Here is a 56,860-nt window from a genome sequence, read left to right as displayed (position 1 = left end):
CACCATCCTCGGCCTGCCGTTGGGACCGATGATCCAGGGGCTTCCCAGAACCTCGCGCCGTTACCTCCTGGTTCCCTTGATTCGCAGCCGGGTGATGCAAGCTCTGTACGGCTTTCTCAGTCACCCGATCATCGCACCCTTCTTGTTCATCGCCACCCTGATCGTCTGGCAAATTCCCGCATTGCATGACCTCGCGGTACGCGATCCCGGACTTCATGACGCCATGCATTTAAGCATGATTGTGACCGGCTTTTTCTTCTGGTGGCTGATCGCCGATCCGCGCCCCCAAGCGCGCTTGTCCTACGGGATGCGGTTGATCGTGCTATGGCTGGTCACAATCCCCAATACCCTGTTGGGGGCCTATATCACCCTCAACAAGTTTCCCCTCTATCAGGTTTACGACGTCTTGGAGGGAAGCTGGCACATCGACCGATTGATGGACCAACAACTGGGCGGTATCCTCATCTGGGGACCGGGAGCGATGATGGGTGTCGTCGGGACGGCGGTCATCTTCTTGCTCTGGCTGCACCAAGAAGAACGGAATCATGCCAGCTTAGAATCTATGGCGTCGGATTCCGGCAGTTTGCCTACCGGGACGCGGTGAACTCGCCCGACAGAGCAACCGCCGTCATTTGACCGCCACGCCATATACAGGTACGAAGCTGGCGCGTATCCCGTCCGATCGGCCTGGATAAGCATTTTCCAGGGATTCGAGCGCGCCCTTGCCCAGCAAATGCCGGGGCCGGTCGAGGGTGACGTTGTGGGCACCGATGCCCTTGATCTCATGCAGCAATGCCCGCACCGAAGCGTACGGCAGCGAGATCGACTCGCGCTCCAAACGCCAATGGCTGAATCCGGCCCGGGACAGGCATTGAATCAAACGCTCGGGTTCGACGAATGGATTGACATGGCTATAGTCGTCCACCTGGCGCCACGCCTGGCGCAATTCTTCCAGGGTTCCCGCGGCGAAAGTGCTGAACAGCAAGACGCCGCCGGGTGGGAGAATCCGGCCCATCTCGGCAAAGGCCTGCTCGGGCTTGAGACACCACTGGAGGGCGAGATTGGACACGATCAGTCCGCAGCAATCATCGGCCAAAGGCAGTGTTTCAGCATCACCCACGACAAAACCGGCGGCTCTCCCCCATTGCCGGCGGCGTGCCCGCTGCAACATGCCTTCGGCGATATCCACCAGCATCAAAGGTCGACCCGGGTAGCGGCGACTCAATTGATGCGCACACCAACCGGTGCCCGCGCCGATATCCAAAAGCCACCCCGGAGCGACTGTCTGCGGCAGATTTCCCAGGAGGCGCTCGCCGATTTGTCTTTGCAATCCGGCCAAACGGTCGTAGCTTTTGGCGGCGCGATCGAAGGATCGCCGCATCCAGTTCTTGTCCCAACTCATAAGCCGAATGCCCGCACCAGTTTGACCAACCTTTCCGGCTGGCTAAGGAAGGGGGCATGACCGGCGTCATCCCAAACCGACAAACGGGACTGCGGCAGCCCTTTCGCCAAACGCTCGGCGGCTGCAAAGGGAACCAAGCAATCCTCCCGCCCGGCGACCACCGCAGCCGGGCAGGCGATTGCATTCAAATCGCCGCGAAGATCCGCTTGCCGCAGAATCGCCAAGCCCTGCCGGAGGGTGGTCAAGGAAGGCGGTGGATATTTCGTCCAGCCGGACTGCAAACGGCGCAAGCATTTCTTGGGATCGACCGCTCCTCGGCAAGCCAAGGCCAAAAAACGATTCAATGCTTTGCCCGCATCACTTTCGACACCTTCCACGAAGGATTCGAACCCGGTCGGGGACATGCCGGGCCAATCCCCCCCGGCAACGAAACGGGGATTGGCGGCCAGCAAAATGAGACCTGAAACTTGATCCGGATAGCGTCGAGCCAACTCCAATACCACCTGTCCTCCGAGCGACCAGCCCAGCCACAAGGCCGGGCCCATTTCCAATTCCGCCAACGCCGCGGCGGTATCGGCCAAAGTCCACTCGTCCCAAGCCGGGCTGCGACCGTGTCCGGGAAGATCCACGCAGGTAACTTGAAAATCCGCCGCCAGAGATTCGGCCATCTCCCGCCAGACACCCGAGTGCATCGCCCAACCATGAACCAAAACCAACCGCGGACCGCAACCGAAGGTTTCCGTGTAAAGCGTATTCATAGACTGCGTGCCAGCGCGTCCAGCAAACCATCCACCTGGGTTTCGGTGTGGGCGGCGGTCAGGGTGATGCGCAAACGAGCGGTACCCGCGGGCACCGTCGGCGGGCGGATCGCCGCCACCCAAAAGCCTCGCTCCCGGAGCTTCCGGCTCACTTCCCAGGCGCGCCGGCTGCTTCCCAAAATCAGCGGTTGAATGGGGGTTTGGGACGGCGAGAGAGAAAACCCCAGCGCATCGGCTCCGGCGCGAAAACGGGCGATCAGCGCCTCCAGATGTTCGCGCCGCCATTTTTCTTTCCGCACCAGGCGCAGGCTGGCTCGAATCGCCTCCGCCGCCGCCGGCGGCAGGGCGGTGGTATAGATGTAAGTGCGCGCCTGTTGAATCAAGGTTTCGATCAACGCGTCCCCTCCGGCGACGAATGCCCCGCACACCCCCAGCGCCTTGCCCAGGGTGGCCATCAGGATCGGCACATCGCTCCGGCCGAGACGAAAGTGTTCCAAAATTCCGGCCCCCTTCTCCCCCAGCACGCCGAAGCCGTGGGCATCGTCCACATACAGCCAGCAGGCATGATCCCGGCAACGTTGCGCCAATTGAGGCAGCGGCGCCAAATCGCCGTCCATGCTGAAAACCCCGTCGGTGGCGATCAGGCGGGCGCGGTGTGGCAGGGTTTCCAAAGCCGCTGCATCGCCGTGAGGGAAACGCTTGAGCCGAGCGCCGGCGAGGCGGGCCCCGTCCAGAAGAGAGGCATGGTTGAGGCGGTCTTCCAACACCCAATCGCCACGCCCGGCGAGCGCCGTCACCACCCCCAGATTGGCTTGATAACCGCTGGAGAAAAGCAGCGCCCGCGGACGCCCGGTGAATTCGGCCAATTCTTCTTCCAGGGCGCGGTGGGGCGTCATATGCCCGCAAACCAAGTGGGAAGCGCCGCTGCCCACGCCATAGCGCTCCGCGCCCCGCTGCCAGGCCCGAACGACCTCGGGATGGGCGGCCAGGCCCAGATAGTCGTTACTGCAGAAATTGACCCGCTTGCGGCCCGCCACCACGACCTCCGCGCCCTGCGGAGATTCCAACGTGACGCGGCGACGGTATAGCCCGTCCGCTTGCCGCCGGGCCAGTGCTTCCTCGAGCCCCTTCTCCAGATCAGTGGGCATCGCACCCGGCGGTACGAATCCCCAAGCGCTCGAACAAATGCCGGTCGGCCTCGCTTTCCGGGTTGTCGGTGGTCAAAAGCTTCTCGCCGTAGAACACCGAATTGGCCCCGGCCAAAAAGCAGAGCGCCTGCATTTCGTCGTTCATGTCCGTGCGACCGGCGGAAAGACGCACTCGGGACGCGGGCATCAGGATTCGGGCCGCCGCCACGGTGCGGACGAACTCGAACGGGTCGAGGGAATCGCTGCCATGCAAGGGCGTGCCTTCCACTTGGACCAGCAAATTGATCGGCACGCTTTCGGGATGTTGCGGCATATTCGCCAATTCCCGCAGCAGCCCGGCCCGGTCGGCGCGACCCTCCCCCATGCCCACGATGCCGCCGCAGCACACGTGAATGCCGGCCCCGCGCACGTGATTCAGGGTATCGAGACGGTCTTCGTAGGTACGGGTGGTGATGATCCGGGGATAGAACTCGGGCGAAGTATCCAAGTTGTGGTTATAGTAGTCGAGTCCCGCTTCTTTGAGACGCCGGGCCTGGGTATCGGTGAGCATTCCCAAAGTCATGCAGGTTTCCATCCCCAAATCCTTGACCGCCGTCACCATTTCCGCCACTTGTTCGATGTCGCGATCCTTGGGCGACCGCCAAGCGGCCCCCATGCAAAAACGACTCGAGCCTTTGGCTTTGGCCGCTTCAGCCGCGGCGAGGACGTCCTCCAACGGCATCAATCGTTCGCGCTCGAGACCGGTGTCGTAACGGGCGCTTTGGGGACAATAGCCGCAATCCTCGGGACACCCCCCGGTCTTGATGGACAAGAGGGTGCTGACTTGAACCTCGTTGGGATCGAAATAGCGCCGATGGGCGGTCTGAGCTTGATGGATAAGATCGCTAAAGGGAAGCTCGAACAAAGCCGATACTTCCTCCTGAGTCCAATCGTGACGTAGATCGTCCGGGAAAACTTCGGCGCGGGAAACCGCCATGTCGCAACTCCTTGTCGTTTTCTAAACTAAAGTGAATACGGCGATCATAGAGAAAAACGGGGCGCTGTCAACCTCGGGGAGCAGACAAGGTTAACCACTGGCTAAATTTTCTACAACGGCTATTCTATCCTCCCCGCTGCCTGTTGTGCGGCGAGCCGGGACACGCCGGACTGGATTTGTGCCGACCCTGCCGGGCGATGCTGCCGTGGTTGGCGCATTTCTGCCGCCAATGCGGCCTGCCCTTGAGCAGCCCCGAAGCAAGCACGATTGACACTCACGGGCTAAGCGCCGGGGGGGACGGTCCGGGGCCGTTCGCAGCAGGGATGCTGCGATCCGAGCGTACACGGAGGTATTCACAGCGTGTCCCGGACCGTCCCCCCCGGCGCTTGGATGACGCAGAAAGGGACCCATACCGACCCGGCCTGATCTGCGGCGCTTGCCTCAAAAAACCGCCGGCCTTCGACCGGACCTATCCGCTCTGGCACTACCGACCGCCGGTACCGGGGTTGATTCATGCGCTCAAATTCCAAGGACGGTTGGAGTGCGCTCGGCTGCTGGGAGAGATCATGGCCGAACAGTTAGGCACGCTTCTTCCGCCCGACTGTCTGCTGCCGGTTCCCTTGCATCCGGCGCGCTACCGGGAGCGCGGGTTCAATCAGGCGTTGGAAATCGCCCGTCCGCTTACCAAACAGCTTGGGCTTCCCTTAACCCCCCGCCTATGCCGCCGGACCCGGTTCACGCCGCCCCAATATACCCGGGACGCCCAGGGACGCCGAAAAAACTTGCGCGGTGCGTTTCAGGCCTCGAAAGCAGTCGACGGTTGCCGGATCGCGGTCGTGGACGACGTGATGACTACCGGCACCACCGCCCATGAAGTGGCCGCCGCTTTGAAACGCGCCGGGGCGAGCCGTGTGGAAGTCTGGATCTTGGCGCGGGCCGACCGTCAGATCCAATAATCCAAGGCGATGCCTAAAAAAATCACCCCCCCGAACCAATTGTTGTTCAGAAACGCCTGGAAACACTCGCTCCGATTTCGGTCGCGAATCAAAAACTGCTGATAGGCGGCCATCCCCGCCGCCGCCAAAAGTCCCAGCCAATAGCCCCCGCCCAGGTTCTGCAGATAGCCCACCCAAATCAGTACGCCCAGCATCGCCCCTTGGATAAGGCCGACGATCAATCGATCGTAACGCCCGAACAGGATGGCGCTGGACTTGACGCCGATTTTCAAATCGTCGTCCCGATCCACCATGGCGTACATGGTGTCGTAGATCACCGCCCATAACACCGCGGAAAGCAGCAACCACCAAGCCACGCCCGGGAGCGTTCCGGTTTGTGCCGTGAACGCCATGGGGATCGCCCAGCCGAAAGCCAACCCCAAATACGCCTGGGGCAGGTGGGTATAACGCTTCGTGAACGGATAGGAAGCGGCCAGAAACAAGGCGACCACCGACAAGGCGACGGTCAAGCGATTGAGCTGCAATACCAACAAGAATGCCATCAGACACAGCCCTGCAAACAATGCCAGCGCTTCCTTGGAAGTCACCCGACCGGCGGCGAGGGGCCGATCGCGGGTGCGGGTCACATGGGGATCGATCCTGCGATCGGCAAAATCGTTGATCACGCAGCCGGCCGCGCGCATCAGCGCCACCCCCAACACGAACACCAATACGATTTTGCCGTCGGGACTCCCCTCCCCGGCGATCCATAGGGCCCACAGCGCCGGCCACAACAGCAACAGCATGCCGATGGGACGGTGGAATCGCATCAAATGCCAGTATTGGGTCAAACGCTCACGCCAATCCATCGTCCTCCTCCAAAGCGAAAACCGCGGGCAAAAAAAACTCGTTGACCAGCAAAGGGCGATCGCGGCCGATTCGATACAAAGCGCGCCGCCCCCAGCGGGGAAATACCTCCGCCCGATAGGGCCGGCAAACCGCATCGTTCAAGCGCGCCCACTCCATGCTCAATCGTTCCACGCCGGGGTGAGTGAAAAGGAACGCGCCCAGGGGACGGTTGCCCAAACGGGCGACACCGATACCGGGACCGGTCAAGGTCGCCGCGGAAGCCACACTGCGGGCCATCAGGAGCGGTCCGCCGGGCCCTTCCAGACAAACCTCCCGCACCCAAACCAAACGTCCCCAGGGCATCTTAAGCCCGCGGGCTTCAGTCAAAAACGGGCGCCCCCACCCTTCATACAACCGTCGGACCCGAATGGAACCCGTGGTCGCTTGCAGCCTCGCGGTCAGGGAGCCGGATTCGGCCAGCCAGGTTTGCACTCGGGAAGGGACGCGGCGGGCGCGTGGCGAGCGAATCGGAAACCAAGCCGGTTCGGCGGCCAATACAAAACTACGGGAATGTCGGCTCAAGTGCACTTTACAATAAAATTTTAAAAGCTCGTTACAAATCCAACGCTCTCGGATTGAAAGGGCTCCGGCGGTTTGCCTGGAGGGCGTTCGCTTCCCCCCTCCCTTGCCCTCCCCCCGTTGGGGGAGGGCAAGGGAGGGGGGAAGCCCCCAGGGACGGGTTCACGGCGTCCCGGAAGGCAAACCGCCGGAGCCCGCGCGACCGCTGAGATTTCAAATATTGGCGTAACGATCGCCTTCCTCGACCCAGAAAGTGAGCAAGGAATCGACCGCTTGAGGCGCGTGCCGCTCCAGCCATTCGGCCGCCCGGCGTACATCGGGCAATAGATCGCGGTCGCGCAGGGGATCGGCTATTCTAAACCGTAGCGCCCCGCTTTGGCGAGTGCCCAGTACTTCGCCGGGTCCGCGCAGCGCCAGATCCCTCTCCGCCAGGGCGAAACCGTCGTAGCACTCGCGCAAGTAGGCCAAGCGGCGACGGGCACTTTCCGCCAAAGGGGGTTTATAGAGAAGAATACAGTAACTGCGACCCGGCCCCCGTCCGACCCGGCCGCGCAATTGGTGCAATTGGGCCAGCCCCAAACGCTCGGCGTTTTCGATCACCATCAGGCCGGCATTGGGCACATCCACCCCCACTTCGATCACGGTGGTCGCCACCAGCAAATCGATTTCGCCCGCCTTGAAGGCCGCCATGGTTCGATCCTTGACCTCCGCCTTCATTCGGCCGTGGACCAGGCCGACCCGGACTTCGGGCAGTTGCAGATGCAGGTTTTCGGCGGTCTTCTCCGCCGCTTCACCGGCCAGCACCTCGGACTCCTCGATCAAGGTGCAAACCCAGTATGCTTGCCGCCCCCCGCCGATCCAAGCCCGGAGACGCTCGATCAACTCGCTTCGCTTATCTTCGCCCATCACACGGGTTTGCACCGGCTCGCGCCCGGGAGGAAGCTCGTCGATCGCCGATACTTCCAAATCGGCATAGCGGAGCAAGGCCAAGGTTCGGGGAATGGGCGTGGCGGTCATCACCAAGTAGTGGGGAGATGGCCCATCCGCCTTGGCTTTGAGGGCCAAACGCTGGTCCACGCCGAAACGGTGCTGTTCATCCACGATCACCAACCCCAGACGGGAGAAGCGAACATCCCGCTGAAACAAGGCGTGGGTTCCAAGCAAGACATCCACCTCACCCGCCGCCACGCCCTCCAGGGTCTCCTTCCGCTCCGAGCCGCCCTGGCGGGCGGTCAACAATTGGGTGGCAATACCCAGCGGGCTCAACCAACGCTCCCAGGTCCGATAGTGCTGCTCGGCCAAGAGTTCGGTCGGCGCCATCAAGGCGGTTTGCCAGCCGGCGCTGACCGCCGCCAGGGCGGCATGGGCCGCCACCACGGTTTTGCCCGACCCCACATCCCCCTGCAACAATCGCCCCATGGGTCGATTGCGGGACAAATCGGCTTGAATTTCGGCAATCACCCGCTCCTGCGCCGAGGTCAGGCGAAACGGTAACGATCGTCGTAAAATTCGGATTTTTTCCGGGTCCGCCACCAGCGGCGGCGCCTTATTTTCCCGGCGCGATCGGCCCTGCCTGCGGAACGCCAACTGATGGGCCAGCAACTCCTCCCATCCCAATCGGCGCCGAGCCCCTTCGCCGCCGTCCCATCGATCCTCCGAAAGCGGTCGGTGCATTTTCGCCAAGGCGGTCTCCAAGGATGTCTTCCCCCAGGCCGGCAAACACGCGGGGGGCAAGGTAGGCAGCCAATCGCCGGCATCGAGCGACGCCAAGGCTTGAGTTATCAGGCGGCGCAGATGGTTTTGACTGATTCCCGGGGTGGTGGGATAGATCGGCAAGATGCCGGCGGTCGCGCGATCGGCCGGTTCCAATTCCGGATGCACCATTTCGAACCCCTCGTCCCTCGCGTTCTGGCCGTACCTCGACGGCCGCACTTCTCCGTAACAGCGCCAACGGCTGCCGGGAGTGAGGCGATGGCACAAGCCGGCATGGAAATGAAAAAAGCATAGATCCAGCTCGCCGCTGTCATCCCGCAAGCGACATAGCAAGATCGGTCGGCGGCGTCCGACGATAGTCGTGGAGACCGCTTCCCCTTCGATCAAGACTTTATCGCGGCGAGCGGCGGCAATGGGCATCACCTGTCTTCTATCTTCGTAGCGCGAGGGGGCATGCAGGAGCAGATCGCGCACATCGCAAACGCCAAGCCGCTGCAGCTTGGTCGCCAACGCCGGGCCGACGCCTTGAAGGGTTACAACCGAAGGGATGGCAGCGGCACTCGCCGCCATTCAGGCTTTGGTTCGCTGAATACGCAACACCACCGGAATTTTGCGTAATCTGCGGATGATACGGGCCAAATGAACGCGGTCCTTGACCGTCAGGGTGATGACGTCGGTACTGGTATGGCTGTCCTGCTGGGTCACTTGGAAGTTTTCAATGTTGGCGCCTTTTTCGGCGATGGCCGAGGCCACTTCGGCCAAGGTTCCGCGGCGATCCCACAGAACCACCCGCAGTTCCACGGGAAAATCCCCCTTCGCCTGGCTGTCCCATTCCGCCCGAACCCAGGTGATTTGCTTCTTCTGAAACTCGAGGGCGTTCTTGCATTCGCTGCGATGCACCACCAGCCCCTTGCCGGGGTTGAAAAAGCCCACGATGGCGTCCCCCGGAATCGGCCGGCAACAGCGAGCCAGGTTCACCACCATGCCCTCGGTCCCCTGGATGAGCAACGGCGTCCCGCTCCCCGGTCCTTCGTCCAACGCCACGTCCACGCCTTCCCTATCCGAGGTCAGCTGCCTCGCCACCAAAAGGGCCATGCGATCGCCCAAGCCGATGGCCTCGAGCAAATCATCCAACCGCTCGAAACCCATGGCCTGGAGCCTGCTGTCGATTTGTTCCGCAGGCAAAACCTCCAGACTCAAATTCAGCTTGCGCAATTCCGCTTCCAACATGCGGCGGCCCAACCTGACCGCCTCCTGGGTTTTGAGATTGCGCAAATAATTGCGGATGGCGCTGCGCGCTTTGGCGGTGACCACGTAATTGAGCCAGGAGGGATCCGGCCGCGCCCAATTTTGGGTGACCGCCTCCACCGTCTGGCCGTTGGAAAGCACCGTATGCAAGGGAACCATCTGGCCGTTGATACGCGCGCCGACGCAGGTATCGCCGATCTCGGTATGCACGGCGTAAGCGAAATCCAGGGCGGTGGCGCCGCGCGGAAGTTTGATGATATCGCCTTGAGGGGTGAAAACGTAAATCTCGGAAGGGAAAAGATCGACTTTCAAGTTGTCCAGGAATTCCAGCGACCCCCCTTCGTTCTTCTGATGCTCGAGGAATTCGTTGATCCAGGCATAGGCGCGGGCCTTGGCGGCGTCGCTTTGGTCGATCTCCTTCTTGTACAGCCAATGGGCGGCGATGCCGTTTTCGGCGATTCGATGCATGTCCCGGGTGCGAATCTGAACCTCCACCGGCACCCCGTAAGGCCCCACCACCACCGTGTGAAGGGATTGATAGCCGTTATCCTTGGGCAGGGCGATATAATCCTTGAAGCGGCCGGGAATGGGCTTGTATAGGCCGTGCATCACGCCCAGGGCACGATAGCATTCATCCGGATCGCACGCCAGGACACGCACCGCATAGACATCGTAAACCCGGCGGAAGGATAATCCCTTGACGCACATTTTTTTATAAATGCTGTAGATGTGCTTCTCGCGACTGGAAATCTCGCAGCGAAGATCCGCTTCGCGTAAGCGTTCACAGATGGCCTGCTCGGTGGTGCCGATGACTTCCTTGCGATTGCCCCGGGCCCGCTTGATCGCCTTTTTCAACACCCGGTAGCGCATCGGATAAATGGCCTGCATCGCCAATTCCTCCAGCTCCAGGCGCTTCCGGTGCATTCCCAGACGATCGGCCAAGGGTGCATAGATGTCCTGGGTCTCGCGGGCGAAACGACGGCGCCGGTCCATCGCCATCGGCCCCAGGGTGCGCATGTTGTGGAGACGGTCGGCCAGCTTGACCAGAATCACCCGCAAATCCTTGGCCATGGCCAAAATCATCTTGCGCAGAGAGTCGGCCTGGACCTCCTGTTTGGACTTGCTGTCCAACTGGGTGAGCTTGGTGACGCCATCCACCAATTCGGCCACCTCCTGGCCGAACAAATCGCTCAATTCTTCCTTGGTGACCTGCGTATCTTCGATGACGTCATGCAGGATGGCGGCGATGATGCCGGCCACGTCCATGCGCATTTCCTTGGCCAGGATCAACGCCACTTCCAAGGGGTGACAGATATACGGCTCGCCGCTCAGGCGAAATTGATCGGCATGGGCGGCATCGGCGAATCGAAAAGCTTGCCGAACCGCTTCGATCTGTTTCGGTTCGGAATAGCCGGCGATCGATTCGATTAGGGATTCTGCCAGAGCATCCTGAGGACGCTCGGTTGGACTGCTCGAACCCCCCTTCGGGGGGTGCTTGGTTCGGTGCAATCGGCTGCCCTGCCGATCGATCAAGGCCGGCTCCGCCATAATAATTTCTCTAGCTCATGGGTTTTTCCGGTACCTCTTCCCTGGCCGCGGCGACGCCGCCGTCCATATCCAAATCTTGAAGTTTGTGGATATCGAGCTTTCCGGATGCGATTTCCCGCAAAGCCAACACCGTCGCTTTGTCGTTTTTTTCGGTCAACAAAGGTTCCGCGCCACCCAGCAACTGGCGGGAGCGCTTGGCTGCCAGCAGCACCAGTTCAAACCGATTCTCGGCGTGTTCCAGACAATCTTCAACCGTCACTCGTGCCATATCAATCCTTTATGATTTCGTAAATAGCTTGTTGTAACCATATAAAAAATTTGTTGCGCAAACAACTAATCAGCTGCAGCGTTGCGCCAGAATTTCCACCGCGGGCAATTTTTTACCTTCCAGAAACTCCAGAAAAGCGCCGCCACCGGTGGACTGATAAGAAATCCGGTCCCCCACGGCATACTTTTCGATCGCCGCCAGGGTATCGCCGCCGCCGGCGATGGAAAAGGCGGAACTTTCGGCGATGGCCTGGGCGATCTTGCGGGTTCCTTCGCCGAATTGATCGATTTCGAATACCCCCACCGGACCGTTCCAGACGACGGTGCCGGCACGGTTTAGCCTCTCCGCATACTGTTCGGCGGTTTGCGGACCGATGTCCAGAATCATCTCCTCGTCCGCGACCTGATCGATGGATTTGACCACCGCTTCGGCGGTTTCGGAAAATTCCGTCGCCACTACCACATCCACCGGAACGGGAATCTCCGCCCCACGCGCCTTGGCCTGCTCCATCAACCGCTTGGCCTCCGGGACCAAGTCGGGCTCGTGCAGGGATTTGCCCACGCCGTAACCGGCCGCGGCGATGAAGGTGTTGGCGATTCCCCCGCCCACAATCAATTGATCCACTTTTTGGGACAAAGTTTCCAACACCGTCAATTTGGTGGATACTTTGGAACCGCCGACGATGGCCAACAGGGGGCGATCCGGATGTTCCAGCGCTTTCCCCAGCGCTTCCAATTCCTGCGCCAGGAGCAACCCTGCCGCCGCTTGCGGGGCGAATTGGGCCACCGCATGCGTGGAGGCCTGGGCCCGGTGGGCGGTGCCGAACGCATCCATGACAAAAACATCGCACAGCGCGGCCATTTTCTTGCCCAATTCCGGATCGTTGGCCTTCTCGCCTTGATTGAAACGGACGTTCTCCATCAGAACCACCGCTCCGGAGGCGGGGGATTGAATGCCATCGACCCAGTCCTTGGCCAATGTCACTGGCTGCCCCAGAAGCTCCGCCAAACGATCCCCCACCGGTGCCAGGGAATATTGTTCTTCATAAACCCCTTCCTTGGGACGACCCAGGTGGGACATGACCATCACACAGGCCGCTCCTTGCTCCAGCGCCCGCCGAATGGTTGGAACACTGGCGCGGATCCGGGTGTCGGACGTCACCTTACCCTCCTTGACGGGCACGTTCAGATCCGCCCGGATCAACACCCGCTTGCCCTGTAAATCCAAATCGGTCATTTTTTCGATGGTCATTTTCCCTCCTGAATGATTAAGGTTTCAGCCGGCCTGGGAAGCTTCCGGTTCTTGCTCTTTCCACTTGATGGAACAACCCATGCTGGCAATTTGGTCTTGGGGTCCGTTGCCGGTAATCGCGACCTTTTTCATCGCCTCGAACAAATCGCGCCGGGCATCGGCCGCCGGTTCTTTGCCGCTTTCATCGATCCGGCCGCGGTATTGGAGCTCCAAATGCGCGTTGTAGCCGAAGAAATCCGGAGTGCAAACCGCATCGAAAGCCTTGGCCACTTCCTGGGACTCGTCATACAAGTAAGGAAACGGAAACTTTTTTTCCTGGGCCAGTTGTTGCATTTTTTCGAACGAGTCATCCGGATATTTCTCGGCATCGTTGGCGCTGATCGCCACGCAACCGATACCGAATTTCTGCAGTTCCTTGGCATCGCGGATGATCCGGTCCAGAACAGCCTTCACATAGGGACAGTGATTGCACATGAAAATCACCAGCAACCCGTTGGGCCCTCGGCATTCGTCCCGGGTCCAGTCCTTACCGTCCACGCCCGGCAGAGTGAAATCCGGGCAGGGTTTGCCAAACTCGCAAATGGGGGTTTCTGTGCGCGCCATGAAGTATCCTCCTCTTTTACACCGTCGTTTGTGTTATCGCTACATCTCCCTGGGTACCTTGTCTCCCTCTGTGGCCGAGACTCGCCGCTCGGGCCTTTTGAAATCATATCAAATCGAATCGCAAACTGTCTGTCTTCAAAGCCCTTAGGTTATGTTGACATTTTCAGCAGGAGCCGGCGGCTTGACCGAAGGGCCCTACTTCGGATCAGTTCAGGTAACTTTGCAAACAGTCCCTTACAGACGCTTATGGGGATAGTCGCAAAGATCTCGGATCACGCATTGGCTGCATTTGGGACTTCGGGCCAAGCAAACATAGCGGCCGTGAAGGATCAACAAATGGTGGGCGTCGCGTTTGAACTCGGGGGGCGCGAGCCGGTCCAGCTTTTCCTCCACTTGACGCACATTGGCGCCCGGCGCCAGACCGGTCCGATTGCAGACCCGAAAGATATGGGTATCGACCGCGATGGTGGGCTCCCCGAAAGCGGTGTTGAGGACCACGTTGGCGGTTTTGCGTCCCACGCCCGGCAAGGCTTCCAGTGCTTTGCGAGTGCGGGGCACCTCGCCGCCGTGCGCCTGTAATAATTGCCGACACAGGGCAACGAGATTCCGGGCCTTGGTGTTATACAAACCGATATGGCGGATGTAGCGCTTCAGTCCCGCCTCGCCCAATGCCAGTATCTGCGCGGGCGTATTGGCCACCCGGAACAACTCGGCGGTGGCCTTGTTGACGCTTTTGTCGGTGGCCTGAGCCGACAACACCACCGCCACCAGCAACTCGAAGGATGACCGGTAATCGAGTTCGGTGGTGGGATTGGAAATGGTTTCGCTCAAGCGCTCGAAGATCAGGCGAGCCTTGCTTGCCAGGGAACGCTTCGAACACGCGCCCGCATCCAGATCAACCGGATGGTTCATAACGCCCGCTTCCTTTTCAATGCCGCCTTTTTGGCTTCCAGCTTCGCCCGTCTTTCCGCCGCCGCCTCCATCAAACGCCGCCTGCGGGCCCGATGTCTGCGCTTGGCCAACTCGGCTCGCTGTTTTCTTGCTTCTTCGGTCCGCGGACGCAGATAATCCGGGGTGGGAATCATATCGATGCAATCCACCGGACACGGATCAAGGCACAACCGGCAACCGATGCATTCGGCGGCAATCACGGTATGCATCAGGTTCGCCGCCCCCACGATGGCATCCACCGGGCAAGCCTCCAGGCAACGGGCGCAGCCGATGCACCGCGATTCGTCAATTTTGGCAACCTGGGTAAACGTTGCTTTGCCCATTATATATAACTAATATCTGGCGAACTATCCGAGGCGCCGGGTGGAGGCTTGCCGGACCGTTGGCGCCCCGGACGGACGCCATCGAGCCCCCACGGAGGGGTTCACGGCGTGTCCGGCAAGCCTCCACCCGGCGCTGCAACGGTGTGGAACCATCAACTATTTGACTTTCATACCGGGCTCGGCACCCTCATCCGGCGACAATAGAAACAACTCTTCGCCCCCGGGGCCGGCGGCCAAAACCATTCCTTCGGAAACACCGAAACGCATCTTGCGCGGCTTGAGGTTGGCCACCATCACCGTCAGCCGGCCTTCCAGATCCTTCGGATCGTAGGCGGCTTTGATCCCGGCAAATACGTTGCGGGTCTCTCCACCCAAATCCAGCGTCAGCCTCAAGAGCTTGTCCGCGCCTTCCACCGCCTCCGCCTTCTGAATGCGGGCGATGCGCAGATCCACCCGGGCGAAATCTTCGTAATCGATCGTCGCCGAGGGATCGGTTTTTTCCTTGGAAGGTTGAGCGGCGGGTTTCAAGTCTTCTTTGGAGGCTTCCACCATGGCGGCGACTCGGTCCGGGTCGACCCGGCTCAAGAGCGGCTTGAAGGGTTCGATCCGATGGTTCAACAACGGGGGTGTGGAAATGTCCGGCCAGGATTGCTCGGAGAGGTTCAAAAAGCTTTCCGAATCGGCCGCAAGGCGGGGCAGCACCGGCTTGAGATAACCCACCAAAATCCGATACAGATTGATCCCCTGGGTGCATACCGCTCGCAATTCCTTGTCCAGCGCCGGGTCCTTGGCCATGATCCAGGGCTTGTGCTCGTCGATGTATTGATTGGCCGCATCCGCCAATGCCATGATCCGGCGCATCGCTTTGCCGAACTCGCGCGTCTCGTAAGCCTTTGCGATCTCCTCGCCGGCCGCCACGAAGCTTTGGTAAAGGTCCGCGTCGGGCAAAGTTCCGGCCAAGGTGTTGTCGAACCGCTTCTTGAGAAAACCGCTCAAGCGGCTGGCGATGTTGACCACCTTGCCCACCAGGTCGGCATTGACCCGCTGGCAGAAATCGTCGAAGTTGAGATCGATGTCTTCCACCCCCGCTCCCAGCTTGGCGGCGAAGTAGTAGCGCAGATACTGGGGATCGAGGTGATCCAAATACGTCCGGGCGTTGATGAAGGTGCCGCGGGATTTGGACATCTTCTCCCCGCCGACGGTGAGAAAGCCGTGGGCGGAAATGGCGGTGGGGGTCCGGAAACCCGCCCCATGCAGCATGGCCGGCCAAAACAAGGCGTGGAAATAGACGATGTCCTTGCCGATGAAGTGGTACAACTCGGCATCCGGATCCGGGTTCCAATAGGCGTCGAAATCCAGCCCCTTCTCCTCGCACAAATGTTTAAAGCTGGCCATGTAGCCGATGGGCGCATCCAGCCAGACATAAAAATACTTGCCCGGGGCGTCGGGAATCTCGAAGCCGAAATAGGGCGCGTCCCGGGTGATATCCCAGTCCCTGAGACCGGACTGCAGCCATTCGTTCACTTTGTGCGCCACTTCCGGCTGCAAATGCCCCGACCGGTGCACCCATTGTTTGAGAAAATCGGCGAAATCCGACAATTGGAAGAAATAGTGCAAGGTCTCCTTTTTCACCGGCTGCGCGCCGGACACCGCCGAGATCGGGTTTTTCAAGTCGGTGGGGGCATAGGTCGCTCCGCATGCCTCGCAGCTGTCTCCATACTGGTCGCGGGCGCCGCAACGCGGACATTCGCCTTTGATGAAGCGGTCGGGCAAAAACATTTCCCGGACCGGGTCGTAGAATTGCTCGATGGTTTTGGCCTGGATATGACCGGCATCCCGGAGACGCCGGTAGATCAAATCGGCCAGTTCCCGGTTCTCCGCCGAATGGGTGCTGTAGTAGCAATCGAAATCGATATCGAACCCGGCGAAATCGGCTCGATGCGCTTGTTCCATCCGCTCGATCAAGGCTTCCGGCGCAACCCCCTCCTGCCGTGCCCGGAGCATGATCGGCGTGCCGTGGGTGTCATCGGCGCACACATACCAGCAGTTGGCGCCGCGCAGCTTTTGGAATCGGACCCAAATATCGGTCTGGATGTATTCCACCAGGTGCCCCAGATGAATCGGGCCGTTGGCGTAGGGCAAAGCGCTGGTAACCAGTATTCTGCGAACGGAAGCTTGCATAGGGCGGTTCAATCCTGTCCAAATTCTTCAAAACATACCATTTTAACGCAACTCCTTCCGTCATTTTCTTCTTACATTGGTGATAAAGTATAAAAACACTCCACTCCGGTGAAAGATTATGGAACAGGCATTGACAATCACCCGCGGCCACCCCCTGCCCTTGGGGATACACGCCTTCGACGGCGGAATCAATTTCGCGGTGTTCAGCCGCCACGCCACCCGTCTGTGGCTTCTGTTGTTCGACGATCCCGAGGCGCTGGACCCGAAATGGTGGATCGAGCTGGACCCCGTCCACCATCGCACCGGGGACATCTGGCATGTATACGTCCAGGGCGCCCATCCGGGCTTGAGCTATGTATTCCAGGCGGACGGTCCGTCCTCGCCCCGCGAAGGACACCATTTCAACGCTCGCCGCGCCCTGCTCGACCCCTACGCCCAGGCATTGGTGGAGGTGGAGCACTGGGACTTCGCCATTCTTCGCGACGATTGGCTGCTGGAGCACCCCGACGAGCCGATCCCCAAACATCAATATCGCATCAAGGGGCTGATCCCTCAGGAGGACGATTTCGACTGGGGCGACGATCGCCCCTTGCGCACGCCCTGGCCGAAAACCGTGGTTTACGAAACCCATGTGCGCGGCTTGACCATCCACCCTTCCTCTGCCGCCCTGCGTCCCGGCACCTTTTTGGGGGTGATCGAGAAAATTCCTTATTTTAAGGAATTGGGCGTCACCGCATTGGAGCTGATGCCGGTGCATCAATTCAATCCCCGCGAACTGGATCGCCACAACCCACTCACCGGCGAGCAGTTGGTCAATTACTGGGGCTACAGCACCGTCGCCTTTTTCTCTCCCCATGCCCAATACAGCAGCGGCCACAAGCTGGGAGGGCAACTGACCGAATTCAAGGCGATGGTGAAAGCCCTGCACGAAGCGGGGATCGAAGTGCTTTTGGATGTGGTCTTCAATCACACCGCCGAAGGCAACAGGCACGGCCCCACCCTCAATTTCCGGGGGCTGGACAACTCCATCTATTACATCCTCGAAGAAAGCGACCGATCCCGATACGTCAACCACTCCGGTTGCGGCAATACCCTCAATTGCAATCACCCGGTGGTGCGGCATTATATTTTGGAGTGCCTCCGTTACTGGGCCACCGAGATGCACGTGGACGGCTTCCGCTTCGACCTGGCTTCGATTCTGGGGCGCGATCAGTCCGGCCAATTGATTCCCAACCCCCCGCTTCTTGAATCCATCGCCGAGGATCCCATCCTGCGCGAAGTCAAACTCATCGCCGAAGCCTGGGACGCCGGCGGCGCCTATCAGGTGGGGCTATTCCCGGGCGAGCGCTGGTCCGAATGGAACGGCCAATACCGCGACGACGTGCGCCGTTTCTGGCGCGGCGACCACGGCATGCTGGGCCCCTTCGCCACTCGCCTGTGCGGCAGCGCCGACCTGTACCAGCACAGCGGCAAAACCCCGGTCAACAGCATCAACTTCATCACCAGCCACGACGGTTTCACCCTCAACGACCTGGTTTCCTACGAACACAAACACAACGAATCCAACGGGGAAAACAACCGCGACGGCAGCAACGACAATTACAGCTGCAATCATGGCGTCGAAGGGCCCGCCGACAACCCGGCGATCGAAGCCGTCCGGTTGCGCCAGATCAAAAACTTCCTCACCACCCTGTTCGTCTCCCGCGGCATTCCCATGCTCTTGGGCGGCGATGAATTCCGCCGCACCCAACAGGGCAACAATAACGCCTACTGTCAAGACAACGAGATCTCCTGGTACGACTGGAGCCTGGTGAAAAAGAATATTCACCTGGTCCGGTTCGTCCAGCAATTGATCCGCTTCCGCCGGGCCCATTCCATATTGAGCCGGGAGGCCTTTTACAAGGAGGGAGACATCGAATGGTTCGGACCGGACAAAGCCCCGCCGGATTGGAGCGAGGGCCACGCACTGGGCACTCACATCCATCCGGACACCTCCGAAGGCCATGATTTGTGTCTATTGTTCAATGCCGGACACGAACCGGTGCAGTTCGATTTGCCGTTCCTTTCCGCCGACCACCATTGGTGTGTCGCAATCGACACCGCCGCGGCGTCACCCGACGACATTCACGAAATCGGCGCCGAACCCCCTTTACCCGATCGCAAGCATCTACAATTGACTGAGCGCAGTCTTGTCATTTTAGTTGCCCGACCCCTGGATTGACGATGACCACTGACAAACGCCGCCTCGCCGACCGCCGACGCCTGAGCTGGCGGACCCTGGTCTGTGCCTTGACCCGTGGTCGGCGCCGCGGACCCCGCCGAATCGAGGAGTGCCAAGCGCCTCATTACGTCGACATCTACGAGGATATTCGCTTACTGATCTGGTCGGCGGGAATCATCGGGTTTTGCGTACTCGACGCCTTTTTCACCCTGCAGATCTTGCAGCGCGGCGGACTGGAGCTCAATCCGGTGATGGCGTTTCTCCTGGGAATCAGCGTGCCGGCCTTCTTCTATGGAAAATATGCACTTACCGCCGGCGCGATCCTGTTCATTCTTCTCCACGTCAATTTCAAGGTATTGGGAATCCCGGTGCGCCACATCCTGCCGATCCTGTTCTTTTTCTATGCCGGCTTGATTGGCTACGAAGGGTTCTTGCTGTCCGGCTGAACCGAAAAGGGCATCACTTTTTCCACCACCGCCGATCCCACGCTGTCCCCCCAAACGTTCACGGCGGTGCGAAACCGATCCAACAGCCAGTCCACCGACAGCAGAATGCCGATGTATTCCACCGGCAGGCCCACCGCGTTGAGCACGATGACCATGGTCACCAAGCCCGCTTCGGGAATGCCGGCCGCGCCGATCGCGGCCAGGGTGGCGGTAATCGCCACCGTCGCTTGCTGCAGCAAGCTCAACTCGATGCCCAACACTTGAGCGATGAAAATCGCCGCCACCGCCTCGTAGAGCGCGGTCCCGTCCATGTTGATGGTGGCTCCCAGGGGGAGCACGAATTCCACCGATTCGCGCGCCACCCCGGCCCGATCCACCGCCGATTCCATCGTCACCGGCAAGGTGGCGGAAGAACTGGCGGTGGAAAAGGCGGTCAAGAGTGCCGGCGACATGCGTCCCAGAAAGCGGCCAGGACGGCGGCGGGAAAACACCCACAAAATGACCGGCAGAACGACGAAGGCATGGACCCCCAATCCCAGCAGAACGGTCAACACGTACCATCCGATTTGCTGCAAAGTTTCCAGAAAAGCGCCCTGAGCCTGAGCTTCTCCGAAGCGCGCCGCCACCAGACAAAAGACTCCCAGCGGGGCGATTTTCATGATCATCAGAATGAACGCCATCAAGGCCTCGTTGAGCTGGACGATGAACTCGGTCACCCGGCCGACCCGCTCCCCAAGGACGGACAGGATGCCGGCAAACAGGATGGAAAACACGATCAAAGGCAACAATTGGGTGTCGGCCATGGCGCCGATCAGATTGTCGGTGAACAGCATCAACACCAGATTCTCCAAAATGGTAGCGATGCTCGCATCGGCGGTTGCAGCGATGCTTTCATCTTTGGCCAGTCCGGCCAAGGCCTCTCCCTGAATCCGCCCGCCGGGTTCGATCCAATTGACCAGCAAAACTCCCACAATAACCGCCAGCAAGGTCGTGGTAAGATAGTACGCGATCGCGACCGCACCGGGCCGGCGAAGCTTTCGCACATCCCCTAGACCGATGATGCCGCTCATCACGCTCGACATGACCAGGGGCACCACCAACATTTTCAAAAGACGCAGAAATACTTCACCACCGATCTCCAGATGCAGCGCCATCCCGGGGGCGCCCACCCCCACCACGACGGCACCCACGATTGCCACAAGCATGGCTATTGTGAGGTGGTTACCCTTTCCCATGAAACACTCCCGATTTAAGTTGATATAATTGATCGAATGATAGTTTTGTCATTTTTCTCCATGGTTTTCAGATCGGGCGCAGCAACCATCCCCCACGTCCAACCCTAAATGGCCATTCGCATCGACCAACTCTCTCTGCCTCCGGCGTGGCGGCAATTTTGGCATTGGTGGCAAGACCAGCTGATCAAATCCATACCTGAGGCATGCAAGCGCTGGTTCTTCCATCATACCCATATCCTGCTTGCTTTACCGAGTGAGGGGGAAGTCCGATTCTGGCGCCGGAAAGAAAATGCCGTGACCGAGTTGGAGCAAAAAGCAGGTCCCGATTCATGGCGTGCTTGGCAAGCGGAAGAAGACGCCACGTTCACGCTCTTGCTGTTACCCGGCCAGTACCTTCACAAGCAGATCTATTTACCCCTGGCCGCCCAAGAGAACCTGCGCCAGGTAATCGGTTTCGAACTGGATCGCCAAACCCCGTTCAGCGCCGATCAGGTGTATTTTAGCAGCCGGGTGATCGAGCGCCTCGCCGGGAAACGGCAACTGAAAGTCGAAATCGCCCTCACCCCGCGCGAGTTTTTGGACGATCAACTCGCATACTTTCATCAAGCCGGCCTAAAACCCCGGCATGTGGATGCCGCCGTCTGGGAAAACCATTACCCTGTCCCGTTGAAATTCGACCTGCTGCCCCCCCGCTGGCGCACCACCGAGAGTCACTGGCGACACTTCGTGAACTGGACCTTGGGGGGAATTTTGGTTTTGCTGATCGGTTTGGCCCTGGCCCTCCCTATCGCTACCCAAAGCAATATCCTGGAGGCGCTGGAAGATCAGGTCGACCAAACCCGGCGGACGGCTCAAATCACCAATAAACTGAAGAAGCAGGTCACCGAATTGGAACAAAAAGCCCGCTTCGTGCTGACCCGTAAACGCGCCATCCCACCCATCGTTGAGGTCATGAATGATCTTTCCCAAAGACTTCCCCTGGACACTTGGCTGAACGGTTTCAATTACCGAGAGGGAGAACTGCGGATCAACGGCCACTCCCCCGCCGCCTCCAAACTGATCGAGATTCTGGAGGCTTCTCCCTTCCTGAGCGACATACATTTCGTCTCTCCCATCACCCAGGATCGCCGCACGGGACTGGAGCGATTTCAAATCAGCATGAATGTCGGCTACGAGCATGATGACAAACCTGACTGAATCCCAACAGCGTCTGGCGGCGTGGAGCTTGACACTGATACCCGTGCTGCTGTTTTATTTTCTGTTGGTGGCGCCTTATGTCAGCTGGGTGCGTTCCAACCAGGAACGCATCTCCGAACTCCAATTCCAACTGGAACGACTCTCCCGTAGTGCCGCCGAAGAGCCGAGTTGGCGCAAACGTCTCAAGAGCCTGCAAACCCGCCATAATCAGGATGAGCATTATCTCAGCGGAGAGACGCCCGCCCTCGCTTCGGCCGAATTGCAAAGGCGTTTGGGGGAAATCATCCGCACCGCCGGCGGCGAACTGACCAGCACTCAAGTCCACCCCCAACACCAGGAAGAAGAATTCACCCGCATCGCCGTACGGATACGCTTATTGGGCAATTTGGAGGTGTTGCGCGAGGTTTTGCATAGCATCGAATCCAATCGCCCCCTGTTGATCGTGGACAATCTCAATATCCGGCCTTTACCCGGACGCCGCGATCCCAAGACTCGCCAACCGCTCCCTTCCGATCGCTTGAACATGGACATGGAAGTGGTCGGCTATATGCCCACGCCGACAACATGAAGGAACTGATGCGCCATCCGGGAACTTGGTTGCTGATAGCAGGCTGCCTTCTGGCCGCCTTGGGCGTCGGTATCGAATACCGTCTGCTGCAACGCCAGATCGCCGATGCTTTGCAGCCTCCGCCGGCACCCTCCAAGGAAGCGCGAATTCCGGCAGCCATACCGGAGAATGCAGCGGAACTGCCACCCATCGACACGTTTACCGCTCTCATCGTGAACCCGCTATTTATCGAAGGCCGTCAACCCCTACCCGAGGAATCGCAAACCTCCGATGCCGAGACCGAGGAAGCCGAAGCGGAAAAAAAGCCGCCGCCGGATCTCCGCCTCACCGGCATCCTGGATACCCCCGAAGCCGGACAAATCATTCTGGTACAGGACCCCGAGGGCAAAACCTTGCGCTTTAAACCGGGGGATGTCATCGACGGTTGGCAGGTCACGGAACCGGAAACCGATCAAGTCGTTTTAGATCAGGACGGCGAACATCACATCCTCAAGTTAATCAAACCCCGTCCTGGCCAAGCGAAAGCCGAAAAGAATCAGAAGCGACCTCCCCCCCACGACAACCCATTTGCTCGCGCGGCGCGAAGAAAAAACAACCAATAGGGAAGCTTAGATGCAGTGGCACCTTGCAAAACGACTCACTTGGGCGATATTGATCACCACAGGATTGGCAAGCTGCGAATACCTGGACACCAACTTGCGCGAAAAAATCCCGCTCGATTCGGTAACCGCCATAGAACCGCCGCCCGAGGAACCCGAGGGCGAAATTCCCCTGTCCCAGGAGGAAGCACAGCCCGGCTTGGAAAAAACCGAAATCTACCCGGGCACCAAACAGTTTATGCGCCCCGTGCCGACGCCTCACCCCAAGAAGGAAGCCGGCCAGTACACCTTGAATTTCGACGATGCCGACCTGGGAGAGGTGGCTAAAGTCATCTTGGGGGATATCCTCCAGGTCAACTATACGATGAGTCCCAAAGCAGGGGGTAAGATCACCCTTCAGACCACCCGTCCCCTCCGCAAAGATGAAGTGATGCCTGCCCTGGAAATGGCGCTGCGGATGAACGGCTTGGCTTTGACCCTGAAAAACGGCTTTTATTGGATCGGGCCGGCCAACGAGGCGACCGTCGGCGCGCCGATCGGATTGGTGCAACAAAAATTGCCACCGGGATTCCAGATTCGCATTTTCCCCTTGCGTTATGTCAGCGTCGAATCCATGGAGAAAATCCTGAAGCCGATTCTTCCGCCCAACGCCATTCTCTACACCGATAATATCCGCAACCTGATGGTGGTGGCGGGCAGTGCTTCGGAGTTGGCTCCCCTGGAAGACACCGTCCAGGCTTTCGACGTGAATTACCTCGAAGGCATGTCGGTGGGACTGTTTCCCCTCGACAACGTGGATGTCGACACGCTGGCCCAAGACCTGAAAAACGTCTTGGGAGATAAGGTCTTCGGCGAAGAGAGCTCCCTTCTGCGCGTTTTTCCGATCAAACGCCTCAATGCCCTGATGGTCATCTCCAGCCAACCGGACTACCTGGAGATGGCGGAAACCTGGATCGAACGACTGGATCGGACCACTTCCGAGACTTCGGGGGGCGTACACGTCTACCGGGTGCAAAACGTGGATGCGGTCGAACTGGCCGACACCCTGAATCAGATCTTCACCGGCCGCAGCAGTAAACCGCCCGAAGCCTCGCTGGCCCCGGGTTTGAAAAAGGAAACGGTGAGCGGCACAACTTCCGGCAGCTCATCCTCCTCCAACAGCCGCCCCAGGGCTTCCAGTAGCGGTTCGGCTGTTTCCACCAAGGGAGAAGTTCGGATCATTGCCGACGAATCCAACAACGCCTTGATCGTCATTGCCGATCAAGAGGATTACCGAGCCATCGAACGGGTAATCAACCGATTGGACATCATGCCCCTGCAAGTCTTTATCGACGCATCCATTATCGAAGTCACCCTGGAAGACCAGCTGCAATATGGGCTGCAATGGTTCGTGCAAAACAAGCTTCCCAAAACTAATAGCTCGATAGGCCTGACCGAAAACGGAATCAATCTAACCGATGCCGCCAAGGAGGCCCTACTGAGTACCTTCTCCTCCGGCTTCTCTTATACTTTTCTAAATAGTTCGCGAGATATCGGCGTCATCCTGCAAGCGCTGGCAAGCGACAACAAGCTCAATGTCATTTCCGCCCCTTCCCTGATGGTCCTCAACAATCACGAAGCCAATATCGTGGTGGGCGATCAGATTTCCCTGCGCACCGGTTCGTTTGTGAACACCGCGAGCAGCAGCGGGGTTGCGGAAACTTTCCAGCAGCGCGACACCGGCGTCCAGCTGACCATCAAGCCCCGAGTCAATGCCGGCGGCTTGGTGATCATGGAATTGGAGCAAACCGTGGACGATGTGGGGGCTCAACAGGACAACAGTGGGAACCCCACCATCCTCAAGCGCGAAATCAAGAGCACCGTCGCCGTCAAAGACGGGGATACCCTGGTCCTCGGCGGTTTAATCAGGGACAGGAGGAGTCAAGACGAGCAGGGCATTCCCTTCTTGCACTCGTTACCGCTGATCGGCCCCCTGTTTGGCAGCACTAACGAAAGGTTCAATCGCACCGAGTTGGTGGTTCTGCTAACCCCCCGGGTCGTTCAAAGCCGCGGCGATGTCTATGGAATTACCAACGAGTTCAAACAACGACTACGGCAGATTTACGAGGTTCCCGGCAATTACTTCGAGAAGCAGATACCGGCAAAACAGTCTGGCGATCATCGGCAGCATGAATCGGCGGAGACTAAAGAAAGCAGTGACATGGGAGGCTGATCGGTTATCGCCTTTACATCTCCGATAGGCTTTCCCGAATCCGTACTTGGAGTCTAAAGCAATCCACCTTGCCGCTTCCCAGCAGCGGCAATTCGGTTGTCGTAACGACCCGGCGCGGCAACCAAAGTTCGGGGACACCTTCGTCACGGGCAAGGCCACGCAGATGTTCCAGATCCACCTGGGGACACTCGGAGACCAGAACGATCGCCTCCCCCTTTCGGGCGTCGGGGACGGTCACCGCGGCATGGCGATAGCCCGGCCAAATACGGGAGGCCAGCGACTCCACTTCGGTCAGAGACACCATTTCACTGCCCACCTTGGCGAACCGCTTTAGGCGGCCGCAGATGGTGACGAAACCTTCTTCGTCGATACGAACCACGTCGCCGGTATCGTACCATCCCTCGCCAAAGTGGGAGACCGGCGGAACCAGCTCGCCCGGGTGTTCGGGCAAATAATAGCCCAGCATGACATTGGGGCCCCGCACGAACAAACGCCCGCCTTCGGTCAAACCTTCCACCGGCTCCAAGCGCCACCGGATACCCGGCAAAAACCTGCCTACGGTGCCGGCCCGATAATACATGGGCGTATTGACCGCCACCACCGGACTGGTTTCGGTGGCGCCGTAGCCTTCCAAAATCCGGATGCCGAATTTGTCCATCCACAATCGCCGGACATCGGCTTGCAGCTTTTCCGCCCCGGCGAACACGTACCGCACGCTGTAGAAGTCGTAAGGATGAGCGTTTCGCGCATATCCCGCCAGGAAAGTATTGGTGCCGAACAGCACGGTGGCGTTGATTTCGTAGGCCAACTCCGGCACCACTTTATAGTGCAGCGGGTTGGGATACAGAAAAGTGTCTATGCCGGAAGTGAGAGGCAGAATCAGCCCGGCGCTCAGACCGAACACATGAAAAAGCGGCAGCACATTGAGCACCACGTCGGTGGGACCGAAATCCACCACCGTCCCCAGTTGAATACAATTGCTGAGAATATTGCGGTGAGACAAAAGCACTGCCTTGGGCGCGCCTTCCGAGCCGGAAGTGAACAGCATCACCGCAGGCAGTCGACTTGCCTCCGAATTCGGTCGGTACCACCAGGAAGCGGTCCAGGCACGCCAAAGCGCGCCAAGCTTAAGCCGAGGCGTCACCTCATCGACCCAATCCTCCAGAAAGAAGAGACGCACGCCCTTCTCGATCAATGCCTTCAAGGCGGGCTCCAAATCGGCCATCTCCACGAACCGGCGCGAGGTGATCACCCTTTCGATGCGGCCGGTGGCACAGGCGCCCAGTAACCCCTTCACGCCGGCGGTATAGTTCAACATCGCGGGCAAACGGTCGGTCACCTGGACCGCAAACATCAAGGCAACGGTATTGGAAGTGCTGGGCAGCAACAAGCCCACGTTGCTCCCGCATTCGGTGTGACGGTCGACCAGCCGGGCCAGAACCAAAACGCGGGTCATCAACTTTCGATAGGTCAATGGACGGCGTTCCACATCCTCCAAGATCCGCTTCCCGCCGCCGTGCAAACGGCGGGCGTCCAACAGCGTCGCGAATAAGGTTCTATCGCTCGAGGCGGTCACCTGGAGCATTTCGGTCATCAAATCCGCCAACTTGACGCCGGCCAGCTTGCGCCGTTCCGCCCCCTTGATTTCGGCTGGCGGGCAAATGTCGCGGGGGGCAAGCACGTGCAGGGTGATTTTAGGAAACCAGCGACGCCGCACCCGCCCCTTGAGCCGGGAAAACGGCGTGAATTGCGCGCCGTCGATCCGTACCGGCAGCACCCGGGCCCCGGCCCGATCCGCCACCATGCCGGTACCGTCGTAAATCTTCATCAAGGTGCCAGTAACCGTGATCCGCCCCTCGGGAAAAATGACCGTGCGGTGGCCGCCGCGCAAATGTTGAATCAAACCTTTCAATGCACCGGACTGGTGGGGATCCAAAAGAAATACGCGGGCAAACCGCAGAAACGGGCGAACCCAAACAAGACGGGCGATATGGGTATTGACGGCGAAAGTCAACGGGCCGGGCAAAAACGCCCACAACAATACCGGGTCCAGGAAGGACAAATGATTGGCGACGACCAAGAGCCTCCCGTCGGCGTTCCGATATTGTTCCAAGCCGTGCAGCTCTACTCGGTAAAATAAACGCAGCAGCGTCCGGACGATAAATTTCAACACCTTATTTCTCCCATAGCAGCGACGTCGATCCCCAGCAAAACAGCTTTTGGTTTGCAAATATTATCCCGATCGTTACGATGCAGCATCCATTGATGCTTCTCCACCCTTATGGAAACCATGCACGTTCCGGAAGACTGGAAAAACGCGGCCCAATCTATATTTGGCCGCGGGCTTCGAAAGATCCTGGTATTGGGGGCTTCCGATCGGGGCAAAAGCACTTTCTGCACTTACCTGGCGTGGTATTTGTTGCGACAAGGTATGCAGCCGGCGATCATCGACGCCGATGTGGGACAGAAAGATATCGGGCCTCCGGCCACCGTGACGCTGGGTTATCCAGATTTGAACCAACCGCTCTCCCGTCTGCAGCCGGCCGGCATCTATTTCGTGGGGGCGGTGACGCCGGTGGCGCATTTTTTACCCATGATCGTGGGCACCCGCCAGCTTCTGGATCGGACAAATGCCCCCTTCGTGATCATCAACACCAGCGGCCTGATACAAGGCGTCGGGGAAATATTGAAAGCGTATCAGATTGACAGTCTCCAGCCGGATGCCATCGTCGCCTTGGCGCGAGGACGGGAACTGAATGCCATCCTGACGGCCCACCGTCATTTTCGAATTTTACGTTTACATCCTTCTTCTCACGCCCGCCTCAAATCACCGCAATTCCGCTTCGAGCGCAGGCAGGCCGCGTTCCGTCGTTACTTCCGTCGCGCCAAGGCATTTGCCCTCAATAGAAATGTTGTGAATCTACAACGTCTTCCGACGCGGGGACGCCCCCCTTTGGAGACGCTTTTAAGCGCAAATCTCTTGTGCGGTCTGGCTGATGCCCACCAAAAACCATTGGGATTGGGACTGATTCAGCGCTTCGATTCGCATAAACAACGCATCTTTATTTCCAGCCCCGTGAATCGGGACGCGGTCAAGGTGCTTCAATGGAGCGATCTGCGGTTGGATCCGGCAGACGGATAACGCTCTAATATTACCCGGCGCCCTGGGTTTCGACTGCAGCTTCCTTTTGCATTTCCCGTTGCAGCAACGAGGACATATCATTCAATCCGTCGGAAAGCATGGCGATGGTGTCGTCCAGACTCAAGATACCCACCAGACTTCCCCGGTGATCCACCACCGGCAAGCGCCGCATACCGGCCTCACGCATTTTTTCCACGGCCGAATGCACGTCTTCCGATTCGAGCGTGACCTCCAATTCCGTCGTCATGACCTCGGCCACCGGTATCGTAGCCCCCGAAAGATCCTCCGCACCGATCCGCAGAATGATGTCCCGATCGATCAGAATGCCGACCGGCACTATAATCGTCTCGGCTTCAGGCGGAGGCGACTCGATCGATTTTTTCTTGCTCCGTCTGCCCCACCATTTTTTCTTCTTACGCTTATCTCTTTCCAAGGAGGGAAAGTATTCGCGTTCTTCCACCACCAAAAGACCCCGCTCGTGTCGATCGCGCATTAATCGAGCGGCATCGGCCACCATCGTGTCCGGCGAAATCGTCACCACTTCGCGTCGACATACCTCTCCCACCGGACGCCAGGCCCGCTTATGGGGAACATACTTGTAAAGTCGGTGCATCATGTTCAGAAACCATTGGGGACGGAACAGCACCACGAAAATCAACAAAAGATCGGCTTCGGGAACCCCGATCGTCACTTCATCGATTACCAAAAGCACAATCGTCCAAATGATTACCTTGGCTTTATAGGAACGCTCCTTTTTAGGTTTTTTCTTCTGCGCTTGTTCTTGATCGGCCATCTTAGAATTTTCCTGATTCACCAAACGGATCTAAAATTGTGTCCAGACGCGTGTGAAACCTTCCGTAATCAAGCGTTGACTTCGGCTTCCCTTTGGATTTCCCGTTGGAGCAGCTCCACCATATCGTCCAAACTGTCGGAAAGCATGGCGATGGTTTCATCCAGGCTGAGGGTGCCTACGATTTCCCCGCGCCGATCCACCACCGGAAGCTGCCGCGCGCCGACCTCGCCCATTTTCTCCACCACCGAATGGACATCCTCTGTTTCGACCGCTACCGCCAAATTGGTGGTCATGACTTCGGCCACCGTGGTCGCGCTCCAGGACAGACCTTCCGCTTCAACCCGGAGGGCGATATCCCGATCGGTCAGGATTCCGACTGGAACCAGGATCGTCTCGGCCCGGGGTTGGCCGGGGCTGACCGCTTTTTCTTGTGCGCGTTTACCCTTTCCGCCTTTCTTTTTGATTGTCTCGGAGGCGACTTCTTCCGGGGTGGGGAGATATTCGCGTTTTTCCACGACCACCAAGCTTCTAACGTGTTCGTCGCGCATCAACCGAGCCACATCGATCACCGGCGTGTCGGGCGGAACCGTCACCACTTGACGCTGGCAGATATCCCCCACCGAACGCCAGGCTTGGCTCCGAGGAACGTATTCGTAAACCCGATGGACCATATTCAGGAACCAACGCGGCAAAAAAATCAAGATGGAAAGCATCAATACTTCGGCGAACGGGATCCCCGGCGTGACTTCATCGCTCACCAACAGCACGAAAATCCAGAGAAGTGCCTTGCCCCGATAGGAGCGGGTTTTTTTAGGTTTCTTAGGTCGTTTTTTTTTCTTGGCTTGATCTTGATCGGCCATTTTCAAAGCTACTCACTGACGTGATTGTCCGAATAACGTGAGAATTTCCCCACAAAACCCCTATCTTAAAGTTTTTGCAACTGAATCGGAAACCGAATGTCCCATCCGCTGGACAATTTTATTGGAAAAAGTATAATCATTATCATTAGTATTTAAGAGGCGCCCCATGAATGCTCGAATTTTAAGCATGGTTTCGCCCGGACAACGGATTCGAATCGTGGACGTTCCCGGCAAGCGGGTCCGCATACGTCTTCTAAGCCTGGGGTTTGCCCCCGGCACGACCCTCACCGTGCTGTGGAACCGGGCCGGCGCGGTCATCGTCGGCCGAGACGGCGACCGGATGGCCATCGGTCGGGGCTTCGCCGAACAAATTCTGGTCGAACCGGTAAGCGCATCATGACGACACACACTATCGCTCTCATCGGCAACCCCAATTCGGGTAAAACCTCTCTCTTCAACGCCCTCACCGGCGCTCGCCAGCGCACCGGCAACTGGCCGGGGGTCACGGTGGAGCGCAAAGAAGGCCGGTGCCGTCACGGCGACGATCAATTCGTTCTCATCGACCTGCCCGGCACCTACTCGCTGGATCCGGGAGAATCTTCCGCCGACGAACGCCTCGCGCGGGAATTCATTCTCTCCCATCAGGCCGAGGTGATCGTCAACATCGCCGACGCCACCCATCTGGAGCGGGCGCTCTATTTGACCTTGCAGCTCATCGAAACCGGAATCCCCCAAGTCCTGGCGCTCAATATGATGGATTTGGCGGAGCGTCAAGGCATCCATTTGGATCTCAATGCCTTGAGCGAAGCGTTGGGGGTTCCGGTGGTCCCGCTGGTAGCGCGCCAGGGCAAGGGCGTGGAAGTACTCAAACAAACCGTTGCCCGGCAGGCCCGCCGACCTCATGCCGGCCATTCCGTGGTGTATCCTGCCCCTTTGGCGGAAGCCATCGATACCGTGGCCGTAGAACTCGCCGCGGCGGCGCCTGAGTTGCCGGCTCGCTGGCAGGCGCTGGATCTTCTATCCGGTTATCCTTCCCGCCAGGAAATTCCGGAGAAAATTACGAACCGCGCCTCTGAACTGCGCTCCCACGTGGAACAAAACTTGGGCGAGGAAATGGATCTTTTAATCGCCGATGCCCGTTATCAACACGCTCGGCGGATCGCCCAAGGCGTGAGAAAACACGGGGAGCTCAAGTCCACCTCCCCTTCCGACCGAATCGATGCGGTCGTCCTCAACCGCTGGCTGGGCGGCCCCATATTCCTCCTGGCGATGTATTTGATGTTCACCTTCACCATCAACATCGGCGGCGCCTTCATCGATTTCTTCGACTTGGCTGCGGCGGCATTGCTGGTGGACGGTTTCCGGGTGCTTCTGCAAAGCTGGGGAGCGCCGGACTGGCTCCAAGTGCTTTTGGCCGACGGCATCGGCGGCGGACTTCAAGTCGTCGCGACCTTCATCCCCATCATCGGCTTCCTCTATCTGTTTCTCACCTTCCTCGAAGACTCCGGCTACATGGCCCGCGCGGCGCTGGTGATGGATCGCCTGATGGAACGGCTGGGCTTGCCGGGAAAAGCCTTCGTCCCCCTGATCGTCGGCTTCGGCTGCAACGTCCCGGCGATCATGGCGGCGCGCACCCTGGAGCGGGAGCGGGAACGCATCCTGACGGTGATGATGGCGCCGTTCATGTCCTGCGGCGCGAGACTGGCGGTCTATGCGCTTTTCGCCGCCGCATTTTTCCCCCAAAACGGCCAGAACATCGTCTTCGTCCTTTATCTGGTGGGGATTCTCGCGGCGATGCTCACCGCCTTGTTGCTCAAAGCCACCCTGTTGCCGGGGGAACCGGAACCGTTGTTGATGGAACTGCCCGCCTATCAATGGCCCAGTGGGCGCAATCTGCTTCTCCACACTTGGCTACGCCTGAAAGGCTTCGTCACCGACGCCGGCAAATACATCGTGGTCATGGTGATGGTGGTCAACGTCCTCAACGCCTGGAGCACGGATGGTCGGTTCGGCCCGGACGTGCCGCCGGAAACCTCCCGGCTCTCCAGCGTGGCCAGGACCATTACCCCGGCTTTCCGGCCTCTGGGCATCGAGGAGGACAATTGGCCCGCCATCGTCGGGATCTTGAGCGGCGTGTTGGCCAAGGAAGTCGTGGTGGGCACCTTGGACGCCCTCTACTCGCGCCTGGACCAAGCGACCGACCAGGTGGAAGCCGACTCCGATTTCAGTCTTCCCGAAGCGCTCCAAGAAGCGGCCGCCACCATCCCGGCGAACCTCAAAGAAAGTCTCGCCCTGCTCACCGACCCCTTGGGATTCCGGGTCCTGGACAGCGGCGGCAATCTCGATCGGGCGGCCGAGGAACTGGAAGCCCATACCTCCACCTTCGGCGCCATGGTCAGGCGCTTCGACGGACAACACGGCGCGTTCGCCTATCTGCTGTTCGTCCTGCTGTATTTCCCCTGCGTCGCCGCCACCGCCACCATTCGCCGCGAAACCGGGTGGCGCTGGATGTTGTTCGCAGTGAGCTGGACCACCGGCTTGGCCTACGCCGCCGCCACGCTCTATTATCAAACCGTCACTTTCACGCAGCATCCCAAGCAGTCGCAGATCTATATCGGTTCGATATTGGTGGCGATCCTCCTGCTGTACGGTTTGCTCAAACTCCGGGGCAGAACCCTGTCCCCTCCACCGGGAGCGGTCACCCAAACCGGAAATGGCCCCGGGATGTTTCAACGCAGCTGCTGCAAATGATCCTGGAGCTTCGCGACCTGCTCCGCCGGCACCAGCAGATTCCCTTGGGGGAACTGGCCGCGGAGTTGGGCATCGCCCCTGAAACCGCCTGTCCCATGCTCGAGCGCCTGATCCGCAAAGGCCAGGTGGAACGGCTGCCTGCCGGGACGCTGTGCGGCGGCGGGTGCCGCTTGTGTCCGCCCGACAGCGTGGAAATCTATCGTTGGATCAAGGACAATAATTCCTCCTAACCGAAAGGAGGAAATAATGCTAAAAAAACACCTGCTGACTTCAGCGATCGGCCTGTTCTGCCTCACCGTCCAAGCCGCGCCTCCCCCCTCCAATGGCATCGAACTGCCGGAGACCTATAAAAACTGGCGCGTCATCGGCGTTTCCCACCGCGACGACAACGACTCCTTGCGCGCCATCACCGGCAACGCCATCGCCATGCAAGCGGTGCGGGCGGGAAAAACCGATCCCTGGCCGGATGGGACCGTCCTCGGCAAGCTGGTGTGGAAGGACAGTCGCCACCCGCTCTGGCAACCGGCCCTGGTTCCGGGGGAACTCTCCCACATCGAATTCATGATCAAGGACCGTAAAAAGTACAAAGCGACCGGCGGCTGGGGATTCGCCCGCTGGGTGGGTATGAAGCTGGAACCACTCAACAACCAAGGTGGCAAGTCCTGCTTCGAGTGCCACCAAACCGCGGCGAAAACCGATTACGTCTTCACCCGACCCGCCCCGCTGCCCTGATCCAATAACTCGATCCAATGCACCACCGGCCGGGATGCGGCCGGGCGCAAATGCAGCAGACAGCCGATATTGGCGGTGGCGATGACGTCCGGATCGCCGCTTTTCAAAGCGGCGATCTTATTGCGGCGCAACCGGCGGGCGAGCTTGGGCTGCAGGATCGAATAGGTGCCGGCCGATCCGCAGCAGAGATGGGGATCGGCGACGGGCGTCAGCTCGAACCCGAAGCGTCTCAAAAGGTTTTCCACTTTGCCTGCCAAACCCAAGCCGTGCTGCAAGGTACAGGGCGCTTGGAAGGCCACTTTGACCGGCTTGGGCTGCAGCGCTTCCAGCCCCGCTTGTTCCGCCAGCACTTCGCTCAAATCCTTGGCCAACGCCGAAACGGTCGCCGCCTTGGCGGCGTAATCCGGATCATGGGCCAGCAATTCACCGTACTCCTTGACCGTCACGCCGCAGCCCGAGGCGGTCATGACGATGGCTTCCACGCCCGCCTCCACCCACGGCCACCAAGCATCGATGTTGCGGCGCATGAACGCCAAGCCTTCGTCATGGGCGCCCAAGTGATCGCTCATCGCACCGCAGCAACCGGCCCGGTGAGCTCGAATCAAAGAAATCCCCAGACGGTCGAGAACTCGAGCGGCGGCGGCATTGATATCGGGCGCCACCACGGACTGGACGCAGCCGTCCAAAACCAGCATCCGGCGCGCATGCCGCGCAGCCGGCCAAACCGGCGTTCGGTCGGTCCCCACATAGGCCTTGAGCGATGCCGGCATCAACGGGCGCACCGTTTGCGCCAAACGATAGCAAGGTCTGAGCCGCCGGGGATAAGGCAAGCAGAGCCTCAGCAGCCGGCGCAGCAAACGTTGATGCCAGGGACGTTTCACTTGGCGCTCCACGATGCCCCGGCTGATGTCGAGCAAGCGTCCGTAACGCACGCCGGAGGGACAGGTGGTCTCGCACGCGCGGCAAGTCAGACAGCGGTCCAGATGGGTTTGAACGCGAGCCGTGGGCGGCGCCCCCTCCCACAGGGATTTGATCTGATAAATACGCCCGCGCGGCCCGTCCAGCTCGTCCCCCAGCAGTTGATAAGTGGGACAGGTGGCGTTACAAAAACCGCAGTGGACGCACGCCCGGATAATGTCGCGGGCGATTTTCGCATCCGGATGGTTTTGCAACCAAGAGGCCGGTTGTATGTGCATCTATAATTCCGCGTACATGCGTCCTGGATTGAGAATCCGATGAGGATCGAACGCTTCCTTCAGAGCCCGATGGAGCTTGGCCAAAGATTCCGGCAAGGGTTGAAACACCTCGTGCCGCGCTCCCCGGCTCCGGAACAGCGTGGCATGTCCGCCTAAATCGGCGGCCGCCCGGAAAATTTTTTGCGCGTCTTCCAAACTGCGCAGCCAGCGTTGTGCGCCCGCCCAATCCAACAGCATCCGTCCCGGCAAATCCGGTGCAGGCGCCGCAGGGGGCAGGGAAAGACGCCACAGATCCGCGTTCCCTTCGGTGAAAAAGGGACGTTGTTGTTCCCGTAGACTCTCCCAAAATCGTTCTCCTTCCGCCAACCGCTCCCCTCCCAGGCGATCGGCGGCCGAGGCCACCGCCCGCTCGGTACCGCTCAAACGAACATATAACAGCGGTTCTTCGTATGCCAGCGCGCTTAAGGGAAGGGATTGGCCCATCCAATCGGCCATGGTGTCCAGAGCCCGGTCGATTGCAACTTCCCGGCTTAGGGTCAGCTCCACCGCCGGCCGGGGAAGGACTTTCAGGGAAACTTCCAGGATGACACCCAAGGTGCCCAGGGAACCGGCCAGTAAACGACTCAGGTCGAAACCGGCCACGTTCTTCATAACCTGGCCGCCGAAAGACAGCACCTCGCCGCGGCCGGTCAACAGTTTCACCCCCAGGACGAAATCGCGTACCGCTCCGGTAAAGGGCCGCCTGGGACCGGACAGACCCGCCGCGATCGCTCCGCCGACGGTGGCGGGACCGAAGCGGGGCGGTTCGAACGGAAGCATTTGGCCTTCGGCGGCCAGCGCCTGCTCCAGATCCGCCAGGGGCGTCCCCGCACGCGCCGTGATCACCAACTCGCTGGGAGCATATTCGACCACCCCCCGGTGGCCGGCTATCGAAAGCGGGTCGCCTTGAGACCGGCGGCCGTAGAAATTTTTGCTCCCGCCGCCGACGATACACAAAGGGCGACGGGAAGCAATCGCCGCCTCGATCGTTTCCTTGAGTTCCGAAGTCCGGTCCATGTTCACAAACGCTCCAATTCCGAATGAGGTAAGTTGCCGTGATGGACGTGCATGCCGCCCAATTCGGCGCAGCGGGTCAGGGTGGGAACCGCCTTGCCGGGATTGAGCAGCCCCTCGGGGTCGAAGGCACGCTTGACGGCGTGGAATTGTTCCAAAGCTTGCGGATCGAATTGATGGCACATACCGTCCAACTTCTCCACACCGACCCCGTGTTCCCCGGTAATGGTCCCTCCGACGGCCACGCAGAGCGCCAGAATCTCGTCCCCCAGGCGTTCCACTCGCTGCAGTTCCCCGGACACGCTGGCATCGTACATGATCAAAGGATGGAGATTGCCGTCCCCGGCGTGAAAAACGTTGGCCACCTCGAGTCCGTATCGCCTGCTCAATCTTTCAATGCCCGTCAGAACCTCCGCTAAACGATGGCGGGGAATGGTCCCGTCCATGCAATAATAATCCGGCGTGATTTTACCGACCGCCGGAAAGGCGGCCTTGCGGCCGGCCCAAAATCGCCGCCTTTCGGCTTCGTCGCGGGCGACCCGAACATCGTAGGCACCGCATTGCCTGAGCAAAGCCGCCGCCCGGGCCGATTCTTCTTCCACTGCGGTCACCGGACCGTCCAACTCGCACAAGAGCACCGCTTCGGCCCCCACCGGATAGCCCGCATGGACGAAATCCTCCACCACTTCGATGGCCACCCGGTCCATCATTTCCAAGCCGGCAGGCACCAGACCGGCCCGGATCACTCCCGCCACCGCCTCCGCCGCCCAGGTGACATCGTCGAAAGCGGCCATCAATACTTGAACGCTTTCAGGAAACGGCAACAGACGCACGGTCACTTCCGTCACCACTCCCAGAAGCCCTTCCGAGCCGTGCATCAGAGCGAGAATGTCCAATCCCGGTCCATCCAAGCCGCCGCTTCCGACGCTGACCTCCTCGCCGGCCACGGTTAAAAAGCTGAGTCCGAGCACATTATGCACCGTCAAGCCGTATTTGAGACAGTGTACGCCCCCGGCGTTCTCGGCCACATTCCCCCCCACCGTGCAGGCGATTTGGGAAGAAGGGTCGGGAGCGTAATACAGACCGTAAGGTTGCGCCGCTTCGCTCACGGCCAGATTACGCACCCCCGGTTGAACGCGGGCAATGCGATTCTCGGGGTCGATGGCCAGAATTCGGTTTAATCGGGCGAGGCTCAATAGCACACCGTTTTCCAGCGGCAGTGCACCGCCGGAAAGACCGGTCCCCCCGCCTCTCGCCACCACCGGTATGCCCCCCTCATGACAAAGAGCCAGCACTGCCCGGACTTGTTCCGGCGTCCACGGCATCACCACCAACCAAGGCCGACAGCGGTAAGCGGACAAACCGTCGCACTCGTAAGGTTGAAGCTCTTCCGCTTCGGTCAGAATCGCATCTTCCGGCAGGATTTTTCTGAGGGACCGGACCAACGCCTGTTTAGCGGTCGACATGGTTCTCCGCTGAGTTTTCCCAATTTTTGCGTAGAAACAGACGAAACAACAGGAAACCGGCGGCGAATCCTCCCAGATGTCCCCACCAGGCAACGTTTTCGAAGGGTTCGTTCGCCATCATGGCGGTGGTGGCCTGATACGCCTGCAGAATGACCCACAGCCCCAAAAATACGATCGCGGGAACCCGGATGAATAACGGCAACGGGAAAGCCCATAGGATGACTTTGGCATTGGGGAACAAGTAAAAATAAGCCGCCAGCACACCGGCGATCGCTCCCGAGGCGCCAACCGCGGGGGTGATGGCATTCCGGCTGATCGTCGCATGGACACCGTTGGCCAAGAGCCCGCAGAGCAGAAAGAACAGCAGGAACCGCCACGGTCCCATGCGATCTTCCACATTGTCGCCGAATATCCAAAGCAACCAAAGATTGAGAACCAGATGGAGCCAACCGCTATGGAGGAAAAGGTTGGTCAGAAAGGGCAGATAATTGTGGGAATCCAACCCTACCCAGCCCGCCCATTCGGGATGGGTATAGCGGGCCGGCACCAAACCGTAGAGGAAAAATATTTGGGTACGCACCTCGTCGGGCAGCAGCCAGATAAACAAGAACGCGGAAAAAAACGTCCCCATCAGCACCCAAGTCATCCACGGGGTGAAACGACAAGGGATGGTGTCCTGAAACGGTATCATGCGTTCTCGTCGCTATCGGTGCGATCGCGGAAATTGACCAGACTGTCCACCGCCCCCATGAAAGACAGCCCCATCACCCCGTATTGGGGCATCAACAGGAGCAATCCGTAGGCCGGCACCAACCAGAAACCGCTCAGGTTTCGCTGCGCGACAATGCCATGCAATGCCGCCAATCCTTGAAACAAATAGATCGTCATGGAGGCGATCAAGAGATCGGATAGCAGCACCTTGTTCCAATATCCCGCCAGCCACATCCCCCCCACCAGGAGCACCAACAACCAGCGAGGTAATCTAAGCTGGCGAAATTCCTCTCCGAAACCGCCCGGATGATAGAGTATCGCCTGCCACCAGCGCGCCAACAGCAAAGACAGCACGATACTGGCGCCATATCCCATGGCTACCAGACCGTTCATCAAGTGCAAAGTGCCGTCCCGTCTGAAGCCCTCCACCGTAGCGCCCGGCACATTGGCAATCGAGCGCTGCAGCCACGCCTCCCAGAACCCCTCCACCTGACCGCCGGTAAGCGCGTGCATGCCCAGCACATACAGAATCATCATACCGCCGATCGCGGATAGGGCCCATCCCTGGGAGAAAGTTTGCCGCAATACCAAACCGCCGATCCATACCGGCGGCCACAAAGCCGCCACCAGGGGAAACGGAAAACCCGGCTTAGGGGGCAAAAACGGAAATATCCCGCCCACGATCACCGCACCGCCGACAATCGCCAAAATGCCTTCCCAACCTCCCCGACGCAGCGTCACCAAACCGACGGCCGCCGCACTGAGCAAAATAAGGGGTACGAAAAAAATACCCAGGACCCCGAACACCCCGGCTACCGCCATCGCCCGCCAACGACTGGCCATGATGAACGCAGCGAATTCCCTCACGGTGCCTCCTTTATTGATTTGTATTTCGGGCCAGTATAAAGCAAAACCCCGTCCGGGCTCACGCCCGGACGGGGTTTTGCAATCGAGTGAACTCGGATCCGAACGATCGTTATTTGACCGCGGAATCCGGCAAAGCGAAGACGCTCAGCACACCGCCCAATTGGGTGAATTTGTCCAAGGAGCGGTAGGCACCCACCGCACCCAGACCTTCGGTGTCACCTTCCAGCCCTGCGGCCATGCCAATACCGGCCCAACCGCCGAGACCGGACAAGACGCCGATATACTGCTTGCCCTCGAACATCCAGGTATTGGGGTTGCCGATGATGCCGGACGGAGTCTTGAATTTGTACAATTCCTTGCCGGACTTGGCATCACGCACCTTCAGGTAGCCTTCCAAGGTACCGTGGACGACCACATCACCCTTGGTGGCCAAGACGCCGCTCCAAACCGAGAACGGTTCTTTGTAAGTCCAGGCAATTTTACCGGTCTTGGCGTCCCAAGCGGTGAATTGCCCCAGATTCATGGAACCGTCCTTCTTGCCGGTTTCGGCGTCTTTGCCTGCCGGGAACATGCTCACGGTGGCGCCCACATAAGGCTGTCCCGGCGTATATTCCACTTCGAACGGCTCGTAGTTCATGCAAACGTGGTTACCGTTCACGTAGAACAAACCGGTACGCGGCGAATAGGCGACCGGGCCTTGGTTCTTGGAACCCAGGGCCGCCGGACAAATGTCCTCGGTGGTCCAGTCTTCACCGCCTTCTTCAGTGCTGTATTCAGAATTGACCACCGGACGGCCGGTTTTCATGTCGATATGCGTGGCCCAGTTGACCGCCTTGTCGAACTTTTCGGCCACCAGCAATTCGCCGGTTTCGCGATCCAGGGTATAACCGAAGCCGTTACGGTCGAAGTGCACCAGGGTCTTGCGCTCTTTACCGTTGATCTTCTGGTCGGCCAGCACCATTTCGTTGATGCCGTCGTAGTCCCACTCGTCGTGGGGAGTCATCTGATAGACCCACTTGGCCACCCCGGTATCGGCATCGCGCGCCCAGATGGTCATGGACCATTTGTTGTCGCCGGGGCGCTGAACCGGGTTCCAGGTGCTGGGGTTGCCGGAGCCGTAGTAGACCAGATTCAGCTTGGGATCGTAGCTGTACCAGCCCCAAGTGGTGCCGCCGCCGATCTTCCACTGGTCGCCTTCCCAGGTTTTCAGGGAAGAGTCCTTGTCCACCGGCTGCAGACCCTTGTCCTTACCCATCCAGGTCATGGTCTTTTCGGGATCGACCTTGATTTCATCGTCCGGACCGGTGCTGTAGGCTTTCCAAGCCAGCTTGCCGTCTTTCAGATTGTAAGCGGCGATGAAGCCTCGCACGCCGAATTCACCGCCGGAAATACCGGTCAGAACCTTGTCCTTGACCACCAACGGCGCATTGGTGTTGGTCATCCCCAGTTTGGGATCGCCGTTCTTGACTTGCCAGACCACTTTCCCGGTCTTGGCGTCCAGCGCGGTCAAGGTGGTGTCGGCTTGCTGCAGGATGATTTTACCGTCGCCATAGGCCAAGCCGCGGTTGACGGTATCGCAGCACATCACCGGAATGGTTTCGTCGGGATCCTGAGTCGGCTCGTGCTTCCAGATGATGCTTTGATCTTTGGGGTTGATGGCGTACACGCGGTTGGGGAACGGCGTGTGCACGTACAGCACCCCGTTGATGAACAAGGGACCGCCTTCATGGCCGCGCAGCACGCCAGTAGAGAAGGTCCAAGCGGCTTGCAGTTTGTCGGCGTTGCGGTTGTTGATTTGATCCAGCTCGCTGTAACGAGTACCCCAATAGTTACCGCCCCAGGTGGGCCAGTTGGCGGGGTTTTGTGACAGCTTGACGACTTCCTGGTTCGCTTGCGCCCCACCGGCCACCAGCGCCGATGCCACGGCAGCTGCAATCAGGCCGTTCTTGAAGGGTTGTTTCATAGGATCCTCCTCGTTGTTTTTAGAAGGTATGTCGGGTTGAAAATCTGCAGGACGGCCGGGAAAGCTTCCCAAGGAGTCCGGGAGGTTTTCCCGGCCGTTCCTTAGCTCGGTAAATTGAAGGATTTTAGCCAAAAAGTCAACCTTGCCGTTCGGCAAGACAGCCAGTTTAAACACGGAAACCGCGTCTTGCATCCATCAATCCACGTCCCCATTCGCCACCAAACCGCAAGCGGATCACACAGCAGATGAACTCCGGGATCTCGGCATCTGGATGGCTGTTGACATTTGCCAGGGGGAGCCACGGCGCGCTCTCCGACTCCCGATAAATCCTGGATTTACTCAATGTCAAAACGCCCCCCCACGTCTCGAAAACCTTTCGACCCGCCCTTGCATAAGGCTTGATCACCATATCGAGTTTCAATTTATGAAACAAATCGACTCGGCCTCGCTTTCCGCTGACTGGAGTTTTTCCCGCAGACTCTTGGCCTGGGGCGGATCGCGGAATACCCCGCCCGCTTCGCCGGGCGTCGAACGCAGCTTGGTGAACACCACCGCTTCGGAATATTCCTGATAGGGAAGGCGCTTGGCTATCTCGTCCATCATACAACTGCAATGGTACAAATTGTCGTAGTTCTGGCCGCCGAGCCGCTCCATGCATTCGAACACATACTCCACCCGCGCCTGGGTGGGAAAGTCGTTAACTACCGCCTGTACCCTCGTCTCGGGCATAGCCGAATCCTGGGCCTGGGTGGCACATCCCGCCAAGCCCAGCGCCGCCAAGCCGGCCGCCAAGCATAATTTCATTCCGTACCTCATTTATCTTCCTTTCCTGATAATTTCATGGGTTATCAACTTCTCATGACACTCGGACCAGATCGATTTCGGAAAAATCCCCGATCTTTCGATACCCGCCGTCCGATTCGAGATGTCCTTCGCGCACCAGCCAAATAGGTTTCATTCCCGCCACGTCCGCCGCCTCCAATTCTTGTTTCACATCCGATAAAAACAGGATTTGCTGCGATTTCAAGTCAATCTCGGCGGCGATTTTACGGTAGCTTTCCGGATCTCGCTTGGGACCGATACGGGTATCGAAAAAACCGGAGAACAAAGGCGTCAAATCTCCCCAGCGGGTATGCCCGAACAGGAGTTTCTGCGCCGCCACCGAACCGGAAGAAAAAACGTACAAGCAAATTCCGGCATCATGCCAAGCCTTCAGTTGTGCCACCGCATCGGGATAGACATGCCCCTGAAAATCCCCTTGCCGGTAACCCGTTTCCCAAATCAGGCCCTGCAATGCTTTGAGAGGCGGGACTTTTTCATCCGCATCGCTCCAGGCCAAGAGTTGGCCGATGATTTCCTCCAAGCCCAGGCTTTGACCCGCGAGCCGTCTTACCTCCTCCAACAGCGGCACCACTTGGGGGTCATCCTGATGGACTCGGACGTAATTCGCCAATCGCTCGCGGGCGTAGGGAAACAGCACATCTTTGACGAATTGCAAAGACGATGTGGTGCCCTCGATGTCGGTGACGACGGCTCGAATCATTTCAAATGCTCCAAATACACCTCCAGCTCGGGAAACCGTTCAGCAATGTCGCTGCCGGAATACCGGGCCACCCAACCCTCAGAGGTGGTGAACAGCCGAACCACCTTCAGATTGGGCTGCTCTCCCAGATCGAACCAGTGCTTGGTCCCGGCCGGAACGCTGATCAGGTCGCCGGCCTCGCACAGCACCACATAGACCTTGTCGTCGGCGTGGAGATAAAACAAACCACGACCGTCGACGAAAAAGCGCACTTCGAAATCGCTGTGGGTGTGTTCGGAGAGAAATTTTTGCCGCAGCGCCTCGCGGTCGGGATGATCCGCCGTCACGTTGATGACATCCGCTGCTTCAAAGCCGTATTCCTCTTTCAATCGCTCGATGGAATCGGCATAGGCATTGAGGATAGCGTCCTGATCGGCATCCCGGGCCAATGGCCGGTCCGCCTGCCAGCGCTCGAACAGGACGCCGATCCGCTTCAGACGGGTGGCGATTTCGATCGGATCGGCATAATATTCGAACGGTTCGAAACCGCTTTCGGAGTGAATGGTGAGAATACTCATCGGTGTTGAACTCCGTATAGTCTGACTTCACAATCGAACATAAATTCCAAGGCCTCCACAGCCGTCAGGGCGGCCTCGACGCGGTGCCCCCAGGTATAGAAACCGTGGCCGGCGATGATATAGGCATGAATATCTCCGTAGCGATCAAGGTACGCATCCACCCGGCGGGCAAGTCGCTCGATATTTTGATCGTTGGGAAAAATCGGCACCGCCAACCGGTGGGCATGGGTCTCGATTCCCTCCAGGGCCTTCAACAGCTCGTGATCGGTGAGCACGATTTCATCCTGGAACAGGCGGGAAGCGAGAATCGCCCCGGGCGAATGGGGATGAAGAATCGTCCCGGCGTGGGGATAACGGCGGTACAAGGCCACGTGCAAAGCCGCCTCCGCCGAAGGTTTGCGCCCATCCAGCGGTCGCCCCTCGGAATCCAGTCGCATAATATCATTTTCGGTCAGGCAGCCTTTATGCCTTCCGGAAACCGTGATGGCGAGGCTCCCGTCCGACAGCCGGGAAGAAAAATTGCCGCTGGTGGCAGGCACCCAACCGCGACCGTACAACACTTGCCCGGCGGCCACCAACTCCCGGGCACGCTGTTCGAATTCTGGTTCCAGGGTCATGCCACCTCCAAATTGTCGATCAAACGGGTCCGCCCCAAACGGGCGGCCGCCAAAATACGCAGCGGCCGCCTATCCGGAACGGGCGGGGACAAATCCGAAGCGCTTCGGATTTCAAAATAATCGGGTTCGAAGCCGGCTTCTTTCAAACGGCTCATGGCCCGTTCAGCGAGTGCTGAAAAATCCCGTTCTCCTTCGAGAATCGCCCGCCGGGCAGCGCATAATTCCTCGTATAAGCGGGTCGCCCTGGCGCGCTCGCCGGGGGAAAGATAGCAATTACGCGAGCTCATCGCCAAGCCATCGACTTCCCGCACGATGGGCACGCCCAAGATTTCCACCGGGAAATTCAGATCCGCCACCATCTTTCGGATCACCAACAGCTGCTGGTAATCCTTTTCTCCGAACACCGCCAGATCCGGCTGAACCAAATTGAACAACTTGGCGACCACCGTGGCTACCCCTCGGAAATGTCCCGGCCTGAAAGCGCCGCATAACCCATCGGAAATCCCCGGCACCTCCACGAACGCCGTGTTTTTCCGCTGTTCAGGGTACATGACATCCACCGGCGGCGCGAACAGCAGGTCCACTCCCGATTCGGCCAGCTTCCCGGCATCCTCTTTTAGGGTCCGGGGATAGCGCTCGAAATCCTCGCCAGGGCCGAACTGGAGGGGGTTCACGAAAATGCTCGCCACCACAGAGCGGGCCCGCTGCCGAGCCGCTTCCACCAACCGTAAGTGACCGGCGTGCAAGTTTCCCATAGTCGGGACCAAGGCGATCGCAGCGCCCCCCTCACGTAAATCGGTGAGGCGGCCTCGCAAATGCGCTATCGAGTGAACAATCTGCATCTTCAAAGTATCCGGGGATGGGGTAGGAACGACTCAATAAATACGAAGCTAAACCGCCCATGGGAAAAACAATCCAGGTGAGGGCCGATCCTGGACGCCGCCTCCTAGCGATAAACGTGTTGCGGGCCCGGAAAGCGACCGGCCTTGACCGCCGTCACGTAGGCGGTCACGGCTGCTTCAATGCTGCCCGCCCCGGGGAGAAAATCCTGCACGAAGCGAGGCGGCTTATCGGGCGTCATTCCCAGCATGTCGTGAAGCACCAGCACCTGACCGTCGCAGCCGGAACCCGCCCCGATACCGATGGTAGGAATCGTCACTTCGGCGGTCACCGTCTCGGCCAAGGTAGCGGGCACACACTCCAATACCAACAATTCGGCACCGGCCTCCTCCAATAGGCACGCGTCTTCGATCAAATGCTGTGCGGACTGAGCTTCGCGCCCTTGCACCCGGTACCGCCCCAGGCGATGAATGGATTGCGGCAACAGCCCCAAATGTCCGCAGACGGGAATGCCTTCCCTTACCAACAACCGCATCACTTCCATTCGCTGACGCCCGCCTTCCAGTTTCACCATCTGCGCTCCGCCTTCTTGCAGCAGGCGGGCGGCGCTACGAAGCGCCTGCATCGGCTCGGCGTAGGAAGCGAAAGGCAGATCCGCGACCACCAACGGCCGCCTGACGACCCGGCTGACACAGCGAGTGTGATAGACCATATCCTCCAAGCCAACCGGCACCGTGGTGAGATGTCCCTGGACCACGACACCCAGGGAATCCCCCACCAGCAAGACTTCCACGCCGGCCGCTTCCAACACCCGGGCAAAGGTGGCATCGTAGGCGGTCAAAGAAGCGATTTTTTCGCCGCGCTCTTTAAAGGCGCGCAATTCCGGCACCGATAGCACATCAGTCATCGTCCACCTCCAAGCACTCCAAGCCATCCCGGGGACAGCGTCGCAACAATTCCCCCAAGGTGCCACGCCCGGGGATCAACAGATCGAGAGGGGCAATCTCCGCCAAGGGATAGAGCACGAAAGGGCGATCCGGCAAACCGTAATGGGGAAGGGTCAAGGTTTCGCTGCGCATGCAGCAACGTCCGTACAGCAATAAATCGAGATCCAAGGTCCGCGGCCCCCAACGTTCTCCCGTTCGTAGCCGACCGTGGGCCAATTCGATGTTTTGCAAGGCGGTTAACAAGTCATGGGGTGGGCGTTCGGTATCGACCGCCATGACCGCATTGATGTAGGCGGGCTGATCCGGCGGCCCCATGGGAAAACTCCGGTACAAGCTGGAAAACTCCTCTTCCCGAACGCCATCCAGCGCCGCGACCTCTCGCCGGGCTTGCTTGACTTGGGCGACGGGATGGTCCAGGTTACTACCCATCCCGATATAGACCAATCCGCCGGCTTTCGTCATGTCGACACCGAAGTTTGCTTGGCCCCCTTACGCTGCCTGGGGCGTCGACGGCGCTTGCGCCGGGGCTTTTCCAGCATTTTCCTGCGCTCGTTTTCATCCGCCTGCTGGAATCGCGTCCACCAATCGGCCAACGCCGGTTCCGCTTCTCCCGCTTCGCTGCGTAACAAGAGAAAATCGTAGGCCGCCCGGAAACGGGGGTGACTCAACAAGCGGAAGGGGCGCCCCCCCTGGCGGCGTTCGAACCGGGGCTGCAAGGTCCAGACTTCGCGCATGGGGAGGGATATTCGCCGAGGAATAGCCACGTGTCGGATCTGTACGCTCAATATTTCGCTGGCCGCTTCCTGCATCGCCACCACCGGGGCCGAACCGACCTCCTGACGTCGCTGGGCTTCCAAACGAACCGGTTCCCAAAGCAGCGCGGCGTAGAGAAAATAGGGGGTCACCGCCTTGCCTTCATTGAGGCGGCGGTCGGTGTTGTCCAGCACCCGAACCAGAAAAGTCAGCGGAAAGCCATGGTGTTCTTGCGCCAGCGCTTCGTCGGTGGCGGGAAAAAGATAGGCGAACAGCCCGTATTGGCGCAATCGTTCAAAAGTCTGCACCGCGCAACCGGACAAAAATAATTTCAGTACTTCCTCGTAGAGGCGTGCGGGAGGAATATCGGCCAACAAAGGCGTCAACCGCGATAAAGGCCGCTCACAGGCGGCATCCAGCGTGAAACCGAGCTTGGTCATGAAGCGAACCGCGCGCAGCATTCTCACGGGGTCCTCCCGGTAACGCCGCTCGGGGTCACCGATCAAGCGCAAAACGCCTTGACGCAAATCCTCCATCCCGCCGACGTAATCGATGACCGAAAAATCGGCGATGTCGTAATACAAGGCGTTGACGGTAAAATCGCGCCGCCATGCGTCTTCCTCGATCGTCCCGAATACGTTATCGCGTAATAGACGGCCGGTTTCCTCCTGGGCCCAATCGCCTTCCCGCCCCAGAGCCGCTACGCCACGAAAAGTGGCCACTTCGATGATTTCCCGCCCGAAACGGATATGCGCCAAGCGAAACCGTCGCCCCACCAAGCGGCAATTGCGAAACAGTTCCCGCACTTGCTCGGGATGGGCGTCCGTGGCCACGTCGAAATCCTTGGGTTCGCGCCCCAAAAGCAAATCGCGCACGCAACCGCCCACCAGGCACGCGCGAAATCCCGCTTTCTTCAAGCGGTACAGCACCTTGAGCGCGTTGGGGCTGATCTGGGCGCGGGAGATGGTATGCTCCGGGCGTGCGTAAACCCTGGGTTGAGCCGGTTTCAACGACGACACACCCGGTTTCAGAATTTTTTTGACGAAATTCAAAAAAGGCAAGATTCAAAAACGCGAGGTTAGGCCAATCAAATCAGATTCCCATGTTGCTCAACGCGACCATGATGTCGTTTATGATCGCGGTCAAACGGGGGTACTCCACTTCAAAATGCATGATTTCGTCTTCCATTTCCTGAAGCAAGCCGTGAGGAGGCGCTTCTCCCTCACTTGCGGCCAACTGCCGCTCCATCCGTTCAACCAGGGGTTCCAGCCGCTTCCGGGTCGCGCCATCGGCGTTTTCCAATTCCGAACGCAGCCGCGACAGACCTTCTTCAAGTTTCTGCTTACTTTCCTCGGGCTTCATGCGATACTCCAAACTCATCGAAGGAGCAAATCCTATCACATGGCGGAAAACCCTACACTCGCAAAACATCGGTCGTCGACGACCGTCGCATCCCTTATAATAGTTATTGGTTAGATGCCAAGTAAATTTCAGTTGGATTTTGTATCAACCGGGTCAACCAACGAACCGTTTACCTAGCGAGAGGAAGTCATCCATGCTAAACATCGAAGATTTTAAGATTCGGATCAGATACGACGAGTTTCTGGCCCACCCCGCTCTCACCTCCATTTTTGTGGTGTTGTTTTTCACCTTAAGCTTCGCCCGCCTTCCCGGCATCCTCTATATGCTCATCTTGGCGGTAGAGATTTATATCGCCATGCTTTTCGGAGCCCGTTTCGCCGCCACGGAGAAAAAGGAGGGAGAGGCCGATTCCGCCGCGCCCCAAACCGCTGAAAAATCGTGATAATCGCCAAGCGGTCCCGAAAATCGACGGAGTAGACATTTCTTATGGATTTTAGCCCCCATACCGGAACCATCGAAAAAAAACGCACCGATTGCTTGATTCTCGGTGCCTACGAAAAATACAAACTGACCTCGAGCGCGGAAAAAATCGACCAGGCTGCAGACGGCACCTTGAGCAAGCTTCTCAAGCGAGAAAATTTTAAAGGCCAAGCCGGAGACACTTTGCTGCTTCATCAGTTGCCGGGGTGTCGGGCAGACCGGATTTTGCTTGTGGGTTTGGGCAAGAAAAAGACACTGACCGACAAGATTTACCGCAAAGCGCTGGACGCCGCCATCCAAACGATCGCCGGCATCCCCGCCAAACGGACGCTGTGCGCTTTGCTGGAAGCCCCGGTGCCGGGGTGCGATTCTCGTTGGAAAGCACGCCAAATCGCCCTCGCCTTCGCGGACGGATGCTACCGATTTACCGAACTCAAAAGCGAGCCCAACGCTTTGCCGGTCCTCGCTCACTTGGATCTCCATTGCCGAGATAAAGAAGAAAGCGAAACCGCCGTCCGCGGCGCCCGGGAAGGTCACGCCATTGCCGCCGGAATGAAGCTGACCAAGGATCTGGCCAACCTGCCCGGCAACATCTGCACACCCGCCTACCTGGCCGACCGGGCCCAACAACTGGCCGACCGCTACCGCAAGCTCAAAGTGACCGTTCTGGAAGAGGCGGAAATGGAAAAGCTGGGGATGGGCGCGCTCTTGGCCGTCTCCCGCGGCAGCCGCCAACCGGCCAAGCTGATCGTTCTGGAATACCAAGGGGGCAAAGCCAAAGATCGACCCACCGCCTTGGTGGGCAAGGGACTGACCTTTGACGCCGGCGGTATCTCCTTGAAACCGTCCGAAAGCATGGATGAAATGAAATACGACATGTGCGGCGGCGCCAGCGTGCTGGGAACCTTGTTGACCACGGCGGAACTGGATCTACCCTTGAATGTGGTGGGAGTGATTCCGGCTTCCGAAAATTTGCCCGACGGCAATGCCATCAAACCCGGCGACATCGTCAAGACCATGGCCGGAAAGACCGTCGAAATCCTCAATACCGACGCCGAAGGCCGGCTAATTCTGTGCGACGCGCTCACCTACACGGAGCGCTTCGAACCGAAACGGGTCATCGATATCGCCACCTTGACCGGCGCTTGCCTGGTAGCCCTGGGCAGACACGCCACCGGCTTGCTCGCCAACGAGGAGGATTTGGCCCACACCTTGATCAAGGCCGGCGAAGCCGCTCTCGACCGGGCCTGGCAACTGCCGTTGTGGGACGAGTTTCAGGAACAACTCAAATCCAACTTCGCAGACCTGCCCAACATCGGCGGCCGTGAGGGGGGGACCATTACCGCCGCTTGCTTCCTGTCCCGATTCACCGAAAAATTCACCTGGGCCCACCTGGATATCGCCGGCACCGCCTGGAACACGGGGCAAAATAAAGGCGCCACCGGCCGTCCCGTCCCGCTTTTGAGTCAGTTTTTGCTCGACCAACGGCCGGAATGACGCGGGTCGATTTCTATTTATTGCCGGGCCGGGATTCCCGAGCCCGGCATCTGTTCGCCTGCCGACTGACGGAAAAAGCCTACCGGATGGAACACAACGTTTTTCTGCGTACCGCCGACTCCGAGGAGTCCCGGGTACTGGACGATCTGCTTTGGACCTTCCGCCAAGGCAGCTTCGTCCCTCACACGTTGGCCGAAAATCGGGTCAGCGATCCGCTGGTACCGGCGGCAATCGGCGCCGACGAGCCACCGGAAGTCTTTCACCAATTGCTGATCAACCTGAATCCGGACCCCCCCACCGATTGGCATCGCTTCGAGCGGATTGCCGAAATCCTCACCCAGGACGCTGCCACCCGGACGGCGGGCCGGCAAAAATACCGTGCCTATCAACAGCAAGGCGCCGAATTGCATGTGCACCGAATAGAGTCCACATGACCGATCCCGTCTCGCAAATCCTCCCGCCCGATTAAGGCCGTCACCTCTGCCTTTCGAACTTGTTATTCATTTATGGAATATAAAACATATTTTAAATTCTTTTAAATTATTTCTAACGACTTTTACAATCTTCTTCGTTCAGATTGGCTTTTTCTCGGATGGAACCAAGCATCATGTCTCCTCAAGCCTGGATTGCCGTTGGTGTGGCCGCCGCTTGCTTCGCCGGCTTTGTTTTCACCCGCATCGCCCCCGAACTGATTTTGGTAGGAGGTGTCGGGGTGCTTTTGTTGGGGGGCATCTTAACCCCGGAGCAAGCCTTGGCGGGACTGGCCAACGAAGGGATGATCACAGTCGCCCTTATGTACGTCTTGGCCGCAGGCTTGCGGGAAACAGGCGCGATCGATTTTCTCATCCATCATGTACTGGGACGCCCCCGCACCGAACGCGGGGCCATCGTGCGAATGTTATTCCCGGTGGCGGGGGTAAGCGCGTTTCTCAACAACACGCCCGTGGTGGCGGCCCTCGTCCCGGCCGTCATGGATTGGTCCAAACGCCTTCGCATCTCTCCTTCCAAGCTACTCATTCCATTAAGTTATAGCGCGATCCTGGGCGGCACTTTGACCCTGATCGGCACCAGCACCAATCTCGCCGTCAATGGTTTGTTGCTGAGCCGGGGAAACCCGGGGTTTTCCTTGTTCGATCTAACCGGCGTGGGCCTGGTGGCTTTGACGGTAGGCAGCTTGTATCTGATTTGGCTTGCTCCCCGCCGACTGCCCGCCCGAGTACCGGTTCACGATGTATTCGACAATCCCAAAGAATACACGGTGGAAATGACGGTGGAGGAGAACGGCTCCCTCGTCGGCAAATCGGTGGAACAGGCGGGCCTCCGTCATTTGCCCGGTCTCTATCTGGTGGAAATCGTCCGGGACGGGGAAATTCTCGCCGCGGTGGGACCTTACGAGCGCCTGCAAGGCGGCGACCGGCTGGTGTTCGCCGGCGTCGTGGACGCAGTGGTGGAATTACAGCGCTTCCGGGGACTTCGCCCTTGCGCCGACCAGACCTTTACCCTCCAGGACCGCAAACACCGGGAGAGGGTGTTGGTGGAGGCGGTGGTTTCGCCGCGCTGCGCCTTGGTGGGCAAAACCATCCGAGAAGGCAGATTCCGGATGACCTACGGCGGCTCGGTGATTGCCGCCGCCCGCGCGGGGCATCGGATTCAAGGCAAGATCGGGGACATCCGCCTCCAGGCCGGCGACGCCCTGCTCCTGGACGTACGCCCTCCTTTTTTGGAACGCCATCGCAACTCCGGAGATTTCCTGCTGATCAGCCCCGTCTCCGAGTATCTCCCCGTCCGCCACGATCGCGCCTGGCTCGCATGGCTGATTTTGGGCGCGGTGATCGTATGCGGCGGCACCGGCCTATTAAGCATGTTCAAGGCGACCCTCCTGGGGGCCGGGTTGATGCTGGCCACCGGCTGCTGCTCTCTGAGCAGCGCCCGCAAGAGCCTGGACGGGCAGGTTCTGCTCTGCATCGCCGCCTCTTTCGGGATCGGCAGGGGACTGGAAGTCACCGGCGCCGCTGCGTACCTCGCCGATCAATTCCTCCGCTTGGCCGACGGCACGCCATGGTTGACCCTGGCCTTTACTTACGCCAGCGGCTCGATCTTGACCGAAATTATCACCAACAACGCCGTGGCGGTTATTTTATTCCCCATCGTGATGGCATTGGCCGTCCAATTGGGGGTTGATCCCAAACCGTTTTTGCTGGCCCTGATGATTTCGGCTTCCGCCAGCTTCGCCACCCCTTTGGGCTACCAAACCAACCTCATGGTCTATGGACCCGGAGGTTATCGATTTACCGATTTCCTCAAATTCGGTCTGCCCATGAACATCCTGGTGGGAATCGCGAGCGTCCTGGCCATCCTTTGGCTGTGGCCGTTATGACCGGCCCATTATTTCATCTTTATTAAATTTCATTTGTTGACTAGAATGGTGAGACATAATCAAGGCATGTTATAAACTGTATAATTTGAATCGAGAGCGACCCCTTCCAATTCCCAACCAGGCAACCGGCCGCTCCGAAACTTTACTTAGATAACCGACTCAAAGAATTTGTATGCCGGCATAGATAGAGGTGGCAATGACAGAAAACATGACCCGCGAGCAGCGCATCCAAGCGGTGATCGAATCCTTGAAGGATAAACCCGGTGCGTTGCTGCCGATTCTTCACGGGATCCAGGACGACCTCGGTTACATCCCTTCGGAAGCCGTTCCCGCCATCGCAAGCGAGCTGAATCTTTCCCGCGCCGAAGTACACGGTGTCATCAGTTTCTACCACTATTTCCGGCAAACCCCACCGGGCAAGCACACTATCTATCTATGCCGCGCCGAATCCTGCCAGTCCATGAACGCGGAAGCGCTTGAAGCCCACGCAAAAAAACGCCTCGGCATCGATTATCACCAAACCAGCGATGATAAAACGTTCAGCCTCGAACCGGTTTACTGTCTGGGGCAATGCGCCTGCTCCCCCGCCATCATGGTGGACGAAGAGGTCTACGGCCGCGTTACGCCGGAACGTTTCGACGAAATTGTGGAAGCCGTGAAGGAGGAAGCATGAGCACCAAGGTGTATGTCCCCTGCGATTCCAGCGCCCAAGCGCTGGGGGCCAACCGAGTCGCCGAAGTGATCGGCGCGGAGGCGGCCAAGCGCGGCGCCGACATCGAATTGATCCGCAACGGCTCCCGCGGCCTGTTCTGGCTCGAACCCATGGTGGAAGTGGAAACGCCCCAGGGGCGGGTGAGCTACGGACCGGTGCGTCCAGCGGACGTTCCGACCCTTTTCGACGAAGGTTTTCTGAAAGGCTCGCAAAGCCCTCTTTTCATCGGCCCCACCGACGAGATCGGCTACCTGAAAAATCAGGAGCGCCTCACCAACGCCCGCGTCGGCATCACCGACCCGGTGAGCCTCGACGACTACATCGCCCATGAGGGTTATCGCGGACTCCGTCGGGCGCTGGAAATGCAACCCATCGACATCGTCCAGGAAGTCACCGACTCCGGCCTGCGCGGCCGCGGCGGCGCCGCCTTTCCCACCGGCATCAAATGGAAAACGGTGCACGACTGCAAGGCAGACCAAAAATACATCGTCTGCAACGCCGACGAAGGCGACTCGGGTACCTTCTCCGACCGTATGGCCATGGAGGGAGACCCCTTCGTCCTCATCGAAGGCATGACCATCGCCGGATTGGCCGTCGGCGCCACCTGGGGCTACATCTATCTGCGCGTGGAGTACCCGGTCGCCCACCGCCACCTCAATCAAGCCATCGAAGCGGCCTATGCCGCGGGCTACCTCGGCGACGACATCCTCGGCAGCGGCAAGTCCTTCCACCTGGAAGTGCGCCTGGGTGCCGGAGCCTACGTGTGCGGCGAGGAAACCTCGCTTCTGGAGAGCCTCGAGGGCAAGCGCGGGCTGGTCCGATTCAAACCGCCCTTGCCGGCGATCGAAGGACTTTTCGGCAAACCCACCGTGGTCAACAACGTCGTCTCGCTGGCGTCGGTGCCCATTATTCTGGACAAGGGGGGCGCCTACTACCGGGATTTCGGCATGGGCCGCTCCCGCGGCACCCTGCCGATCCAGCTCGCCGGCAACATCAAGCGCCCGGGTCTGGTGGAAAAGGCATTCGGGATCTCTTTGCGGGAACTGCTCTACGACTACGGCGGCGGCTCCGCCTCGGGACGGCCCATCCGGGCGGTCCAGGTAGGCGGCCCATTGGGGGCATATCTACCCGAGTCTCAATTCGATACCCCCTTGGATTACGAAGCCTTTTCCGCCATCTCGGCAGCCTTGGGCCACGGCGGCGTAGTGGTTTTCGACGACACCGTGGACATGGCAAAAATGGCTCGCTACGCCATGGAATTCTGCGCCATCGAATCCTGCGGCAAATGCACCCCCTGCCGCATCGGATCGACCCGCGGCGTCGAGGTGATCGACCGCATTATCGAAGGAAAACAGCGCGGACGGAATGAGGAATTGCTGCGCGATCTGTGCGACACCCTCCTGAACGGCTCCCTCTGCGCCCTGGGCGGGATGATCCCCTTTCCGGTTCTGAGCGCCCTCGAACATTTCCCCGAAGATTTCGGTGCAACCAAAACCCATGCTGCATAGCTATGGAGGAAAACAGCCATGTCCCTGATGCGCGATAAAGATTACGGCACCCCGGCCAAAAGCGCCGAAAAACATGTCACTTTGGAAATCGACGGTTTCCAGGTCACCGTGCCCGAGGGCACGTCGATCATGCGGGCGGCGGCGGCGGCCGGGATCGACATCCCCAAACTGTGCGCCACCGACAGCCTCGAGCCCTTCGGTTCCTGTCGACTCTGCCTGGTGCAAATCGAAGGCGGGCGCGGTTATCCGGCTTCCTGCACCACGCCAGTGGGCGAAGGGATGAAAGTATGCACCCAAAACGACAAGCTGGCGGACATTCGCCGCGGGGTCATGGAGCTGTATATCTCCGACCATCCCCTCGATTGCCTCACCTGCTCGGCCAACGGCGACTGCGAATTGCAGGACATGGCCGGCGAGGTGGGACTGCGCGAAGTCCGTTACGGCTTCGAGGGCAAAAACCATCTGCAGGCGGAAACCGACCACAGCAATCCCTACTTCAGTTTCGATCCCAGCAAGTGCATCGTTTGCTCCCGCTGCGTGCGCGCCTGCGAAGAAACCCAGGGCACCTTCGCCCTGACCATCGACAGCCGCGGCTTCGACTCCAAGGTATCGCCGGGGCAAATGGAGGATTTTCTCGACTCCGAATGCGTCTCCTGCGGCGCCTGCGTCCAAGCCTGCCCCACCGCCACTTTGATGGAAAAATCGATCATCGACCGCGGCGTGCCCGAGCACAGCATCGTCACCACCTGCGCCTATTGCGGCGTGGGCTGCTCTTTCCGGGCGGAGATGAAAGGATCCGAAGTCGTCCGCATGGTGCCGGACAAAAACGGCCGCGCCAACCACGGCCACTCCTGCGTCAAGGGCCGGTTCGCTTTCGGCTACGCCACCCACTCCGATCGCATCACCCAGCCGATGATCCGAAAAAGCATCAGCGATCCCTGGCAAGAGGTCACCTGGGAAGAAGCGATCAACTATGCGGCTTCGGAATTCAAACGCCTCCAGGCTAAATACGGCCAAGATTCCATCGGCGGCATCACTTCCAGCCGCTGCACCAACGAAGAGACTTATCTGGTGCAGAAACTGGTGCGTGCGGGCTTCGGCAACAACAACGTGGATACCTGCGCCCGGGTCTGTCATTCGCCCACCGGCTACGGCCTCAAGCAGACCTTCGGCGAATCCGCCGGCACCCAGGATTTCGATTCGGTGATGGACTCCGACGTGATTCTGGTGATGGGCGCCAACCCCACCGACGGCCACCCGGTGTTCGGCTCGCAAATGAAGCGCCGTCTGCGCCAGGGCGCCAAATTGATCGTCATCGACCCGCGCCGGATCGATCTGGTCAAATCCCCCCACGTTCAGGCGGATTACCATTTGAAATTGCGCCCCGGGGCCAACGTCGCCCTGCTCAACGCACTGGCTCACGTGGTCGTCACCGAGGGCCTGGTGGACGAATCCTTCGTCGCTTCCCGCTGCGAAACCGATTCGTTCGAGAAATGGCGGCAATTCATCGCCGATCCCCGCCACGCCCCGGAAGCCACCGAATCGGTCACCGGCGTACCCGCCGCCGATCTCCGCAAAGCGGCCCGCCTCTACGCCACCGGCGGCAACGCGGCCATCTACTACGGACTCGGGGTGACCGAGCACAGCCAGGGCTCCACCACCGTCATCGGCATCGCCAACCTGGCCATGGCCACCGGCAATATCGGCCGCAAAGGGGTCGGCGTCAATCCGCTGCGCGGTCAAAACAATGTGCAGGGTTCCTGCGACATGGGTTCCTTCCCCCACGAACTGCCCGGCTATCGCCACGTCAGCGACGATTCCACCCGACATCTGTTCGAAAGCACGTGGGGCGTGTCGCTGCAATCGGAACCCGGCCTGCGCATCCCCAATATGTTCTCGGCCGCCCTCGACGGCAGCTTCAAGGGGCTTTACGTGCAGGGCGAGGACATCGCCCAGTCGGATCCCGACACCCAGCACGTGCTCGATGCACTGCGCTCCATGGAGTGCATTGTGGTTCAGGATCTTTTCCTCAACGAAACCGCCAAGTTCGCGCATGTATTCCTGCCGGGCTCCTCGTTCCTGGAAAAGGACGGCACGTTCACCAACGCCGAGCGCCGCATCTCGCCGGTGCGCAAGGTGATGCCGCCCTTGGCCGGCAAATCCGACTGGGAGGTGACCCAGGATTTGGCTAATGCCTTGGGATACCCCATGAACTACCGGCATCCGTCGGAAATCATGGACGAAATCGCAAGACTCACCCCCACCTTTACCGGCGTGAGTTACGAAAAACTCGATCATTACGGTAGCCTCCAATGGCCCTGCAACGAAAATACGCCGGAAGGCACGCCGGTAATGCACGCCGATACTTTCGTTCGTGGCAAGGGACGCTTCATGCTCACCGAATACGTGGCCACCCACGAGCGCGTCAACAGCCGCTTCCCGCTCATCCTCACTACTGGCCGCATTCTTACCCAATACAACGTGGGCGCCCAAACCCGGCGTACCCAAAACGTGGTCTGGCACGAGGAAGACCGCCTGGAAATCCATCCCCACGACGCCGAAGACCGGGGCATCCAGGACGGTGACTGGGTCGGCATCCAGAGTCGTTCCGGGGAAACCGTGCTGCGCGCCCGCATCACCGACCGGGTACAGCCGGGCGTGGTTTACACCACCTTCCATTTCCCGGAATCGGGAGCCAACGTCATCACCACCGATAACTCCGACTGGGCCACCAACTGTCCCGAGTACAAGGTGACCGCGGTGCAGGTGACCCCGGTGTCCCAGCCCTCGGAGTGGCAGAAGCGTTATCAGGAATTCACCGAGAAGCAGCTCGACTTGCTTGAAAATCGCAAGGTGACGACCGCCGAGTAAGATACGCGCTATGGACGCGATTCCTCAAGAATTGGGCTGGCCCGGCTATCG

General features: G+C 59.2%; 54 protein-coding genes and 1 pseudogene (2 of these 55 only partly in view). 22 read left to right on the top strand and 33 right to left on the bottom strand.

What is annotated here, in order from left to right; all coding sequences use genetic code 11:
• Nucleotides 1-604: the 3' portion of a cytochrome c oxidase assembly protein gene (locus H035_RS0105830; protein ID WP_161624007.1), read on the top strand. The gene continues 362 nt to the left of window position 1, outside the view; only the last 604 of its 966 coding nucleotides appear in the window; its start codon lies beyond the left edge, outside the window; it ends in the stop codon at nt 602-604.
• Between the two features lie 24 nt (nt 605-628).
• Here H035_RS0105830 and bioC read toward each other — a convergent pair whose 3' ends face one another.
• Genes bioC through bioB form a run of 4 tightly spaced genes read right to left on the bottom strand, consistent with a single transcriptional unit; the run spans nt 629 to nt 4,284 of the window.
• Nucleotides 629-1,381: a malonyl-ACP O-methyltransferase BioC gene (gene bioC / locus H035_RS0105825; RefSeq protein WP_161624006.1), complete on the bottom strand. Its 753-nt coding sequence runs from the start codon at nt 1,379-1,381 to the stop codon at nt 629-631.
• A 17-nt stretch (nt 1,382-1,398) separates the two neighbouring features.
• Entirely contained in the window at nt 1,399-2,160 is a 762-nt protein-coding gene (bioH, locus tag H035_RS0105820; RefSeq protein ID WP_022948060.1) for a pimeloyl-ACP methyl ester esterase BioH, read from the bottom strand.
• On the bottom strand, nt 2,157-3,308 hold the full coding sequence (bioF, locus tag H035_RS0105815) for an 8-amino-7-oxononanoate synthase (RefSeq protein ID WP_022948059.1): 1,152 nt from the start codon (nt 3,306-3,308) through the stop codon (nt 2,157-2,159). The genes bioH and bioF overlap by 4 nt, the downstream gene beginning before the upstream one ends.
• Complete coding sequence (gene bioB / locus H035_RS0105810; RefSeq protein ID WP_022948058.1) at nt 3,298-4,284, bottom strand: biotin synthase BioB; 987 nt, start codon at nt 4,282-4,284, stop codon at nt 3,298-3,300. Before bioB ends, bioF begins: the two co-directional genes overlap by 11 nt.
• Before the next feature lie 125 nt (nt 4,285-4,409).
• On the opposite strand from bioB, the pseudogene H035_RS22590 reads away from it, so the two are divergent.
• Together H035_RS22590 and H035_RS22640 are read left to right on the top strand one after the other, a co-directional pair.
• Nucleotides 4,410-4,526, top strand: a pseudogene (locus H035_RS22590) (double zinc ribbon domain-containing protein); the annotation flags it as partial.
• 81 nt (nt 4,527-4,607) lie between these two features.
• A complete protein-coding gene (locus tag H035_RS22640) occupies nt 4,608-5,240 on the top strand; it encodes a ComF family protein (protein WP_321162853.1) in 633 nt (210 codons plus the stop codon).
• Here the strand turns inward: H035_RS22640 and ubiA are convergent.
• The 10 genes from ubiA to metG all read right to left on the bottom strand — a co-directional run bounded on the left by ubiA (nt 5,228) and on the right by metG (nt 16,733).
• Entirely contained in the window at nt 5,228-6,088 is an 861-nt protein-coding gene (ubiA, locus tag H035_RS0105800; protein ID WP_022948056.1) for a 4-hydroxybenzoate octaprenyltransferase, read from the bottom strand. The two genes, H035_RS22640 and ubiA, sit on opposite strands and share 13 nt — an antisense overlap.
• A complete protein-coding gene (locus tag H035_RS0105795) occupies nt 6,075-6,650 on the bottom strand; it encodes a chorismate--pyruvate lyase family protein (protein WP_161624005.1) in 576 nt (191 codons plus the stop codon). Before H035_RS0105795 ends, ubiA begins: the two co-directional genes overlap by 14 nt.
• A 210-nt stretch (nt 6,651-6,860) precedes the next feature.
• The gene (gene recG / locus H035_RS0105790) at nt 6,861-8,930 is read right to left on the bottom strand and encodes an ATP-dependent DNA helicase RecG (protein ID WP_022948054.1); all 2,070 of its coding nucleotides are present in this window, start codon (nt 8,928-8,930) and stop codon (nt 6,861-6,863) included.
• Nucleotides 8,931-11,156, bottom strand: coding sequence for a RelA/SpoT family protein (locus H035_RS18405; RefSeq protein ID WP_022948053.1), 2,226 nt, complete (start codon nt 11,154-11,156; stop codon nt 8,931-8,933).
• A 10-nt stretch (nt 11,157-11,166) separates the two neighbouring features.
• A complete protein-coding gene (gene rpoZ / locus H035_RS0105780) occupies nt 11,167-11,424 on the bottom strand; it encodes a DNA-directed RNA polymerase subunit omega (protein WP_022948052.1) in 258 nt (85 codons plus the stop codon).
• Between the two features lie 69 nt (nt 11,425-11,493).
• Nucleotides 11,494-12,675: a phosphoglycerate kinase gene (locus H035_RS0105775; RefSeq protein WP_022948051.1), complete on the bottom strand. Its 1,182-nt coding sequence runs from the start codon at nt 12,673-12,675 to the stop codon at nt 11,494-11,496.
• A gap of 24 nt (nt 12,676-12,699) precedes the next feature.
• Complete coding sequence (locus H035_RS0105770; protein WP_022948050.1) at nt 12,700-13,278, bottom strand: thioredoxin family protein; 579 nt, start codon at nt 13,276-13,278, stop codon at nt 12,700-12,702.
• 234 nt (nt 13,279-13,512) lie between these two features.
• Nucleotides 13,513-14,190: an endonuclease III gene (gene nth / locus H035_RS0105765; RefSeq protein ID WP_022948049.1), complete on the bottom strand. Its 678-nt coding sequence runs from the start codon at nt 14,188-14,190 to the stop codon at nt 13,513-13,515.
• Entirely contained in the window at nt 14,187-14,552 is a 366-nt protein-coding gene (locus H035_RS18400; RefSeq protein ID WP_022948048.1) for an RnfABCDGE type electron transport complex subunit B, read from the bottom strand. The genes nth and H035_RS18400 overlap by 4 nt, the downstream gene beginning before the upstream one ends.
• 156 nt (nt 14,553-14,708) lie before the next feature.
• A complete protein-coding gene (metG, locus tag H035_RS0105755; protein ID WP_022948047.1) occupies nt 14,709-16,733 on the bottom strand; it encodes a methionine--tRNA ligase in 2,025 nt (674 codons plus the stop codon).
• 118 nt (nt 16,734-16,851) lie between these two features.
• On the opposite strand from metG, the gene glgX reads away from it, so the two are divergent.
• Complete coding sequence (gene glgX, locus H035_RS0105750; protein ID WP_022948046.1) at nt 16,852-18,954, top strand: glycogen debranching protein GlgX; 2,103 nt, start codon at nt 16,852-16,854, stop codon at nt 18,952-18,954.
• 2 nt (nt 18,955-18,956) lie between these two features.
• Nucleotides 18,957-19,400, top strand: coding sequence for a DUF5658 family protein (locus H035_RS18395; protein ID WP_022948045.1), 444 nt, complete (start codon nt 18,957-18,959; stop codon nt 19,398-19,400).
• On the opposite strand, the gene H035_RS0105740 is transcribed toward H035_RS18395, so the two are convergent.
• Nucleotides 19,373-20,635 (bottom strand): dicarboxylate/amino acid:cation symporter, encoded by a 1,263-nt coding sequence (locus H035_RS0105740; protein WP_026596305.1) that lies wholly within the window; start codon nt 20,633-20,635, stop codon nt 19,373-19,375. The genes H035_RS18395 and H035_RS0105740 overlap by 28 nt on opposite strands.
• Nucleotides 20,636-20,743: 108 nt before the next feature.
• Between H035_RS0105740 and H035_RS18390 the strand changes: the two genes are divergently transcribed.
• Genes H035_RS18390 through gspD form a run of 4 tightly spaced genes read left to right on the top strand, consistent with a single transcriptional unit; the run spans nt 20,744 to nt 25,211 of the window.
• On the top strand, nt 20,744-21,832 hold the full coding sequence (locus H035_RS18390) for a PilN domain-containing protein (protein ID WP_022948043.1): 1,089 nt from the start codon (nt 20,744-20,746) through the stop codon (nt 21,830-21,832).
• On the top strand, nt 21,813-22,400 hold the full coding sequence (gene gspM, locus H035_RS0105730) for a type II secretion system protein GspM (RefSeq protein WP_022948042.1): 588 nt from the start codon (nt 21,813-21,815) through the stop codon (nt 22,398-22,400). The genes H035_RS18390 and gspM overlap by 20 nt, the downstream gene beginning before the upstream one ends.
• The gene (locus H035_RS0105725; protein WP_022948041.1) at nt 22,397-23,002 is read left to right on the top strand and encodes a hypothetical protein; all 606 of its coding nucleotides are present in this window, start codon (nt 22,397-22,399) and stop codon (nt 23,000-23,002) included. Before gspM ends, H035_RS0105725 begins: the two co-directional genes overlap by 4 nt.
• 10 nt (nt 23,003-23,012) lie before the next feature.
• Nucleotides 23,013-25,211, top strand: coding sequence for a type II secretion system secretin GspD (gspD, locus tag H035_RS18385; RefSeq protein WP_022948040.1), 2,199 nt, complete (start codon nt 23,013-23,015; stop codon nt 25,209-25,211).
• Nucleotides 25,212-25,224: 13 nt separating this feature from the next.
• Here gspD and H035_RS18380 read toward each other — a convergent pair whose 3' ends face one another.
• Nucleotides 25,225-27,384: an AMP-binding protein gene (locus H035_RS18380; RefSeq protein WP_022948039.1), complete on the bottom strand. Its 2,160-nt coding sequence runs from the start codon at nt 27,382-27,384 to the stop codon at nt 25,225-25,227.
• A gap of 117 nt (nt 27,385-27,501) precedes the next feature.
• Between H035_RS18380 and H035_RS18375 the strand changes: the two genes are divergently transcribed.
• Nucleotides 27,502-28,353, top strand: a complete 852-nt coding sequence (locus tag H035_RS18375) for a Clp1/GlmU family protein (RefSeq protein WP_161624004.1) — start codon at nt 27,502-27,504, stop codon at nt 28,351-28,353.
• Between the two features lie 10 nt (nt 28,354-28,363).
• Here the strand turns inward: H035_RS18375 and H035_RS0105705 are convergent, their stop codons facing one another.
• A complete protein-coding gene (locus H035_RS0105705; RefSeq protein ID WP_022948037.1) occupies nt 28,364-29,146 on the bottom strand; it encodes a CBS domain-containing protein in 783 nt (260 codons plus the stop codon).
• A 68-nt stretch (nt 29,147-29,214) separates the two neighbouring features.
• Entirely contained in the window at nt 29,215-30,006 is a 792-nt protein-coding gene (locus H035_RS20725) for a CBS domain-containing protein (RefSeq protein WP_022948036.1), read from the bottom strand.
• Between the two features lie 166 nt (nt 30,007-30,172).
• Here H035_RS20725 and H035_RS0105695 point away from each other — a divergent pair, with 166 nt between their 5' ends.
• The 4 genes from H035_RS0105695 to H035_RS0105680 are packed head-to-tail and all read left to right on the top strand — an operon-like array spanning nt 30,173 to nt 33,489.
• The gene (locus tag H035_RS0105695; RefSeq protein WP_022948035.1) at nt 30,173-30,406 is read left to right on the top strand and encodes a FeoA family protein; all 234 of its coding nucleotides are present in this window, start codon (nt 30,173-30,175) and stop codon (nt 30,404-30,406) included.
• Complete coding sequence (gene feoB / locus H035_RS18365; protein ID WP_022948034.1) at nt 30,403-32,757, top strand: Fe(2+) transporter permease subunit FeoB; 2,355 nt, start codon at nt 30,403-30,405, stop codon at nt 32,755-32,757. The genes H035_RS0105695 and feoB overlap by 4 nt, the downstream gene beginning before the upstream one ends.
• Entirely contained in the window at nt 32,754-32,987 is a 234-nt protein-coding gene (locus H035_RS0105685) for a FeoC-like transcriptional regulator (protein ID WP_022948033.1), read from the top strand. The genes feoB and H035_RS0105685 overlap by 4 nt, the downstream gene beginning before the upstream one ends.
• Before the next feature lie 16 nt (nt 32,988-33,003).
• Entirely contained in the window at nt 33,004-33,489 is a 486-nt protein-coding gene (locus tag H035_RS0105680) for a cytochrome P460 family protein (protein ID WP_022948032.1), read from the top strand.
• Here H035_RS0105680 and glcF read toward each other — a convergent pair.
• From glcF to H035_RS0105605, 15 genes are all read right to left on the bottom strand, one after another.
• Nucleotides 33,456-34,685, bottom strand: a complete 1,230-nt coding sequence (gene glcF / locus H035_RS0105675) for a glycolate oxidase subunit GlcF (protein WP_022948031.1) — start codon at nt 34,683-34,685, stop codon at nt 33,456-33,458. The two genes, H035_RS0105680 and glcF, sit on opposite strands and share 34 nt — an antisense overlap.
• On the bottom strand, nt 34,686-35,741 hold the full coding sequence (gene glcE, locus H035_RS0105670; protein WP_022948030.1) for a glycolate oxidase subunit GlcE: 1,056 nt from the start codon (nt 35,739-35,741) through the stop codon (nt 34,686-34,688).
• 2 nt (nt 35,742-35,743) lie between these two features.
• Nucleotides 35,744-37,204, bottom strand: coding sequence for an FAD-linked oxidase C-terminal domain-containing protein (locus H035_RS0105665; protein ID WP_022948029.1), 1,461 nt, complete (start codon nt 37,202-37,204; stop codon nt 35,744-35,746).
• Nucleotides 37,191-37,895 carry a rhomboid family intramembrane serine protease gene (locus tag H035_RS0105660; RefSeq protein ID WP_022948028.1) on the bottom strand — a complete coding sequence of 235 codons (705 nt, stop codon included), beginning with the start codon at nt 37,893-37,895 and terminating at the stop codon, nt 37,191-37,193. The genes H035_RS0105665 and H035_RS0105660 overlap by 14 nt, the downstream gene beginning before the upstream one ends.
• On the bottom strand, nt 37,892-38,782 hold the full coding sequence (locus H035_RS0105655) for a YybS family protein (protein WP_022948027.1): 891 nt from the start codon (nt 38,780-38,782) through the stop codon (nt 37,892-37,894). Before H035_RS0105655 ends, H035_RS0105660 begins: the two co-directional genes overlap by 4 nt.
• Nucleotides 38,783-38,891: 109 nt before the next feature.
• Nucleotides 38,892-40,745 carry a methanol/ethanol family PQQ-dependent dehydrogenase gene (locus H035_RS0105650; protein WP_026596301.1) on the bottom strand — a complete coding sequence of 618 codons (1,854 nt, stop codon included), beginning with the start codon at nt 40,743-40,745 and terminating at the stop codon, nt 38,892-38,894.
• Between the two features lie 417 nt (nt 40,746-41,162).
• A complete protein-coding gene (locus H035_RS0105645; protein ID WP_022948025.1) occupies nt 41,163-41,549 on the bottom strand; it encodes a hypothetical protein in 387 nt (128 codons plus the stop codon).
• A 52-nt stretch (nt 41,550-41,601) separates the two neighbouring features.
• A complete protein-coding gene (gene mtnC, locus H035_RS0105640) occupies nt 41,602-42,288 on the bottom strand; it encodes an acireductone synthase (RefSeq protein WP_022948024.1) in 687 nt (228 codons plus the stop codon).
• The gene (locus tag H035_RS0105635) at nt 42,285-42,845 is read right to left on the bottom strand and encodes a 1,2-dihydroxy-3-keto-5-methylthiopentene dioxygenase (RefSeq protein WP_022948023.1); all 561 of its coding nucleotides are present in this window, start codon (nt 42,843-42,845) and stop codon (nt 42,285-42,287) included. Before H035_RS0105635 ends, mtnC begins: the two co-directional genes overlap by 4 nt.
• The gene (locus H035_RS0105630; protein ID WP_022948022.1) at nt 42,842-43,462 is read right to left on the bottom strand and encodes a methylthioribulose 1-phosphate dehydratase; all 621 of its coding nucleotides are present in this window, start codon (nt 43,460-43,462) and stop codon (nt 42,842-42,844) included. The genes H035_RS0105635 and H035_RS0105630 overlap by 4 nt, the downstream gene beginning before the upstream one ends.
• Nucleotides 43,459-44,304 (bottom strand): pantoate--beta-alanine ligase, encoded by an 846-nt coding sequence (gene panC, locus H035_RS0105625; protein ID WP_022948021.1) that lies wholly within the window; start codon nt 44,302-44,304, stop codon nt 43,459-43,461. Before panC ends, H035_RS0105630 begins: the two co-directional genes overlap by 4 nt.
• A 104-nt stretch (nt 44,305-44,408) precedes the next feature.
• Nucleotides 44,409-45,209 carry a 3-methyl-2-oxobutanoate hydroxymethyltransferase gene (panB, locus tag H035_RS0105620; protein ID WP_022948020.1) on the bottom strand — a complete coding sequence of 267 codons (801 nt, stop codon included), beginning with the start codon at nt 45,207-45,209 and terminating at the stop codon, nt 44,409-44,411.
• Nucleotides 45,202-45,711 carry a 2-amino-4-hydroxy-6-hydroxymethyldihydropteridine diphosphokinase gene (folK, locus tag H035_RS0105615; protein WP_022948019.1) on the bottom strand — a complete coding sequence of 170 codons (510 nt, stop codon included), beginning with the start codon at nt 45,709-45,711 and terminating at the stop codon, nt 45,202-45,204. The genes panB and folK overlap by 8 nt, the downstream gene beginning before the upstream one ends.
• Nucleotides 45,708-47,021, bottom strand: coding sequence for a polynucleotide adenylyltransferase PcnB (gene pcnB / locus H035_RS0105610; protein WP_235044543.1), 1,314 nt, complete (start codon nt 47,019-47,021; stop codon nt 45,708-45,710). The genes folK and pcnB overlap by 4 nt, the downstream gene beginning before the upstream one ends.
• Nucleotides 47,022-47,094: 73 nt before the next feature.
• On the bottom strand, nt 47,095-47,382 hold the full coding sequence (locus H035_RS0105605) for a DUF4404 family protein (protein WP_026596298.1): 288 nt from the start codon (nt 47,380-47,382) through the stop codon (nt 47,095-47,097).
• A 175-nt stretch (nt 47,383-47,557) separates the two neighbouring features.
• Between H035_RS0105605 and H035_RS0105600 the strand changes: the two genes are divergently transcribed.
• From H035_RS0105600 to fdhD, 8 genes are all read left to right on the top strand, one after another.
• The gene (locus H035_RS0105600) at nt 47,558-47,806 is read left to right on the top strand and encodes a hypothetical protein (protein WP_022948016.1); all 249 of its coding nucleotides are present in this window, start codon (nt 47,558-47,560) and stop codon (nt 47,804-47,806) included.
• A gap of 44 nt (nt 47,807-47,850) precedes the next feature.
• Nucleotides 47,851-49,341, top strand: a complete 1,491-nt coding sequence (locus H035_RS0105595; RefSeq protein WP_022948015.1) for a leucyl aminopeptidase — start codon at nt 47,851-47,853, stop codon at nt 49,339-49,341.
• Complete coding sequence (locus tag H035_RS0105590; RefSeq protein ID WP_022948014.1) at nt 49,338-49,775, top strand: DNA polymerase III subunit chi; 438 nt, start codon at nt 49,338-49,340, stop codon at nt 49,773-49,775. The genes H035_RS0105595 and H035_RS0105590 overlap by 4 nt, the downstream gene beginning before the upstream one ends.
• A 173-nt stretch (nt 49,776-49,948) precedes the next feature.
• Complete coding sequence (locus H035_RS0105585; RefSeq protein ID WP_022948013.1) at nt 49,949-51,718, top strand: SLC13 family permease; 1,770 nt, start codon at nt 49,949-49,951, stop codon at nt 51,716-51,718.
• Nucleotides 51,719-51,914: 196 nt separating this feature from the next.
• Nucleotides 51,915-52,391: a formate dehydrogenase subunit gamma gene (locus tag H035_RS0105580; protein WP_026596297.1), complete on the top strand. Its 477-nt coding sequence runs from the start codon at nt 51,915-51,917 to the stop codon at nt 52,389-52,391.
• Nucleotides 52,388-53,938, top strand: coding sequence for a formate dehydrogenase beta subunit (locus tag H035_RS0105575; RefSeq protein ID WP_022948011.1), 1,551 nt, complete (start codon nt 52,388-52,390; stop codon nt 53,936-53,938). Before H035_RS0105580 ends, H035_RS0105575 begins: the two co-directional genes overlap by 4 nt.
• 18 nt (nt 53,939-53,956) lie before the next feature.
• Nucleotides 53,957-56,809: a formate dehydrogenase subunit alpha gene (fdhF, locus tag H035_RS0105570; protein WP_022948010.1), complete on the top strand. Its 2,853-nt coding sequence runs from the start codon at nt 53,957-53,959 to the stop codon at nt 56,807-56,809.
• A 10-nt stretch (nt 56,810-56,819) separates the two neighbouring features.
• On the top strand, nt 56,820-56,860 hold the 5' portion of the coding sequence (fdhD, locus tag H035_RS0105565; protein ID WP_022948009.1) for a formate dehydrogenase accessory sulfurtransferase FdhD. It continues 802 nt past the right edge of the window; only the first 41 of its 843 coding nucleotides appear in the window; the start codon lies at nt 56,820-56,822; its stop codon lies beyond the right edge, outside the window.

Source organism: Methylohalobius crimeensis 10Ki (assembly GCF_000421465.1).
Taxonomy (GTDB): domain Bacteria; phylum Pseudomonadota; class Gammaproteobacteria; order Methylococcales; family Methylothermaceae; genus Methylohalobius; species Methylohalobius crimeensis.
This window is presented reverse-complemented; position numbering and strand designations above follow the sequence as displayed.

Excerpts from the sequence above, each read along its gene's own strand:
- bioC (WP_161624006.1), bottom strand. The coding sequence starts at position 1,381 with ATGCGGCGATCCTTCGATCGCGCCGCCAAAAGCTACGACCGTTTGGCC.
- bioH (WP_022948060.1), bottom strand. The coding sequence starts at position 2,160 with ATGAATACGCTTTACACGGAAACCTTCGGTTGCGGTCCGCGGTTGGTT.
- bioF (WP_022948059.1), bottom strand. The coding sequence starts at position 3,308 with ATGCCCACTGATCTGGAGAAGGGGCTCGAGGAAGCACTGGCCCGGCGG.
- bioB (WP_022948058.1), bottom strand. The coding sequence starts at position 4,284 with ATGGCGGTTTCCCGCGCCGAAGTTTTCCCGGACGATCTACGTCACGAT.
- H035_RS22640 (WP_321162853.1), top strand. The coding sequence starts at position 4,608 with ATGCTGCGATCCGAGCGTACACGGAGGTATTCACAGCGTGTCCCGGAC.
- ubiA (WP_022948056.1), bottom strand. The coding sequence starts at position 6,088 with ATGGATTGGCGTGAGCGTTTGACCCAATACTGGCATTTGATGCGATTC.
- recG (WP_022948054.1), bottom strand. The coding sequence starts at position 8,930 with ATGGCGGCGAGTGCCGCTGCCATCCCTTCGGTTGTAACCCTTCAAGGC.
- H035_RS18405 (WP_022948053.1), bottom strand. The coding sequence starts at position 11,156 with ATGGCGGAGCCGGCCTTGATCGATCGGCAGGGCAGCCGATTGCACCGA.
- rpoZ (WP_022948052.1), bottom strand. The coding sequence starts at position 11,424 with ATGGCACGAGTGACGGTTGAAGATTGTCTGGAACACGCCGAGAATCGG.
- H035_RS0105775 (WP_022948051.1), bottom strand. The coding sequence starts at position 12,675 with ATGACCATCGAAAAAATGACCGATTTGGATTTACAGGGCAAGCGGGTG.
- H035_RS0105770 (WP_022948050.1), bottom strand. The coding sequence starts at position 13,278 with ATGGCGCGCACAGAAACCCCCATTTGCGAGTTTGGCAAACCCTGCCCG.
- nth (WP_022948049.1), bottom strand. The coding sequence starts at position 14,190 with ATGAACCATCCGGTTGATCTGGATGCGGGCGCGTGTTCGAAGCGTTCC.
- H035_RS18400 (WP_022948048.1), bottom strand. The coding sequence starts at position 14,552 with ATGGGCAAAGCAACGTTTACCCAGGTTGCCAAAATTGACGAATCGCGG.
- metG (WP_022948047.1), bottom strand. The coding sequence starts at position 16,733 with ATGCAAGCTTCCGTTCGCAGAATACTGGTTACCAGCGCTTTGCCCTAC.
- glgX (WP_022948046.1), top strand. The coding sequence starts at position 16,852 with ATGGAACAGGCATTGACAATCACCCGCGGCCACCCCCTGCCCTTGGGG.
- H035_RS18395 (WP_022948045.1), top strand. The coding sequence starts at position 18,957 with ATGACCACTGACAAACGCCGCCTCGCCGACCGCCGACGCCTGAGCTGG.
- H035_RS0105740 (WP_026596305.1), bottom strand. The coding sequence starts at position 20,635 with ATGGGAAAGGGTAACCACCTCACAATAGCCATGCTTGTGGCAATCGTG.
- H035_RS18390 (WP_022948043.1), top strand. The coding sequence starts at position 20,744 with ATGGCCATTCGCATCGACCAACTCTCTCTGCCTCCGGCGTGGCGGCAA.
- gspM (WP_022948042.1), top strand. The coding sequence starts at position 21,813 with ATGATGACAAACCTGACTGAATCCCAACAGCGTCTGGCGGCGTGGAGC.
- H035_RS0105725 (WP_022948041.1), top strand. The coding sequence starts at position 22,397 with ATGAAGGAACTGATGCGCCATCCGGGAACTTGGTTGCTGATAGCAGGC.
- gspD (WP_022948040.1), top strand. The coding sequence starts at position 23,013 with ATGCAGTGGCACCTTGCAAAACGACTCACTTGGGCGATATTGATCACC.
- H035_RS18375 (WP_161624004.1), top strand. The coding sequence starts at position 27,502 with ATGCACGTTCCGGAAGACTGGAAAAACGCGGCCCAATCTATATTTGGC.
- H035_RS0105705 (WP_022948037.1), bottom strand. The coding sequence starts at position 29,146 with ATGGCCGATCAAGAACAAGCGCAGAAGAAAAAACCTAAAAAGGAGCGT.
- H035_RS20725 (WP_022948036.1), bottom strand. The coding sequence starts at position 30,006 with ATGGCCGATCAAGATCAAGCCAAGAAAAAAAAACGACCTAAGAAACCT.
- H035_RS0105695 (WP_022948035.1), top strand. The coding sequence starts at position 30,173 with ATGAATGCTCGAATTTTAAGCATGGTTTCGCCCGGACAACGGATTCGA.
- feoB (WP_022948034.1), top strand. The coding sequence starts at position 30,403 with ATGACGACACACACTATCGCTCTCATCGGCAACCCCAATTCGGGTAAA.
- H035_RS0105685 (WP_022948033.1), top strand. The coding sequence starts at position 32,754 with ATGATCCTGGAGCTTCGCGACCTGCTCCGCCGGCACCAGCAGATTCCC.
- H035_RS0105680 (WP_022948032.1), top strand. The coding sequence starts at position 33,004 with ATGCTAAAAAAACACCTGCTGACTTCAGCGATCGGCCTGTTCTGCCTC.
- glcF (WP_022948031.1), bottom strand. The coding sequence starts at position 34,685 with ATGCACATACAACCGGCCTCTTGGTTGCAAAACCATCCGGATGCGAAA.
- glcE (WP_022948030.1), bottom strand. The coding sequence starts at position 35,741 with ATGGACCGGACTTCGGAACTCAAGGAAACGATCGAGGCGGCGATTGCT.
- H035_RS0105665 (WP_022948029.1), bottom strand. The coding sequence starts at position 37,204 with ATGTCGACCGCTAAACAGGCGTTGGTCCGGTCCCTCAGAAAAATCCTG.
- H035_RS0105660 (WP_022948028.1), bottom strand. The coding sequence starts at position 37,895 with ATGATACCGTTTCAGGACACCATCCCTTGTCGTTTCACCCCGTGGATG.
- H035_RS0105650 (WP_026596301.1), bottom strand. The coding sequence starts at position 40,745 with ATGAAACAACCCTTCAAGAACGGCCTGATTGCAGCTGCCGTGGCATCG.
- H035_RS0105645 (WP_022948025.1), bottom strand. The coding sequence starts at position 41,549 with ATGAAATTATGCTTGGCGGCCGGCTTGGCGGCGCTGGGCTTGGCGGGA.
- mtnC (WP_022948024.1), bottom strand. The coding sequence starts at position 42,288 with ATGATTCGAGCCGTCGTCACCGACATCGAGGGCACCACATCGTCTTTG.
- H035_RS0105635 (WP_022948023.1), bottom strand. The coding sequence starts at position 42,845 with ATGAGTATTCTCACCATTCACTCCGAAAGCGGTTTCGAACCGTTCGAA.
- H035_RS0105630 (WP_022948022.1), bottom strand. The coding sequence starts at position 43,462 with ATGACCCTGGAACCAGAATTCGAACAGCGTGCCCGGGAGTTGGTGGCC.
- panC (WP_022948021.1), bottom strand. The coding sequence starts at position 44,304 with ATGCAGATTGTTCACTCGATAGCGCATTTGCGAGGCCGCCTCACCGAT.
- panB (WP_022948020.1), bottom strand. The coding sequence starts at position 45,209 with ATGACTGATGTGCTATCGGTGCCGGAATTGCGCGCCTTTAAAGAGCGC.
- folK (WP_022948019.1), bottom strand. The coding sequence starts at position 45,711 with ATGACGAAAGCCGGCGGATTGGTCTATATCGGGATGGGTAGTAACCTG.
- H035_RS0105605 (WP_026596298.1), bottom strand. The coding sequence starts at position 47,382 with ATGAGTTTGGAGTATCGCATGAAGCCCGAGGAAAGTAAGCAGAAACTT.
- H035_RS0105600 (WP_022948016.1), top strand. The coding sequence starts at position 47,558 with ATGCTAAACATCGAAGATTTTAAGATTCGGATCAGATACGACGAGTTT.
- H035_RS0105595 (WP_022948015.1), top strand. The coding sequence starts at position 47,851 with ATGGATTTTAGCCCCCATACCGGAACCATCGAAAAAAAACGCACCGAT.
- H035_RS0105590 (WP_022948014.1), top strand. The coding sequence starts at position 49,338 with ATGACGCGGGTCGATTTCTATTTATTGCCGGGCCGGGATTCCCGAGCC.
- H035_RS0105585 (WP_022948013.1), top strand. The coding sequence starts at position 49,949 with ATGTCTCCTCAAGCCTGGATTGCCGTTGGTGTGGCCGCCGCTTGCTTC.
- H035_RS0105580 (WP_026596297.1), top strand. The coding sequence starts at position 51,915 with ATGACAGAAAACATGACCCGCGAGCAGCGCATCCAAGCGGTGATCGAA.
- H035_RS0105575 (WP_022948011.1), top strand. The coding sequence starts at position 52,388 with ATGAGCACCAAGGTGTATGTCCCCTGCGATTCCAGCGCCCAAGCGCTG.
- fdhF (WP_022948010.1), top strand. The coding sequence starts at position 53,957 with ATGTCCCTGATGCGCGATAAAGATTACGGCACCCCGGCCAAAAGCGCC.